Source organism: Tenacibaculum larymnensis (assembly GCF_028829235.1).
In the GTDB taxonomy this organism is placed as follows: Bacteria; Bacteroidota; Bacteroidia; order Flavobacteriales; family Flavobacteriaceae; genus Polaribacter; species Polaribacter larymnensis.
Window position 1 is genome coordinate 115,343 of sequence record NZ_JAIWJY010000005.1, and the last position, 57,671, is coordinate 173,013.

At 32.0% G+C, this 57,671-nt stretch carries 58 protein-coding genes and 1 other RNA gene (2 of these 59 running past the window's edge); 42 read left to right on the plus strand and 17 right to left on the minus strand.

The genetic code is table 11. The annotated features are described in order from the left end of the window. The 6 genes from LCI24_RS09250 to LCI24_RS09275 all read right to left on the minus strand — a co-directional run. A protein-coding gene (locus tag LCI24_RS09250; protein WP_274640125.1) for a phage tail protein crosses the window boundary here: on the minus strand, window positions 1-38 show its 5' end (the start). 433 nt of this gene lie to the left of the window's left edge; only the first 38 of its 471 coding nucleotides appear in the window; it begins with the start codon at window positions 36-38; the stop codon falls past the left edge of the window. Continuing rightward, window positions 31-495 (minus strand): phage tail protein, encoded by a 465-nt coding sequence (locus LCI24_RS09255; protein WP_274640126.1) that lies wholly within the window; start codon window positions 493-495, stop codon window positions 31-33. Before LCI24_RS09255 ends, LCI24_RS09250 begins: the two co-directional genes overlap by 8 nt. Before the next feature lie 68 nt (window positions 496-563). Next, window positions 564-2,147: a phage tail sheath family protein gene (locus LCI24_RS09260; protein ID WP_274640127.1), complete on the minus strand. Its 1,584-nt coding sequence runs from the start codon at window positions 2,145-2,147 to the stop codon at window positions 564-566. Between the two features lie 32 nt (window positions 2,148-2,179). Further along, on the minus strand, window positions 2,180-2,977 hold the full coding sequence (locus LCI24_RS09265; RefSeq protein WP_274640128.1) for a hypothetical protein: 798 nt from the start codon (window positions 2,975-2,977) through the stop codon (window positions 2,180-2,182). Window positions 2,978-2,993: 16 nt separating this feature from the next. Next, window positions 2,994-3,569, minus strand: a complete 576-nt coding sequence (locus LCI24_RS09270; protein ID WP_274640129.1) for a Pvc16 family protein — start codon at window positions 3,567-3,569, stop codon at window positions 2,994-2,996. Between the two features lie 199 nt (window positions 3,570-3,768). Then, window positions 3,769-4,614, minus strand: coding sequence for a helix-turn-helix transcriptional regulator (locus tag LCI24_RS09275; protein ID WP_274640130.1), 846 nt, complete (start codon window positions 4,612-4,614; stop codon window positions 3,769-3,771). Between the two features lie 240 nt (window positions 4,615-4,854). Here LCI24_RS09275 and LCI24_RS09280 point away from each other — a divergent pair, with 240 nt between their 5' ends. The 12 genes from LCI24_RS09280 (at window position 4,855) to LCI24_RS09335 (ending at window position 17,243) form a co-directional block, all read left to right on the plus strand. After that, complete coding sequence (locus LCI24_RS09280; protein ID WP_274640131.1) at window positions 4,855-5,715, plus strand: RluA family pseudouridine synthase; 861 nt, start codon at window positions 4,855-4,857, stop codon at window positions 5,713-5,715. A 28-nt stretch (window positions 5,716-5,743) separates the two neighbouring features. Next, complete coding sequence (gene trmD / locus LCI24_RS09285) at window positions 5,744-6,418, plus strand: tRNA (guanosine(37)-N1)-methyltransferase TrmD (RefSeq protein WP_274640132.1); 675 nt, start codon at window positions 5,744-5,746, stop codon at window positions 6,416-6,418. Between the two features lie 122 nt (window positions 6,419-6,540). Then, window positions 6,541-6,888 carry a 50S ribosomal protein L19 gene (gene rplS / locus LCI24_RS09290; RefSeq protein ID WP_274640133.1) on the plus strand — a complete coding sequence of 116 codons (348 nt, stop codon included), beginning with the start codon at window positions 6,541-6,543 and terminating at the stop codon, window positions 6,886-6,888. A 718-nt stretch (window positions 6,889-7,606) separates the two neighbouring features. Then, window positions 7,607-9,832, plus strand: a complete 2,226-nt coding sequence (locus tag LCI24_RS09295) for an NADP-dependent isocitrate dehydrogenase (protein ID WP_274640134.1) — start codon at window positions 7,607-7,609, stop codon at window positions 9,830-9,832. Window positions 9,833-10,040: 208 nt separating this feature from the next. Beyond that, entirely contained in the window at window positions 10,041-10,856 is an 816-nt protein-coding gene (gene murQ / locus LCI24_RS09300) for an N-acetylmuramic acid 6-phosphate etherase (RefSeq protein ID WP_274640135.1), read from the plus strand. Then, window positions 10,849-11,088, plus strand: a complete 240-nt coding sequence (locus LCI24_RS09305; protein ID WP_124590151.1) for a DUF6095 family protein — start codon at window positions 10,849-10,851, stop codon at window positions 11,086-11,088. The genes murQ and LCI24_RS09305 overlap by 8 nt, the downstream gene beginning before the upstream one ends. A 3-nt stretch (window positions 11,089-11,091) precedes the next feature. Next, on the plus strand, window positions 11,092-12,144 hold the full coding sequence (locus LCI24_RS09310) for an ATP-grasp domain-containing protein (protein WP_274640136.1): 1,053 nt from the start codon (window positions 11,092-11,094) through the stop codon (window positions 12,142-12,144). 89 nt (window positions 12,145-12,233) lie between these two features. Continuing rightward, entirely contained in the window at window positions 12,234-13,190 is a 957-nt protein-coding gene (locus LCI24_RS09315; protein ID WP_274640137.1) for a hypothetical protein, read from the plus strand. A 46-nt stretch (window positions 13,191-13,236) separates the two neighbouring features. Beyond that, on the plus strand, window positions 13,237-13,992 hold the full coding sequence (locus tag LCI24_RS09320; RefSeq protein WP_274640138.1) for a hypothetical protein: 756 nt from the start codon (window positions 13,237-13,239) through the stop codon (window positions 13,990-13,992). A gap of 8 nt (window positions 13,993-14,000) precedes the next feature. Then, window positions 14,001-15,110 carry a hypothetical protein gene (locus tag LCI24_RS09325; protein ID WP_274640139.1) on the plus strand — a complete coding sequence of 370 codons (1,110 nt, stop codon included), beginning with the start codon at window positions 14,001-14,003 and terminating at the stop codon, window positions 15,108-15,110. Between the two features lie 16 nt (window positions 15,111-15,126). Further along, window positions 15,127-16,062 carry a hypothetical protein gene (locus tag LCI24_RS09330; RefSeq protein WP_274640140.1) on the plus strand — a complete coding sequence of 312 codons (936 nt, stop codon included), beginning with the start codon at window positions 15,127-15,129 and terminating at the stop codon, window positions 16,060-16,062. Next, window positions 16,059-17,243, plus strand: coding sequence for a T9SS type B sorting domain-containing protein (locus LCI24_RS09335; RefSeq protein ID WP_274640141.1), 1,185 nt, complete (start codon window positions 16,059-16,061; stop codon window positions 17,241-17,243). Before LCI24_RS09330 ends, LCI24_RS09335 begins: the two co-directional genes overlap by 4 nt. On the opposite strand, the gene LCI24_RS09340 is transcribed toward LCI24_RS09335, so the two are convergent. Continuing rightward, a complete protein-coding gene (locus LCI24_RS09340; protein ID WP_099213793.1) occupies window positions 17,244-17,738 on the minus strand; it encodes a DinB family protein in 495 nt (164 codons plus the stop codon). A gap of 236 nt (window positions 17,739-17,974) precedes the next feature. On the opposite strand from LCI24_RS09340, the gene LCI24_RS09345 reads away from it, so the two are divergent. After that, window positions 17,975-18,697: a hypothetical protein gene (locus tag LCI24_RS09345; RefSeq protein WP_274640142.1), complete on the plus strand. Its 723-nt coding sequence runs from the start codon at window positions 17,975-17,977 to the stop codon at window positions 18,695-18,697. Between the two features lie 48 nt (window positions 18,698-18,745). Here LCI24_RS09345 and rny read toward each other — a convergent pair whose 3' ends face one another. The 4 genes from rny to LCI24_RS09365 form a co-directional block, all read right to left on the minus strand. Next, on the minus strand, window positions 18,746-20,311 hold the full coding sequence (gene rny / locus LCI24_RS09350) for a ribonuclease Y (RefSeq protein WP_274640143.1): 1,566 nt from the start codon (window positions 20,309-20,311) through the stop codon (window positions 18,746-18,748). 48 nt (window positions 20,312-20,359) lie between these two features. Next, window positions 20,360-20,468, minus strand: a non-coding RNA gene (gene ssrS, locus LCI24_RS09355) — 6S RNA. Window positions 20,469-20,526: 58 nt separating this feature from the next. Further along, window positions 20,527-20,814 carry a cell division protein ZapA gene (locus tag LCI24_RS09360; protein WP_274640144.1) on the minus strand — a complete coding sequence of 96 codons (288 nt, stop codon included), beginning with the start codon at window positions 20,812-20,814 and terminating at the stop codon, window positions 20,527-20,529. Between the two features lie 15 nt (window positions 20,815-20,829). After that, window positions 20,830-21,120 carry a hypothetical protein gene (locus LCI24_RS09365; RefSeq protein WP_274640145.1) on the minus strand — a complete coding sequence of 97 codons (291 nt, stop codon included), beginning with the start codon at window positions 21,118-21,120 and terminating at the stop codon, window positions 20,830-20,832. Window positions 21,121-21,268: 148 nt separating this feature from the next. Between LCI24_RS09365 and LCI24_RS09370 the strand changes: the two genes are divergently transcribed. The 5 genes from LCI24_RS09370 (at window position 21,269) to LCI24_RS09390 (ending at window position 27,403) form a co-directional block, all read left to right on the plus strand. Next, window positions 21,269-22,966 carry a M23 family metallopeptidase gene (locus LCI24_RS09370; protein ID WP_274640146.1) on the plus strand — a complete coding sequence of 566 codons (1,698 nt, stop codon included), beginning with the start codon at window positions 21,269-21,271 and terminating at the stop codon, window positions 22,964-22,966. A 6-nt stretch (window positions 22,967-22,972) separates the two neighbouring features. Further along, window positions 22,973-25,417 (plus strand): carboxypeptidase-like regulatory domain-containing protein, encoded by a 2,445-nt coding sequence (locus LCI24_RS09375; protein ID WP_274640147.1) that lies wholly within the window; start codon window positions 22,973-22,975, stop codon window positions 25,415-25,417. A gap of 167 nt (window positions 25,418-25,584) precedes the next feature. Beyond that, the gene (locus LCI24_RS09380) at window positions 25,585-26,169 is read left to right on the plus strand and encodes an SMI1/KNR4 family protein (RefSeq protein WP_274640148.1); all 585 of its coding nucleotides are present in this window, start codon (window positions 25,585-25,587) and stop codon (window positions 26,167-26,169) included. 45 nt (window positions 26,170-26,214) lie between these two features. Beyond that, window positions 26,215-26,889, plus strand: coding sequence for a hypothetical protein (locus LCI24_RS09385; RefSeq protein ID WP_274640149.1), 675 nt, complete (start codon window positions 26,215-26,217; stop codon window positions 26,887-26,889). Between the two features lie 154 nt (window positions 26,890-27,043). Continuing rightward, window positions 27,044-27,403 carry a DUF2200 domain-containing protein gene (locus LCI24_RS09390; protein ID WP_274640150.1) on the plus strand — a complete coding sequence of 120 codons (360 nt, stop codon included), beginning with the start codon at window positions 27,044-27,046 and terminating at the stop codon, window positions 27,401-27,403. A 79-nt stretch (window positions 27,404-27,482) separates the two neighbouring features. On the opposite strand, the gene LCI24_RS09395 is transcribed toward LCI24_RS09390, so the two are convergent. Beyond that, a complete protein-coding gene (locus LCI24_RS09395) occupies window positions 27,483-28,268 on the minus strand; it encodes a helix-turn-helix domain-containing protein (protein WP_274640151.1) in 786 nt (261 codons plus the stop codon). 177 nt (window positions 28,269-28,445) lie between these two features. Here LCI24_RS09395 and LCI24_RS09400 point away from each other — a divergent pair, with 177 nt between their 5' ends. From LCI24_RS09400 to LCI24_RS09425, 6 genes are all read left to right on the plus strand, one after another. Beyond that, window positions 28,446-29,024, plus strand: a complete 579-nt coding sequence (locus tag LCI24_RS09400; RefSeq protein ID WP_274640152.1) for a non-canonical purine NTP diphosphatase — start codon at window positions 28,446-28,448, stop codon at window positions 29,022-29,024. Further along, window positions 29,025-30,056: a FecCD family ABC transporter permease gene (locus tag LCI24_RS09405; protein ID WP_274640153.1), complete on the plus strand. Its 1,032-nt coding sequence runs from the start codon at window positions 29,025-29,027 to the stop codon at window positions 30,054-30,056. 111 nt (window positions 30,057-30,167) lie between these two features. Further along, window positions 30,168-30,872, plus strand: coding sequence for an ABC transporter ATP-binding protein (locus tag LCI24_RS09410; RefSeq protein WP_313813871.1), 705 nt, complete (start codon window positions 30,168-30,170; stop codon window positions 30,870-30,872). A gap of 65 nt (window positions 30,873-30,937) precedes the next feature. Beyond that, complete coding sequence (locus LCI24_RS09415) at window positions 30,938-31,975, plus strand: M28 family metallopeptidase (RefSeq protein ID WP_274640154.1); 1,038 nt, start codon at window positions 30,938-30,940, stop codon at window positions 31,973-31,975. 237 nt (window positions 31,976-32,212) lie between these two features. Further along, a complete protein-coding gene (locus tag LCI24_RS09420) occupies window positions 32,213-33,382 on the plus strand; it encodes a histidine decarboxylase (protein WP_099213805.1) in 1,170 nt (389 codons plus the stop codon). Between the two features lie 54 nt (window positions 33,383-33,436). Then, window positions 33,437-34,060 (plus strand): outer membrane beta-barrel protein, encoded by a 624-nt coding sequence (locus LCI24_RS09425; RefSeq protein ID WP_147431730.1) that lies wholly within the window; start codon window positions 33,437-33,439, stop codon window positions 34,058-34,060. A gap of 42 nt (window positions 34,061-34,102) precedes the next feature. Here the strand turns inward: LCI24_RS09425 and LCI24_RS09430 are convergent, their stop codons facing one another. The 3 genes from LCI24_RS09430 to LCI24_RS09440 all read right to left on the minus strand — a co-directional run bounded on the left by LCI24_RS09430 (window position 34,103) and on the right by LCI24_RS09440 (window position 37,091). Then, window positions 34,103-35,200, minus strand: coding sequence for a methyltransferase (locus LCI24_RS09430; protein ID WP_274640155.1), 1,098 nt, complete (start codon window positions 35,198-35,200; stop codon window positions 34,103-34,105). A gap of 14 nt (window positions 35,201-35,214) precedes the next feature. Next, window positions 35,215-36,747 (minus strand): FMN-binding glutamate synthase family protein, encoded by a 1,533-nt coding sequence (locus LCI24_RS09435; protein ID WP_274640156.1) that lies wholly within the window; start codon window positions 36,745-36,747, stop codon window positions 35,215-35,217. Window positions 36,748-36,839: 92 nt separating this feature from the next. Next, the gene (locus LCI24_RS09440) at window positions 36,840-37,091 is read right to left on the minus strand and encodes a type B 50S ribosomal protein L31 (protein ID WP_047789607.1); all 252 of its coding nucleotides are present in this window, start codon (window positions 37,089-37,091) and stop codon (window positions 36,840-36,842) included. Between the two features lie 197 nt (window positions 37,092-37,288). Between LCI24_RS09440 and LCI24_RS09445 the strand changes: the two genes are divergently transcribed. Further along, on the plus strand, window positions 37,289-38,329 hold the full coding sequence (locus tag LCI24_RS09445; RefSeq protein ID WP_274640157.1) for a glutaminyl-peptide cyclotransferase: 1,041 nt from the start codon (window positions 37,289-37,291) through the stop codon (window positions 38,327-38,329). Between the two features lie 16 nt (window positions 38,330-38,345). Next, complete coding sequence (locus LCI24_RS09450) at window positions 38,346-39,842, plus strand: hypothetical protein (protein WP_274640158.1); 1,497 nt, start codon at window positions 38,346-38,348, stop codon at window positions 39,840-39,842. A 338-nt stretch (window positions 39,843-40,180) separates the two neighbouring features. On the opposite strand, the gene LCI24_RS09455 is transcribed toward LCI24_RS09450, so the two are convergent. Continuing rightward, a complete protein-coding gene (locus tag LCI24_RS09455) occupies window positions 40,181-41,464 on the minus strand; it encodes a metal-dependent hydrolase family protein (RefSeq protein WP_274640159.1) in 1,284 nt (427 codons plus the stop codon). A 74-nt stretch (window positions 41,465-41,538) separates the two neighbouring features. Here LCI24_RS09455 and LCI24_RS09460 point away from each other — a divergent pair, with 74 nt between their 5' ends. The 4 genes from LCI24_RS09460 to LCI24_RS09475 all read left to right on the plus strand — a co-directional run bounded on the left by LCI24_RS09460 (window position 41,539) and on the right by LCI24_RS09475 (window position 46,052). Then, on the plus strand, window positions 41,539-42,219 hold the full coding sequence (locus tag LCI24_RS09460; RefSeq protein WP_274640160.1) for an SDR family NAD(P)-dependent oxidoreductase: 681 nt from the start codon (window positions 41,539-41,541) through the stop codon (window positions 42,217-42,219). Window positions 42,220-42,370: 151 nt separating this feature from the next. Further along, entirely contained in the window at window positions 42,371-42,958 is a 588-nt protein-coding gene (locus LCI24_RS09465) for a SprT-like domain-containing protein (RefSeq protein ID WP_274640161.1), read from the plus strand. Between the two features lie 7 nt (window positions 42,959-42,965). Beyond that, window positions 42,966-44,027: a mannose-1-phosphate guanylyltransferase gene (locus LCI24_RS09470; protein ID WP_274640162.1), complete on the plus strand. Its 1,062-nt coding sequence runs from the start codon at window positions 42,966-42,968 to the stop codon at window positions 44,025-44,027. A 39-nt stretch (window positions 44,028-44,066) separates the two neighbouring features. Further along, window positions 44,067-46,052, plus strand: a complete 1,986-nt coding sequence (locus tag LCI24_RS09475) for a GTP-binding protein (protein ID WP_274640163.1) — start codon at window positions 44,067-44,069, stop codon at window positions 46,050-46,052. Here the strand turns inward: LCI24_RS09475 and lpxK are convergent. Then, complete coding sequence (lpxK, locus tag LCI24_RS09480) at window positions 46,049-47,083, minus strand: tetraacyldisaccharide 4'-kinase (protein WP_274640164.1); 1,035 nt, start codon at window positions 47,081-47,083, stop codon at window positions 46,049-46,051. The genes LCI24_RS09475 and lpxK overlap by 4 nt on opposite strands. 102 nt (window positions 47,084-47,185) lie before the next feature. Between lpxK and LCI24_RS09485 the strand changes: the two genes are divergently transcribed. The 12 genes from LCI24_RS09485 to LCI24_RS09540 all read left to right on the plus strand — a co-directional run. Continuing rightward, window positions 47,186-48,280, plus strand: a complete 1,095-nt coding sequence (locus tag LCI24_RS09485; RefSeq protein WP_274640165.1) for a Nif3-like dinuclear metal center hexameric protein — start codon at window positions 47,186-47,188, stop codon at window positions 48,278-48,280. Between the two features lie 3 nt (window positions 48,281-48,283). Beyond that, on the plus strand, window positions 48,284-49,054 hold the full coding sequence (locus tag LCI24_RS09490; protein ID WP_274640166.1) for a zinc ribbon domain-containing protein: 771 nt from the start codon (window positions 48,284-48,286) through the stop codon (window positions 49,052-49,054). 145 nt (window positions 49,055-49,199) lie between these two features. Continuing rightward, window positions 49,200-50,597 (plus strand): FAD binding domain-containing protein, encoded by a 1,398-nt coding sequence (locus tag LCI24_RS09495; protein ID WP_274640167.1) that lies wholly within the window; start codon window positions 49,200-49,202, stop codon window positions 50,595-50,597. A gap of 8 nt (window positions 50,598-50,605) precedes the next feature. After that, complete coding sequence (locus LCI24_RS09500; RefSeq protein WP_274640168.1) at window positions 50,606-52,858, plus strand: xanthine dehydrogenase molybdopterin binding subunit; 2,253 nt, start codon at window positions 50,606-50,608, stop codon at window positions 52,856-52,858. 120 nt (window positions 52,859-52,978) lie between these two features. After that, on the plus strand, window positions 52,979-53,353 hold the full coding sequence (locus tag LCI24_RS09505) for a hypothetical protein (RefSeq protein WP_274640169.1): 375 nt from the start codon (window positions 52,979-52,981) through the stop codon (window positions 53,351-53,353). A 6-nt stretch (window positions 53,354-53,359) separates the two neighbouring features. Then, a complete protein-coding gene (locus LCI24_RS09510) occupies window positions 53,360-54,304 on the plus strand; it encodes an XdhC family protein (RefSeq protein WP_274640170.1) in 945 nt (314 codons plus the stop codon). Window positions 54,305-54,319: 15 nt separating this feature from the next. Beyond that, on the plus strand, window positions 54,320-54,922 hold the full coding sequence (locus LCI24_RS09515; RefSeq protein WP_274640171.1) for a Crp/Fnr family transcriptional regulator: 603 nt from the start codon (window positions 54,320-54,322) through the stop codon (window positions 54,920-54,922). Window positions 54,923-54,973: 51 nt separating this feature from the next. Further along, entirely contained in the window at window positions 54,974-55,423 is a 450-nt protein-coding gene (locus LCI24_RS09520) for a DMT family transporter (RefSeq protein WP_274640172.1), read from the plus strand. Next, window positions 55,420-56,151 (plus strand): GNAT family N-acetyltransferase, encoded by a 732-nt coding sequence (locus tag LCI24_RS09525; protein ID WP_274640173.1) that lies wholly within the window; start codon window positions 55,420-55,422, stop codon window positions 56,149-56,151. Before LCI24_RS09520 ends, LCI24_RS09525 begins: the two co-directional genes overlap by 4 nt. Window positions 56,152-56,227: 76 nt before the next feature. Beyond that, a complete protein-coding gene (locus tag LCI24_RS09530) occupies window positions 56,228-56,809 on the plus strand; it encodes a Crp/Fnr family transcriptional regulator (RefSeq protein WP_274640174.1) in 582 nt (193 codons plus the stop codon). Between the two features lie 58 nt (window positions 56,810-56,867). Further along, complete coding sequence (locus LCI24_RS09535) at window positions 56,868-57,209, plus strand: hypothetical protein (protein ID WP_274640175.1); 342 nt, start codon at window positions 56,868-56,870, stop codon at window positions 57,207-57,209. Between the two features lie 5 nt (window positions 57,210-57,214). Next, on the plus strand, window positions 57,215-57,671 hold the 5' portion of the coding sequence (locus LCI24_RS09540) for an NAD(P)H-dependent oxidoreductase (RefSeq protein WP_274640176.1). Its footprint extends 122 nt past the window's final position; the window shows 457 of its 579 coding nt (coding positions 1-457); the start codon lies at window positions 57,215-57,217; its stop codon lies off the right edge, out of view.

A 57,671-nucleotide genomic window follows, 5' to 3' on the forward strand; every position in this document is an offset into this window, starting at 1 on the left:
ACTTTATCTTCTGTCTTAGCATTGTTCTTATTAGCCATTTGTTATAATAAGTTCTTCATGTGCTATCTCAATAGTATCAACAGCAACTTCATTTCCATCAGATTTTAAGTCGGTACTTGATATTTTAGTTGGCCATGCATTATTTAATTGCCATTGCATGGTTACATTACCTCCTTCATCTAATAATTTTATAAGTACTGTTCTACGTTTAATTGTGTTCATTTTTATTTCTGCATGCCAATCCCAAAAAGTATTATCATTTACGAACACACCACGTTTCATAGTTACATTACCGTATTTAACAATTCCTGGCATTTTCTCAGTAGAGAATAAAGGACTGTTACTTTTACGATACTCTATAATTTGGTTCTCTACATCCATTCCAGATACTTCCTGAAATGCTACTCCTGTTAATTCAGTTCCTAAGTCTACTTCGAATCGGAACTTAGGCATGGGCCATGTTCCGCCTTCTACACTACCGTCATCTGTTGCCATAATTTTCTTTTTTAATTTAAATTAGTTTGTTTAGTTATTTCTTTGATTAAAGGTTTTAATATTTTCTTTTAGCTAGAAGTAGCCATTTGTTGTTGAAAGGTTAATACAATAAATTCTGCAGGACGTACGATTGCTACTTTTACTGTTACATTCATAAAACCATTTAAAATATCTTCAGAAGTCATTGTGGTTCCTAACCCACACTCTACAGAAAAAGCATCAGAAGCACTCGCTCCTTGTAAACCTCCTTGTTTCCATATTCCATTTAAAAAACTTCCAATCATTGCTTTTACCGCTTCCCATGTATTTTTATCATTAGGAGCAAATACATACGCGTTTGCAGCTAGCTTACAAGATTGTTCCAAAAAAATCATTGTTCTTCTTACTGATAAATACCTCCAATCTTTACTATTTCCATCTAACGTTCTTGCTCCCCATATTAAGATCCCCAATCCATTAAAAAATCGAATAGCATTGATAGATTTTCCTGAAATTGCATCTACATTTAAATCAGCTTGTTGTGTCTCTGATAAGCTAATTGGTAAGTTTACCGCATCAACCATTGAAGTATTTGCTGGTGATTGCCATGGACCAACTTGATTATCTACTGTTGTTATTACTCCCGCCATACCTCCACTAGGTGGCAATAAGTTTGCGTCTTGTAATACTTTAGCTATAATAGTACTATAGGTCGGACTCGCTACTAATAATGAGTTATTATATTGACTAACTGTTAGTGCTTTTCCTCCTGGTGGATTTTGAATATTTGCTATAATAGCATCAACCGTTGCATTAGGGTTATCTGCTGGACTTAAAATATCTTTTAATTGTGATACATCTCCTCCAAAAAGATTTGTGTAATCAATATCTGTAGATTGCATTACCGTTGTTCCTACAAAAGGATAATAAGCTGTACCATAATCTAACCCATTAGACCCTGTACTATTTCGGAATGCTTCAATATCATCCATATACATTAATGGGTCTGGATTATCTCCTCCAATAATATCAAAAATACATACCGCTGTTTGCATTTCTGTTGATTGTAACAGCATAGCTTGCATTAAAGAAGCATTATTTTCTACTGATAATAATGTTGCCTCTGGACATATATACATCGTTGGTTCCTGCTCTTGCTTAAGTAATGCTAAACCATCTGTTAATTGATTAATTTGAACATTAGGGTTTACTACTTGTTCACCTATAGTGGCTGGACCTCCTGATGGTTCTCCATAAGATCCTACCGAAACAATATATGCATCTCCTCCTCCATTATCATAAAACAACTTTATGCTATTATACAGATAGTAAACTGTATTAGGGTCTGGTAGAATTGAATAAAAAGTATTCCCTATCATCATATAGTCTCCTTGTGTGGGTTGACTATCTTGTTGTACTAAATAATATTCTGGTTCATATTGTTTTGCTGGGTCTGCTGGTGCTGGTGGATTAGGCAAACAAAAAATGGCCTGAAAGTCTGCGAATGACGTTATTTTAGTAGGTACATTCGTGTACGATGTCCCTTCGTACATAGCTTGTGGAGTATATCCAATAAATGCGGGAACTGCTGTAGCAACAGGTACTACTGAATTTCCAAAAGCATTTACTTCATTGATATAAACCCCTGGAGATTTAATGGTTGATAAATTCATAAAACGTTTGGTTATTGTTATTTTTATTTACTCTATATATATACATACATTAAAGAAGCAACTACTGAATTTAATTCGCTTCCCATTATTTTAATAGTATTAGGATTTGGTGTTGGTAATCCTTTACAGACTATCTTTTTCCTATCTACACCGTTTTTCTTGGTAACACTTACCAAATTAAACTGGTATTTTGGAACTTCAGATAGCGGTAGCAATTGTTCTTCTAGTGAAAACTCTTGAGCTTTTTGTCCATTTTGAAGTACTACATCAAAAGGTCCACTAAATTGTTCATCTGATTTTCCTTTTATTGATAAACTTCCTAGATTTTGCTTATTATTATTTACTACAAAATACTTCCACTGTGTTTCTCTAGCTTCAAATTGAATTTTATAGTTAGCTAACTCTTTTTTTTGATCTAACTTCACCAAATCTTCAAATTTTATAGCTACTTTAAAAAGTATATTTACCTCTTGTTTTTTTTTAAAACTTGGAGTCAACAACTTTTCTTTATTAATAGTTACCCCTGATGAGCTACTAAACTCAATAACTCCTATTTTATTTACTGGTAAGTTTGTGTAATGATAAAATTGTTGATTTGTGACAGTGATATTGAAATTAAAAGAATCCTCTCCTGTTGCTAGAGTTATATAATTTAAAAGATTTTCTATTGTATTTTTAGCATCCATATAAAACTCGAAGCCTGTACCTGTGACTTTTAACCTCAAAGAGAATCTTTTAATAATATCCTCTGTTTCTTTTGATGCTATATACAGTAAACCTTTACATATATTATTTTCAAAATAAGTATGCATTACATCTAAACTGAACATTTTATTAAAGCTACTACTATACATCCTTTGAAGTATTAGAGGTTGTTGTAATCTCTGGTGTAAAGCCTTTAACTTCATCTGAAGTAATACTAATCAATTTCATTTTATAGATAACACTTGGCTGATATTTAGCTCCTAATGCACTCCATAAATTATGCATTTGCTGATATCCATCTCCTTTTTCAAACTCAAACTCTAAACGTAAGATACCTTTAGGAATGTTAGATGAAGTATTAGCATCTAATGCTGTATTAATTTGAAAAAATTGTATTGATGTGTTCAAAAACTTTAACACCTCATTATAGTCTTCAAAGTTTGGAGCTATTAATATGTATAAATTATATCGCTCCTCTAATGGTTTACTTACATAATTACCATTACTAGTTCGTTTATTTCGACTGTAGAAAGATTTGACGGTTTCTTGACCTATGTGAATTAATGTTATCACTACCTTATTCTGATTTTCAATAGGTACTGTTCCATTTTGGTCTATAATATTATTAGTTACGACGACATCATCACTTAATCCGAATTTATTTTTTAAAAACTGATTAAGCATATTACTCGTAAACTGTAACGACTTAAAAATCATTGCTTTTCAGGGGACTTTAGTTTGGTTTCTCAAAGTTAAACACAAGAAATAAAGCAACCTAAAAGCTACTATATACAAATCATAGACATCTTTTCAACTTTCTATTTTTACGTAGACAAAACGTAGACATCTAATCTTAAACCAAAAAAAGTGACTCTAAAATAGAGTCACTTTTATAAAGTAATCAGATTATTTTTTTCTAAAAAGAACTAATAAAACTTTTTAAATCTTGTTGTTTTTCTAAAATCATTTTTTTCTTTAAACGGTATTTATGAGTTCGGACACTTTCTCTACTTATTCCTAAAATATATCTTATATCTTCATTAGACATATTCATTTTTAAATAACAGCAATATTTTATATCCTTTACAGTTAAACAAGGAAACTTATTTGATAACTCTTTTATAAAACCAGGATTAATATTTTCAAAATAAACTTTAAAATCATCCCAATGATTTGTTCTAGTATTTAACTTTATATTGTTTATAATAGAATTTAACCTACCTCTTGTTGTATGATCCACTGAAGAGCTCAATTCTTTTATCCGTTCCATCATACTTTTTAACAATGCCTTTTTTTGATCTAACTCTAAAACATAACGAGCTAAGTTTTTATTTTCAATTAAAAAACTTGAATCTTCTCTTATGTTGGTATCTAATCTAGGACTGTGATGCATACAACTAAGAGACAAAATACTTTTCACATTACATAACAAATGCTTATTTCCTAAACTGTTTTCAAGAGTTTGAATCATTATGGGTGTTTTTTCAGATGAAAAATCAACAACCTCATACTGATTAGTCAAACAAAGCACTGGGGCAATAATTTTTGAGCACGAGTTAAAAAAATACTTAATTTCTATATTATTGTTCTTAAAATTAAGAATGATAAGTTTTGGTGTAATTGTATGTAAAAACTCTTTTAATAATTTAATTGAATTCACTGTAACAGTACTATATCCTCGTAAATCAACTAACTCACTTACTATTTTAGAAACAGTATGCGGGGTATCAGAAGCAACTATTATGTAGTTATCTTTTTTCAAAAGCTAATAAAGTATAGATGTATCCTTTTTAAAGTTAACATCATTTAAGTTTGGTTAAAGACTATTTAAGAGTTTTTTTTGCTTTAATCTCATATTCAAAGACTTACTCTTTAAAAATAGTTTATTTCCTAAAATATTTACTATTTTTTTCTTTCAGTGTTAAAAAAAAAGGCAAGAACGTTAAGTAATTGACAACAAAAATTATTTGCTTAATTTTGAACAAAACAAAGTCCTTCTTTTTTGAAAATTTCTGAAACTCACAACGTAAAAAATATAGCAACTCCTATTCGACTACAAGAATATGCTGTTGGAATTTTCAAAACTATTCCTACAAAATCTGGCATAAAAAAAGCCATTAAAAAAGGATTAGTAAACGTTAATGGTAAAACAGCTACAACAGCTTTATATATTAAAGGAGGAGAAACTATTGACTTATTTCAAATAGAAGAAATACTTAAGAAAAAACAATTTAACTTTCCTATAGAAGTTCTTTACGAAGATGACTATTTAGCTATTATTTATAAACCTTCAGGAATCTTAGTAAGTGGGAATTCTTTTGCTACAATTGACAATACTCTTACACAAAACCTACAAAAAAGTACATTAGCTGATGCTACTCGTCCTCGACCAGTTCATCGATTAGACTATCCAACAAGTGGATTATTACTCATTGGAAAAACAACCTCCAGTATTATTACGTTAAACCAACTATTTGAAAAAAAACAAATTCAAAAAACATACTTTGCAATTAGTATTGGAGAAATGCAGAAAAACGGAGAAATTAACCTTCCTATTGAAGACAAAAATGCTTTTACTTCGTTTGAAGTTATTGAAACTGTTGAATCAGCTAGATTTGATTACTTGAACTTAGTTAAATTAACTCCTAAAACTGGAAGAAAACATCAATTACGCAAACATTTGTTTACGATTGGTAATCCAATTTTAGGTGATAAAGAATACTTTATAAAAGATTTGGTTTTAAATGGAAAGGGATTGTTCTTACATGCATCTACCCTATCCTTTACACATCCTTTTACTAAAGAAACAATCAACATCTCGAAAGAACTTCCCAAGAAATTCAAAAAAATATTCCCACAATAAATCTCTTTAAATCATCTATCTTTGCCGCATGCGAATAGATATTATTACGGTTGAACCCGACTTAATAAAAAGCCCATTTGAAAATTCGATGATGAAAAGGGCTATAAATAAAGGACTCGCTGAAGTTCATTTTCATAACCTACGAGAATATGGTTTTGGAAACTATCGTCAAATAGACGATTACCAATTTGGCGGGGGTGCTGGAATGGTTTTAATGATTGAGCCCATTGCAAAATGTATTGAAAAACTTCAATCAGAAAGGATATATGATGAAATCATATATATGACTCCTGATGCTAAAACCCTAAATCAGACTACAGCAAACACTCTTTCATTAAAGGAAAATATTATCATTTTAACAGGACATTATAAAGGTGTTGACCAACGTGTACGTGATAAGTTTGTTACTAAAGAAATATCTATTGGAGATTATGTATTAACTGGAGGAGAATTGGCAGCAGCAGTTTTATGTGATGCTGTTATCCGTTTAATTCCTGGGGTTTTAGGTGATGAAACTTCAGCTTTAACAGATAGTTTTCAAGATAACTTGCTATCACCTCCTGTATATACAAGACCTTCTGAGTATGAAGGAATGAAAGTACCTGATGTATTATTATCGGGTAATTTTCCTAAAATTGAAGAGTGGCGCTCGGAACAAGCATACAAAAGGACAAAAGAAATACGTCCAGATTTGTTAGATTAACTAATAATCAACTATTTATTTATTTTTTTTATCAAAAGAAAAGTTCTAAATTTGCACCCACAAAATCAACCTCTGACGAAAATCGTGAATGTTGCTTTTATACAACCATAAATAACAAAGAAATGGATTTAGTAAAATTTGTTCAAGACGAATTTGTAACAAAAAACGAATTACCAGAATTCGCAGCTGGAGATACTATCACAGTATACTACGAAATTAAAGAAGGTAACAAAACTCGTACTCAGTTTTTTAGAGGAGTTGTTATCCAAAAAAGAGGAAGTGGAGCTTCTGAAACTTTTACTATTAGAAAAATGTCTGGTACTGTAGGTGTTGAGCGTATCTTCCCTATTAACTTACCATCTATCCAAAAGATTGAAATAAACAAAAGAGGTAAAGTACGTAGAGCTCGTATTTACTACTTTAGAGGTCTTACTGGTAAGAAAGCAAGAATTAAAGAAAGAAGACACTAAAAACTTCTTCTCAAAAGAAATTAAAAACACCATGAAAATCATGGTGTTTTTTTATTCACATTTGTTAATAAAGCACCACTCCTAACTTGTTAACAACAAAACACTTAAAATACTAAAAAAGAGATATTTATTTCTTATATTTGGAAAAGAGTTTACAAAGTAAGTGACGTCAGAATTATAGTTGACTATATTAATCACCAAAAAGTAAACCTTTTAAAGTAACGTTCTTTATATATTTTGTTTTTAAACATAATTAAGGCTAAATTCAATCATCATAATTTTTGATTAATTGTAAGTTATTAAATAATTTATAGTTTTCTAGTTATAAGTTTATAAGTATTATTGGTTTATATTTAGCTTAACTAACCTGTTTAAAAACACCGAAGCTTTTGTTTTATAGATGATATAATTTATGGAGCGAAGTTTCTTTTGAGGTAGTAACGTAGTTTTTTCTAAGGAAAAAACATAAACACAGTTTTATTTGATAATGTAGCAATACAATTCAGTACCTCTTACTATTTCAAGAAAGCCATGTCAATTACAAGAAATTGTTTGACATGGCTTTTATTTTTAATAACAAAATCTCCATTCCCGCTCTCTAAATTATCATATTCACAATAAAACACCCTAATTAATAATAATTTACCATCAAAAAACTCACCCGTAATTCTTAAATTTGCATCACTTCAAAATATAATTTAATTTATTACTTATAAATATGAATAAGACTGCTAAAATTATGTACACAAAAACGGATGAAGCCCCAGCGTTAGCTACTCGTTCGTTTTTACCAATCGTAAAAGCTTTTACAAAATCATCTAACATAGAAGTAGAAACCAAAGATATTTCTCTTGCTGGTCGTATTCTTGCTAATTTTTCAGACTTTTTACCTAAAGAGCAACAAGTTGAAGACGCTTTAGCTTTTTTAGGAGATTTAGCAAAAAAACCAGAAGCTAATATTATTAAACTTCCTAACATTTCAGCTTCTGTTCCTCAATTAAAAGCAGCTATAAAAGAACTGCAAGCTTTAGGATATGCTTTACCTGATTATCCAGAAGAAGCTACAACTGATGAAGAAAAAGCGATTTTAGCACGTTATAATAAAGTAAAGGGATCTGCTGTAAACCCTGTTTTACGTGAAGGTAACTCTGACCGTAGAGCTCCTAAAGCTGTAAAAAACTACGCAAAAAAGAATCCTCATTCAATGGGAGCTTGGAGTGCTGACTCTAAAACTCATGTTTCAACAATGACAGAAGGTGATTTTGCTCATAGCGAAAAATCAGTTACTGTACCAAATGCAACTAATATACAAATTGTACATACAGATGCTAACGGAAACAAAACTATATTAAAAGACAACTTATCATTATTAGCGAAAGAAGTTATTGATGCTTCTGTAATGAGTAAAAAAGCACTATTAACTTTCTTAGAAGAACAAGTTAAAGACGCTAACGATAAAGGAATATTATTCTCTTTACATATGAAAGCAACCATGATGAAGGTTTCAGACCCTATTATTTTTGGTCATGCTGTTCGTGTTTTCTTTAAAGATTTATTTGCTAAACATGGCGATACCTTTAAAGAAATAGGTGTAGATGTAAATAACGGTTTTGGTAACTTACTAAGTAATCTTGAAGAGTTATCAGCTGATAAAAAGGCAGAAATTCTAGCAGATATTGAAGCTATTTACACTAGTAACCCTGATGTTGCAATGGTAAATTCTGATAAAGGAATTACCAATTTACATGTTCCTTCTGACGTAATTATTGATGCTTCTATGCCGGCAATGATTCGTACTTCAGGTCAAATGTGGAATAAAGAAGGAAAACCTCAAGATGCTAAAGCTGTAATTCCTGATAGTTCGTATGCTGGTTTATACCAAGAAACTATTGATTTCTGTAAAAAGAATGGTGCTTTTGATCCTACTACAATGGGTACAGTTCCTAACGTAGGTTTAATGGCTCAAAAAGCTGAAGAATATGGTTCTCACGATAAAACATTTGAAATTACTTCTGACGGAAAAGTTGAAGTGATTGACGCCAACGGAACTACTTTATTAGAGCATACTGTTGAAGCTGGTGATATTTGGAGAATGTGTCAAACAAAAGACGCACCTATTCAAGATTGGGTAAAATTAGCTGTTACTCGTGCAAGAGCTACAGGAGCACCTGCAGTTTTTTGGTTAGGTGAAGAAAGAGCTCATGATAGAGAGATTATTAAAAAAGTAGAAAAGTACTTACAAGATCACGATACTACAGGATTAGAAATTAAAATCTTATCTCCAGTAGAAGCTACTAAATATACTCTAGAAAGAGTTAAAGCAGGTAAAGAAACTATTTCTGTGACAGGAAATGTATTACGTGACTACTTAACAGACTTGTTCCCTATTTTAGAATTAGGAACTTCTGCTAAAATGTTATCTATCGTACCATTAATGAATGGTGGTGGATTGTTTGAAACTGGTGCTGGAGGATCTGCTCCAAAACACGTTGAACAATTAGTTGAAGAAAACCACTTACGCTGGGATTCTTTAGGTGAATTTTTAGCTTTAGCTGTTTCTCTAGAACACCTAGGAGAAACAAATGACAACAACAAAGCTAAAATATTAGCAGAAGCTTTAGATGATGCCACAGACAAGTTATTAGACAACAAAAAAGGGCCTTCAAGAAAAACTGGAGAGTTGGACAATAGAGGTTCTCATTTTTATTTAGCTATGTATTGGGCACAAGCTTTAGCTTCTCAAGATAAAGATGCTGATTTAAAAGCTCAGTTCGCTCCTATCGCAGAAAAAATGGTTGCGAATGAAGCTACGATTATTGAAGAATTAAATTCTGTACAAGGTAAAGCTGTAAACATTGGTGGATATTATGAACCTAATAATACTTTAGCTAATGAGGTAATGCAACCAAGCAACACTCTTAATAATATATTACAAAGCATATAATTAAGTAATTATATAAAATTCAAAAGCAGGTGATTTTATCACCTGCTTTTTTGTTTAAACAATTAAACCAAACAAATTATTAAACAATAATGTCCCCCGAATTACTATTTAATTCCCCATAACATTGTTTGGCACATAATTATGACACGACAAAATTATAATTGTCACATTCTAATTTCTTGAAACTTTTAATTAGTAAATTTGAAGCATGAAGTTTACAAAAACAACTGAACAAGACTCTAACTACAATAATTTAGAGAAAATGAGTATTTCTGAATTATTATTTAACATAAATAAAGAAGACAAAACAGTTCCTTTAGCTGTAGAAAAAGCACTTCCCCAAATTGAAAAGCTTACAGAACAAATTGTTCTGAGACTAAAAAAAGGTGGAAGATTATTTTACATTGGTGCTGGTACCAGTGGGCGATTAGGTATTGTTGATGCTAGTGAATGCCCCCCTACTTTTGGTGTTCCACACGAATTAGTTGTTGGACTTATTGCAGGTGGCGATTATGCTATTAGAAAAGCTGTTGAATTTGCTGAAGATTCAACAAATCAAGGATGGAATGATTTACAAGAGCATAAAATATCATCAAAAGATGTTGTTGTAGGAATTGCTGCGTCTGGTACTACTCCTTATGTTATTTCTGCCTTAGAAAAATGCAATGATAATAATATTGTAACAGGCTGTATAACTTGTAATCAAGGGAGCCCCTTAGCATTAACTGCTCAGTTTCCTATTGAAGTAATTGTAGGTCCTGAATTTGTAACAGGAAGTTCCCGAATGAAAGCAGGAACAGCTCAAAAGCTAGTATTAAATATGCTTTCTACAACTAGTATGATTCAATTAGGAAGAGTTAAAGGAAATAAAATGGTTGACATGCAACTATCCAACAACAAATTAGTAGATAGAGGAGAAAAAATGTTAGCTTCTGAATTAAATATCGACCAAAAAACCGCTAGCGATTTATTAAAAAAATACGGAAGTGTTCGTGAAGCCATAAAAAACTTTACTAATGAATAAACCTACTACTTTTGAAACTGGAATAAAAAAACTATTAGTTTTCTTAGGATTACTTATTATTTCTCCCTTAGTTTTAAGTATTGCTTTTAAAGCTTTACGAGCTTTTAAAGAATCTCCTAAAGTTTTTATTGCTTACGGATTGCTTGTAATTGGTATTTTGTTAATACTTTTTACCGTATATTATGGCTTTAAAACATTTAAAACCATATTGGATCACCTTTTCAGCAAATAACTTTTGATTAGAAGCAATTCCATAAAAAAAATAACAGATTGGGAACACTGGCCATCCGCTATGTTTTATCTCCCTAATGTTCCATATGCTTTTTATTTAGCTTATAAAGCAAAACATTTGGCTTTTTTTAGTGCTACTAACCCATGTATAAAAAGCTCTGGAAATGGTACTGAAAGCAAATACGAAACTATATTATTGGTTCCTGAAAAACACCGCCCAAAATCAGTTTTAATTAAACCAAATACTGATTTTGAAATCGTTTGTAAAAATATTCAAGAACAAAAAATCAACTTTCCTTTAATTGCGAAACCTGATATAGGCTTTCGTGGGTTGCTAGTTGAAAAAATAGCATCTAAAGACGCCTTAAAAAACTATCTTGAAAAATATGCTATTGATATTATTATTCAAGAGTTTTTAGATTACGAAAATGAATGTGGTATATTTTATCATAGAAATCCCAAAAATGATTCTGGTAAAATTAGTTCATTAACCTTAAAACGTTTTTTATCTGTTACAGGAGATGGAACCTCCACATTAAAAGAACTTATTCTAGCTGATGAAAGAGCTAAACTATACATAGAGTTATTTTCTAAAATTCATCAAGATAAACTTACAGGAATTCCTGTTAAAAATAAAGTTATTAAACTTACAGCCATAGGTAACCACTCCAAAGGAACACAGTTTATTAACGGTAATCATTTAATAAGTGATAAATTAACTACAACCTTTGACAAATTAAGTAAATCAATACCTGGTTGGTACTATGGCCGAATTGATTTAAAATACAATACTTTTGAAGAATTAGAAGAAGGAATCGATTTTAAGATACTAGAAATAAACGGAATAATAGCAGAGCCTACTCACATTTACGATTCGCAAAATTACACCTACTTAAAAGCCTTAAAAGCTATAAGAACACATTGGAAGTCACTCTTTACTATTGCTATTACAAACCACAGAAACTTTAACACCCCATACAAAGATTCTATAAGCTTTCTTAATGAGATCATTTTATTAAAAAAATATACAAAAAAAATTAAACGTCTATCTAAATAGAAAATCTTTTCTATCTTTGTAAGCGAATACATGTTCATGTATTGTTAAGAATCCCCCCGAGTCTTAAAACCAATTAACTACTCAACTGAATGGAAAGAAGATTACTTTTTTCATTGGTTCTTTTCTGTGCAATAATTCCAACTTTCTCTCAAGTTAAAGTTGGAGAGAATCCTTCTTCTATACATTCAAGCTCTATTTTAGAATTGGAAAGTTCAGACAAGGTATTAGTTATTAGTAGAATGACAGATACTCAAATGAACACTATCCAACCTTTACGAGGTGCCTTAGTTTTCAATACTGATCAAAACTGTGTTTTTATGTATGATGGAACTTCGTGGATAAGCTTATGTGATGGTGATTCTGGAAACACAAGAGAATCTATTAAAGTTACAACCTCTTCTACTGCTCCAACTGACAATAACGTAGGTGATTTTTGGATTAACGATACTCTAAACAATACCACTAGTATTTGGGATGGAACCAATTGGATTTCTATAGATAACAACCCAAGAAAAGGTAACGGAGCTCCTAATGCTAGTACAGCTCCTAACCCAATACCTGGAGATGTTTATGTAGATACAACTACAGGTATAATTTATGCCTACGACGGTACAACATGGGTAACATCTAACTCAACAGCATCTGCTAATAATGGGCTTTTGATAAATGCAAGTAATACTATTCAATTAGGTGGTGTATTAATTCAGCCTACCACAATTGAAACCAATACTACAAACACACTAGCTATTACAGGTTTAGAAAATGGAAATACCACAACTGACGATATAGTTACTGTAGATAGAACTACTGGAGTTTTGAAAAAAGTAACTAGTTCAAACATACTAAGAGAAGAAGTTACAGAAATTACAGCTACAGATGGACAAGTAACCTTTACTGGTCTTACACTATACACAACTGATAAAATTAACGTATACAGAAACGGAGTACGAATAGATTTTACAGTTAATAACGCTACAACAATTACTATAGAACCTGATGCCGTATGCTATGCAGGTGATGAAATACGAATAGTTCAATTATATTAATAAATAACCAATAAAAAAGTTTAATAACGCAATCAATTCTCAAATTATGAAAACAATTACAAACAAATTAAAAGTCGCTTTAGTAGCTGTAGGTTTATTAGCTGTAGGTACTGTTAGTGCTCAGAGAACTGACACTTCTACGAATGCAGGTACAGACTTCACTAAACAAGCTAACACTGTATTAGGTGAAGATGGTGGTTCTGTTAAAGTTGTAGACAACAAAGGAACAATTAAGTATTTACAAGCAAGTAATGGTTTAACTGTATTTACAGATACGGCTCCTAACGGAGGGGTAATTACTACCTGGCAATTAGGAGGTACGTTAACTGACAATACGTACATTACAGCTAGTGCAACTGGAGGTCCAGGTGGTAATCCAGCTGAGTTTGCTCTAAATGGCTTAGAATTAGTAACTGCAGGTACTGCTTCTACAAATGCAGTTGATCGTGGTGCTCATGATGATGGTGCAGGTGCAACTGGTTTTACCGTATTAATTAGAGATGAAGCTACTGGTGCTATCCAGAAAATCGAATTAGCTGACTTGTTTCAAGTTACTGCAATAAGAAGAGAGGCTACTCCTCCAACTAACACTAATAATGGTACTACTGAAACTATAGCTGTTGCTGGTTTACCTGTTATTGACGCTACAAATGAAGCTAAGTTATTTGTCTTCAGAAATGGAGTGAAATTACGTTGGAATACTGATTTCACTGCAACTACAGCTGGATCTATTGATATAAATATCTCCGCTGACTTACCTATTTATGCTGGTGATGTTATTGAAGTTCACTATATTAATTAATTATATTAATGTATAAAAACATTAAACATATTAAAGTATTTATACTAACTTTTGCATTGGTGCTACTAAGCTTTAGCGCCAATGCACAAGAAGTTAGGGTTATTGATAATAAAGGTACTATACAAACAGTTAATAACAATACTGTAACCACCTCTACAACTGCACCAACCCTTCCTCTTGAAAATGATGTTTGGTTTGATACAACCAATAGTCAAATAAAAATATATGATACTGTAGACGGCTGGAAATTAATCACCTCTACATTAGCTTCTCAAAACATCTATACATCCGATGGTACTTTAACAGCAAATCGTAAATTAACCGGTATCAATAATTTTGGATTAACTTTTGAAAACTTAGCTTACTTTCAATTATTTAGTAATAATAGTATTCAAGTATTTAGTAACAATACTATTCAAATGAATGCTATCAACAGTATGCAAATAAGCTCTACAGGAATTGGTAGCACTATTCAGCTTTCATCTGCTGGTACTATACAACTTTCCGCTCCTAGTAACATTATGTTACAAAGCCCTACTGAGTTTAACAATACACTATTAGATGTTAATAATTCTGCTGGATCTTCTGGTCAAATATTAACCTCTACAAGTACAGGTGTAGAATGGGTTAATAACCAACAAAATACTGTAACAAAAACATCAAACTCTTCAACAAGCACACCTGCTACATATTCTTTCCCTGTAGGTTACACCCCTATAGAAAATGATTTTTTTATTTATGAGTTAACCTCAGGTGAACATAGTACCATATATATTTACAATAATGGTATTTGGGAGCAAATAGCCCCAACTAAAGCTTCTAGAATATTCTACCCTCCATCAATCGCAATAGATGCTAGTACAACTGGTTCGGGTAGAACTATCAATTTATATACACAATATACAGCTCAATTTAATAGCCCTGCTATTGGTAGCACTAGTGCACCTGCTACAATACCTACCTATAATGCTGATGAATTATACTACTACGTTACCGATTACGACACATCTATTTTAACTGTTAATAGTATAGATGACAATGGGGTAATGACCTATAGCGTAGACAATGTCCCTACAAACGACAACACTATTATCAATGTTGTTTTTGTAGTTAAGTAAACCTAAAGAGGCAAATATGTTAAAAAATAAACTCTTACTGTTTTTCTTCTTCCTAGGGATACTTACCAATATATCTGCACAAAGTATTAATGATTTTAGAAGTGTTAATTCAGGAAACTGGACAACAACTACAAACTGGGAGCGATTTGATGGTACCAATTGGGTAACCGCCACTTACTATCCTGGGGATGGTCCTACAAACGACGTTAATATAATTAATGGTAATACTATCACTATTAATTCATCTATTTCTATCTCTGTAAGCTCAATAACTATTGGAGATAATAACGACACCAATATTGAAACTTTAGAAATTAATTCAAATGCTACCATTTTTACCAATACTTTTTTAATCAAACTAGATGGACTTTTAAAATGGATCAGCTTTGTTACACTAACCTTATCTAATGATGATACTGAATTAATTGTTGAAAACACACTACCAGATGATCCTTCTTTAGGTTCAACACATGGAATTTACATAAACCCTCCTCCTTGTAGTAAAAATCAAACATTAGAGATAGGAACTGCAAGAAAAAATATTTATGCTACTTGTAACGGTGGTGGTGGTAGTGGAGTAGAGTCTTTTGATGAAGTTAATAATTCTGGAGGTAATCAATCATTAACCGTAACAATAGTGCCTAGTTTTACAGAGTTATGCTCTGGAGAAAGTATTTCATTTACAGTTTACCCATCTGGGACTGCTTACAATTCTGGAAATACTACTACTTACAATTGGACTTCAGCACCTACGACTGGTAATATAATTAACGTAAATTCTGATACAACATCTGCGTCACCATCAACTGATGGTAATATAACTTATCAAATAAGTATTACAAACTCTGGCTATAATGCTTCAAACTCAGTAATAATAACTGTTAATGACTGCAATCAACCCTCTGGAAAAATCATTACCAACCGCCGTATAACTTACAGAGTAAATAAATGATGTTATATAAAAAGTACATATCGTTTATTTTTTTTATAAGTAGTATTACTCTAACTATAGCACAAAATGCATTTCAAAATTCAGGTAATGTACAGTTACACGATGGTGCTCAAATTGGTTTCCATACTAACTTGGTAAACAACGGTACCTTAAACAATTATATTGGTTTTGCTGGTTTTTATGCTGATAACGAAGCTAGAACTATTTCTGGCACTAACAAAATCACCTTTTTTAATGTAGAAATTGATGCACTACAAAACCTAGAACTATACAATTCTTTAGGTGTACGCAATCAGTTAAGCTTTATCAACGGACAGGTAATTACACCAAGGAATAATACGGATATTTCATTCGATTTCATTGATTATGATTTCTACGCAGGTGAAGATAATGAACGACATATAGACGGCTACGCCTCTTTAAAGCAAGGAAATAAAAATACATCAAACTTTACCTTTCCTGTAGGAGATGGAGTAATGTTACGCCCTATGAGTTTACCTCACACCAATAAATACTATTTTTTTAAAGGAGCTTATTTTTATGAGGATCCGAATTTCCCTACTAATTTTACTGCTAATTTTTTAACAGACCAAAAGCAAGCTATAATTGAAAATATTAGCAATATTGAATTTTGGGATTTAGACGGAAAAAATGAAACCCAAATTACATTAACATGGAATAGCCGTAGCGATATTTCTTCCTTAGCCAATCAAATTTCACAATTAATTGTAGTAGGTTGGAGTAAAACTGAAAATCAATGGGTAAATTTAGATGTACTAGAAGTTACTGGAGATTTATATGAAGGGACAATTACATCAGCTGCATTCGTCCCCAATGAATACGAAGTAATTACAATTGGATCATTATTAGATGATGAAATTAACACAGATAATAACAATATTTTAATCTCTCCAAACAGAGATAACCTAAACGATTATTTAGTTTTTGATGAAGTAAATGAATACGCTCACAATAAACTAGTAATTTATAATCGTTGGGGAAATATTGTTTATCAAACTGAAGATTACAAAAACGATTGGGATGGTACTTCTAACGGAAGATCAACTATTAACAGAGAAGATAAACTTCCTGCTGCTACTTACTTTTACTACCTAGAATTAGGTGACGAACCAAACGCGTATCAGAAACTAAAAAAAGGTTGGGTATACATTAACCGATAATTATTTTACTAGCTCTTTTTTTGGGGTAGTAGGATTGTAACCAAAATCTGCATCTGGTAATTCTATCCCTAACTGATTTATGATAAAACCTATACTAGCAAAATGATGTATTGCATGGCTATGTGCTTGTATTAAGGCACTACCCAAAGTATAGTTTGCTGTTACTTTTCCTGTACCTAAATCATCTGTAACAGAAATAATTGTATCAAAATCTTCTGCTTCTAAACAATATAATTGCTCAATAACTTCATTAAAATATGCTATTCCAGACTCAGTTTTTTGCTCTGCTAATTGATTACGCTCTCTATCAGAAAAATCAACGCACTTTTTATTCAATCCATTAAAAATACAGGCAAAAACATCTAGAATATGCCTCATATTTGCTCCTATACTCGAATAATAAGGTGGAATTGATGTATCACTGTATTGTTCATCGCTAATCGCTTCTAATAGTTTAATTCCTCTTTGTAAATTTTTATCAATAGCTGCTATCATTCGTAAGTATAAGTTTTCAAGTAAGTCGTATAAATATAGAACTTTTTACTTGGAGAAATAATTTTTTTTTACCCAAACTAAAGCACTGAAAGCCAAAAACATAAACTAAAACAAAGAATTAAAGTTCAACTTAAAATTAATATTAAAATATTTTTTGGCACGCTCTTTGAAAATTATACATCAAATGCGGAAGCCGAAAAGCATATAGAGTAAGCATAACCCTAAAATTAGCAATTATGAGAACAGGGATACTATTATTATTAGCAATGATGTCATTGACAACTGTAAATGCCGACAACATTGAAAAATCAACTAGCAAAATTGGGGTTACAAACCGTTATAATGACGCTGTTACCTTTGTAGAAAGAGGAATTCAATTTCACGTATTTTTAAACGGAGATTTCGACTTCAATACCCACTATGATAGATACTCAGATTATGGCGTTCGTATTAAACGTGATAGAAGAGGTCGTGTTAGAAGTGTAGGAAACGTTTATATAAACTACGATGCCAGAGGAAATGTAAAAAGAATTGGTAGTGTATTTATGAGGTATAAGTTTGGAAACTTATTTAAAGTAGGAAACTTACATATTCAATACGATAGATGGGGTAATCCTAGGTTCAGAGGATTTGTAAAACCAGGACACCGCCATCACCATGATGATGATCACTACTATTACGATGATGGATTTGATGTAAATATCGATATAAACATAGGTGATATTTTTGATTATGATGACGTTTATTTTTACAGAAAAGATTTTGGAAGAAACTATCGTCAATTTAGAGAAGATAATAACTTTTACTACTACAGAGCGTTACCAAATGCTAAAATTGGAAAGCGTAGTAAAATTATAAAAAGACGTAAACACAAAGCTTTCAAAAACAAAAAATATAAAAACAAATACAGAAAAGGGAAGCCTGAACAAAAAGGTAAATCAAGAAGAAACCATGATTAAACAAAAAATCCCTCATCAAATTTGATGAGGGATTTTTTTATTCTATAATTATTTCGCTACGTTTACTGCTCTTGTCTCTCTAATTACAGTAACTTTTACCTGTCCTGGATAGGTCATATCATTCTGAATTTTTTGAGAAATATTAAATGATAATTCAGCTGCTTTAGTATCGTTTACTTTAGCACTCTCTACCATAACTCTTAATTCACGTCCTGCTTGAATAGCATAAGCTTTTTGTACTCCATTAAATCCAAAAGCAATATCTTCTAAATCTTTTAAACGTTGAATATAAGAATCTAATACTTGACGACGTGCTCCTGGTCTTGCTCCTGAAATCGCATCACAAACTTGAACAATAGGAGCTATTAAACTCTTCATTTCAATTTCATCATGGTGAGCTCCAATTGCATTACATACATCTGGTTTTTCACCATACTTTTCAGCCCATTGCATTCCTAATAATGCGTGTGGTAATTCACTTTCTGTTTCAGGTACTTTACCTATATCATGTAATAAACCTGCACGTTTAGCAGCTTTTGCATTTAGCCCCATTTCAGCAGCCATAATACCACAAAGGTTTGCTACTTCACGTGAGTGTTGTAATAAATTTTGACCGTAAGAAGAACGATACTTCATACGTCCAACTGTTTTAATCAGTTCAGGGTGTAAACCGTGAATTCCTAAATCAATTACAGTACGTTTACCTACTTCAATAATTTCTTGAGTAATTTGCTTTTCAGTCTTTTTTACAACCTCTTCAATTCTTGCTGGGTGAATTCTTCCGTCTGTTACTAATTTATGCATTGATAAACGAGCAATTTCACGACGAACAGGATCAAAACACGATAAGATAATTGCTTCAGGTGTATCATCTACAATAATTTCAACTCCAGTTGCTGATTCTAAAGCACGGATGTTTCTTCCTTCTCTACCAATAATTCTACCCTTAACGTCATCCGACTCTAAGTTAAATACAGAAACACAGTTTTCTACAGCTTGCTCTACTCCTACTCTTTGTATAGTATTTAAAACTACCTTACGGGCTTCTTGTTGCGCTGTCATTTTTGCTTCTTCAATTGTATCTTGAATGAAAGACATAGCGTCAGATTTTGCTTCGTCTTTTAATGATGCTACTAATTCGGTTTTAGCCTCATCTGCAGATAGTCCAGAAATTTGCTCAAGCATATCTACATGGCGCTTGTGCATCTTTTCTAATTCTGATTCTTTCTTTTCTAAGAACTCTAATTTATAATCAAAATCAGCTTCTTTTTTTTCTAACTGTTTATTAAGTTTTTTGCTTTTATCTAACTCTGATGATACTTGACTTTCTTTATCTCTTACTCTTTTTTCTACATCAGAAACTTTCTTTTCTCTTGATAGGATTACTTTTTCATGCTCAGACTTAAGTTCTATAAACTTTTCTTTTGCTTGTAAAATTTTATCCTTCTTTATTGCTTCGGCTTCTACTTTAGCTTCTTTTAGTATGCTATTTGCCTCTTTCTTTGTTTCTTGTATTAATTTATTTGCATTAGATTTTTCTAACATTTTAGCAATAAAAAAACCTACTGCTACACCTATAATTCCTGCTAAAACAGGAAATAATATTCCCTCCATAATTTTGATTTGATTGTATAAAAAAAGCCTACATCAATAGGGTTTTAAAAACTCCAAAATAACAAGTTTAGGATTAACTGATTGATCAAGGATCCGAGGTAAAATCGGCTTGCTTTACTAACCACGACTCATCCTTTATAATTGAATAACGTTGAGTTTAACAAACAATGTACTAATGTAGGCAGTATATTAAATAATATATTTTAAAGAACGTTTTATAAATGATCTTCTAGCAAGTTAGTCAATTCATTTATTTTTTGCAATACTTCGGCTTTTTCTTTAGTATTTTTTAACGATACTATTTCTGCTTTTGATGCAAACTGTAAAGCACTCATTGCTAAAACATCTTGCTTATCAGCTACCGCATAACTTTGTTCAAAATTGGCTATCAATTCATTAATACTTTTTGCTGCCTTTCGTAACCCTTCCTCTTCATCGGTACTATTTACACTTAACGGATACGTTCTACCAGCAATTACTACATTAACTTTTATTTTTGCCATGCAAAGAACTTTGTATTATGTGTTCAAAAGAGTAATACATTTATCAATCTCTCGAACTAAAGCATTTATTTTGAGTTTTGTTTCTCTTGTATTTTCGTTACTGCCCTCAATAGTTTTTGCAACTTTAAGCAAATTAAATTGTTTTTGCTGTTCTTCTAATTGCCTCTCTTTTTCTTGTAATAAAACTTGTAACTCAGCGTTATTTTGAAGTAAAACTTTATTTTCTTCTTTCAAAAACTCATAGTTAGAAAGTAAGTTCTTTAACCTATCTTCCAGTAAATGAATTGCTTTTAAAGGGTTACTCATTTATTTTAGAGAATAAAACTATATTCACAAAGTTATTAATATAACTTATAATTAGCAACTCTTTTAGTGTTTTTTACCAAAACACTGATTCTAAGCCCTTAAGGTTTTTGTTAGAATTTTACTAGTTTTGCTTTAAAACTGTTGCATTTTGAAATTTTATTTTTCTGTTATTTTATTAGTCTTTTTTATTAGTGGTAATGCTCAAAATAAGTATCCACGAAATTACTTCTCAAACCCTTTAAAAATACCTGTAGTACTATCTGGTACCTTTGGAGAACTAAGAAGTAATCATTTTCATTCTGGTATAGATATTAAAACCCAAGGAAAAGAAGGTATTCCTATTTACGCTCCTGCAAATGGATATGTTTCTCGTATAAAAGTACAGCAATATGGTTTTGGAAAAGCATTGTATATAACACACCCTAATGGTTACACTACCGTATATGCTCATTTAAAACGATTTGAACCAAGCATTCAACAATATGTAAAAAGCATTCAGTATAAGAAAGAAAAATATAGCACAGGAAACCTTTTTTTAAAACCCGATAAATTCCCAGTAAAAAAAGGACAACTTGTTGGTTATACTGGGGATACTGGTAGCTCTGGAGGTCCTCATTTACATTACGAAATTAGAAACACGCAAACTGAACATATTATCAACCCTATGCATTTTGGTTTAACAGCTAAGGATGATAAAACACCTACTGTTCAAAAATTAATAGCATATCCATTAAGTGACGATGCAAGAATTAATAATTCTGCATTAGAATCTGTTATTTCTTTTAAAAACAACGGTAATGGTAATTATGTAGCTGAAAAAATTACTGCTAGTGGTACTATTGGTTTTGGTATTAGTGTGTTTGACCGATTGAATGGAGCATTGAATAAAAATGGAATTTATAGTTTAGAAATGAAGGTTAATGGCAAGCGTATGTATTATCATGATGTTGAAACCTTTTCCTTTGCTGAAAGTAAATATATTAATCTATTAATAGACTATAAACACTACAAAAAATACAGAAATAGAGTACAAAGAACACATAAAGTAAAAGCAAACAGGCTTAGCTTGTACGAAGATTTAGTAAACAACGGAAAGATTCATATAGAAAACGGAGCTAATTACAATATTGAAATCATAGCTAAAGACTTTAAGCACAATACATCAAAAGTAAGGATACCAGTTAGAGGAACTTCTAGTAATTTAGTGTTTAAACAAAAAGACACTACTAATTACAAAATTACAGCAACTGAATTTAATAAGTTCCATCAAAAAAATGTAACTGTTGCTTTTCCTAAAAACACCTTTTATGAAGATTGTTTTATTGATTTTAAGGTTGAAAATGGTACTGCTAAGGTTCACGACCCTACAATTCCTTTAGATAAACGTTATACACTAACTTTTGAAACTTCTTTCTTAACAGAAGATCAAAAACAACATGTATATATCGCTAATGTTACTAATCCTAGGTATTCAAGATATACATCTACTAAAAAGAAAATAGACAAAGTATATACTACTACTAAACTTTTAGGTAGTTATGCCTTACGTTTTGACACTGAAAAACCAACAATTCAATTGTATAATTTTAGTAATAACCAATGGATTTCTAAAAACAAAACTCTTAAAGTTAGAATAGGTGATAAAGAAACTGGCATTAAAAATTACCGCGCCACTATTGATGGTGAATGGATTTTAATGGAATATAACCATAAAAAAAGAATCCTTACATACGATTTTAATGATAAAAAGTTGGTAGGTAGCAAACATATTTTTAAACTTGTAGTCTCTGATAATGTGGGTAATACTGAAACGGTTTCAGCTACATTTTTCAGAAAAGTAAACTAAACAAGCTTGAAAAAATTTATTCTTTTATTACTGTTCCCTTCACTAGTTTTTGCACAAAAAACAGCTACAGTAAAAGGAATCATTACCAATAAATTCAATACACCAATTGAAGGAGTTGCGATTTCTTATTTATCAAAAGGAACTACTACCGATGCTTACGGGATGTATCAATTTACCATTCCTATACGAAAAACAGTTACCGTTACATTTACACATGTTTCTTATAAAACTTTAGTGAAAAAATTCACCTCTAGAGGAAAAAGAAATTTTAACTTCTCTCCTACTTTACAAATTAAGAGTGAAGAATTAGAAGAAGTTATCGTTAAAAACCAACAAAAAGAAGCCCAAGGAATTACCAAAATAAAAACAAAAAAAGTAAAAAACATACTTGGTGCCAATGCTGGTGTTGAAAATATATTGATGACACTACCTGGAGTTAGTAATAACAACGAGTTGAGTACTCAGTATAATGTTCGTGGTGGTAACTTTGATGAAAACTTGGTATATGTTAACGGAATTGAAGTATATCGTCCATTCTTAATTCGTTCTGGTCAACAAGAAGGATTGAGTTTTACCAATCCTCATATGATTCAGAATATTAATTTTTCTGCGGGTGGATTTCAAGCTAAATACGGTGATAAGTTATCTTCTGTACTAGATATTACCTATAGAAAACCGACCAACTTTGGTGTTCAACTAGATTTAAGTTTGTTAGGAGGTAGTTTTACTATTGAAGACACTTTTGCTAATAATAAGCTAAGTGCAATTGTTGGTGTTCGTTATCGTGATAATAGCTTATTTGTAAACAGTAAACAAACTGAAATAAACTTTAGACCTCAATTTACAGATGTTCAATCATTTTTAAGCTACCAAGCAACTAGTAAACTTACATTAAATTTCTTAGGGAATTTTTCTCTTAACAACTATAATTACAAACCATTAACTCGCAAAACCCGATTTGGAACTTTAACGAATCCGCTAGAGTTAATTATTTTTTATCAAGGACAAGAAAAAGATCGTTTTCAAACCTTATTTGGAGCTTTTTCTGCTGACTATCAAGTTAACGACAATCTGGAACTTACTGGTACTGTTTCATCTTTTAACACACAAGAAGAAGAGTACTTTGATATTGCTGCTGCCTATGCAATAGGAGAAGTAAATAGTAATATTGGTTCTGAAGATTTTGGTGAAGTTGAATTTTCTCAAGGTATTGGTTCACAAATTAATCATGCACGTAACGACTTGGATGCTTTAATCAGCAATATTCAACTAAAAGCTACTTTAAAAGACGGTAACAATGAATGGAAAGCCGGTATTAAATACCAAAAAGAAAATATTAAAGACCGTATTCGTGAATGGGAAATGATAGATTCTTTAGGTTTTTCTGTTCGTCCACCGCACCACACCACAAATAATCAACCATACGAACCTTTTACAGGTCCTATTGAGCCTTACAGAAATGTGAGGGCAGAAAATGAAACAGACATTAACCGTATTACTAGTTTTTTACAATTTAGTAGAAAAGCAATGTGGAACGATCACCAAGTTTGGATGAATATTGGAGTTCGTTCTCATTATTGGTCTATAAAAACAGTTTCTACTAATAATTATTCTCAAACAATCTTTAGTCCTAGAGCGCAATTTGCTATAAAACCTGATTGGGAGAGCGATATGCTATTTAGAATATCTGGTGGATGGTATTCACAACCTCCTTTTTATAAAGAATTACGTGATTATGATGGTCAAGTACACCCCGAAGTAAAAGCACAAAAATCAATTCATTTAGTTGCTGGGAATGAATATAGTTTCAACTTATGGGAACGTCCATTTAAATTAGTTACTGAACTTTACTATAAAGACTTATCTAATGTAAATGCTTACTCTGTAGATAATGTCCGTATTCGTTATCGCGCAGATAATGTTACCGATGCCTATGCTTATGGTTTAGACATTCGCTTAAATGGTGAGTTTGTTCCGGGTAACGATAGTTGGGTAAGCTTTGGATATTTAAAAACTGAAGAAAATATTAACAATAGAGGTTACATTACTAGACCAACCGATCAACGTTTAAAATTTGGTGTGCTATTTCAAGATTATGTACCCAACTTACCCGATTTAAAAGCTTACTTAAACTTAGTTTACAATACAGGTTTACCAGGTGGAGCTCCTGCTTATTCAGATGTATATGAATTTCAAAACCGTTTAAACGATTATAAACGTGCTGATGTAGGAATTTCTTATGTTTTTGCAGATGCAAACAAACAACATAAAACAGGCTTCCTAAGAAGTTTTAAAGAGCTTACTGCTGGTTTAGAACTTTTTAACATTTTTGATATTCGTAACTCCAATACCAACACATGGGTACGTGATGCTTACAGTAAAAACCAATACGGCATCCCTAACTACATGACTGGAAGGGTGTTAAACTTTAAACTAGGAATGCAGTTTTAGTCTCCTCTACTCTTTTTAACGAAAAATTAGCGAAAAAACTTCCTTTAGCATTTTATACACATAGTACTTTAGCTTGAAAATTTCAAAGGTGCTATGAAAAAACCTATCTGTTTTTTACACAAAGAGTTTAGCTGGCATCAATATTACGCAACAAAAAAATAATTAAAATGAAAAACCAAAAAATTGAAATTGAAAACTTATGGAACAGATTTAAAAATTGGATCACTTCAAACGCTCCTCATTTATCAAAAGAACTTCAACCTTCAGTTCAACCAGAAGAAATAAAACAATTACAACAAACTATACAAACAGAATTACCTGAAGACTTTATAGCCTTTTTAAGTATACACAATGGTCAAAATAGAAATGCTGACGGTTTTATAGATGCTGAAGAGTTACTTTCTTCTGACCGAATAATGGACGAATGGAAAATTTGGTATGATTTATATCAAAGTGGAGACTTTGATGATAGTGAAGCTGAACCTGATGAAGAAATTAAAAACTTTTGGTGGAACCCTAAATGGATACCAATTACCTATGATGGATCAGGAAATCATCTTTGTATAGACATGGACCCTACTGAAAATGGAACCAAAGGCCAAATAATAAGAATGTGGCATGACGACAGTGTAAGAGAGTTTATAGCTCCGTCTTTTAAGGTTTTTTTCGAAAATTACTGTATTAACCTTGAAAATGACATATATGCTTACTCAGACGAATGGGGAGGAATAATTAACAAAGAAGATATTTAAATCATTTTTTTTACGCTGTAAAAACTATAAATAATACACAACATTATGAATTACGAACAACACTTTAAACGTTCAACAGAAATTAGAAATGAGTATTGGCAACAAACAGGAACTCCTTTTTCTGATGTTATAGGAAGCATGATTAATCCTACTTTTTTAGGAGGACCTAAATGGCCATCTTTACGACAAGCCCACATAGGAATTAAAACGGAAGATGGTACCATTATAGCTACAGACGGTTTGAGTGACCCGTATGACGACTATGATACAAATACAGAAAATCAAGCTTATAATGGTATAGGTATAGAACTTTATACCATTTGTGATAACAAATACGAAGATATTCAGCACATAATAGACTCTTGGGAGTTTAAAATTACTCGAAGAGCAAGCAACATTGCTGCTGCTAACCCTAATATTTCATATACTTTAAATGATTACACCTACATTTCAACAACTATTGATGGTAGTGGTTTACCAGAATGCTTTGTAAACGAAGATGAAGAAGCTGGTATATTATTAGGTTTAAAAAACAATAATATTAACAACTCATTAAAATTAAGTATTGAAGAAATAGTATTAGTTAACGTAACCCTTTTAACCCCTAAAGAGTTAGCCTATATATTAGAAAATGGTGCTGAAGGAAGAAATAAAATAGCCGAGTTATTAACTAAAAAAAATTTTCATAAATTAACATCTCAAAGAGAATCTGTTATATAAAATAACTAAGTTAGTAGTAAATTTTAATAAAATGAATTGAGTTTTATTAATTATAGCTTTCAAAAGAAGTTACTGCATTTTGACGATTCATTTTTATCACCATCTTAATTGTTTCAATCTTAGAACTCAAAATAGTTTCTCATAAACTTAAAATATGAAAACAACACCAAAACACGACGAAAGAATTGCAAACATGACTTTTGCTTCTGTTTATCCACACTATATTACGAAAGTTGAGAAAAAAGGTAGAACCAAAGAGGAATTACATCAAGTAATTGAATGGTTAACTGGTTTTGATAACGAGATGTTAAACAAATTAATTGATCAAAAAGTAACTTTTGAAACCTTCTTCAAAGAAGCTAAATTAAACCCAAACGCTCATTTAATTACAGGGGTTATTTGTGGTTATCGAATAGAAGAAATCGAAACTCCCTTAACAAAGCAAGTTCGTTATTTAGACAAGCTTGTAGATGAATTAGCTAAAGGTCGTAAAATGGAAAAAATTTTACGTTAATCACACTTAACTCTGATCTAGAAATTATACTCTATAAGTTTTAGAGACTTAAAAAGTCTCTAAAACTATTTAACCTCACTTATTTCCTTGCTATCTTATAAATTACTATAATTTCAATTATTATAGTAGGTATTAATAAGAACAATCCTAAACTAGCCAAGACTACAGTAGACAATAAAACTCCTGTTATTATTTCTAAAACACCACATACTTGCACTAAAGCTCCTAACCTACTCTTTAACTGTAATAAGCCAATACCAAAAATTATTTGAACGACTCCAAAAACAAGTAGCTCTACTACAAGAGATACTCCAACAGTCTCTTCACTAAAGTTTATTAAAAATATATCATAGAACTCAAATAGTACATATGCTATCATAAAGACACAAACTATTATCTCTAATAATCTATGAGCATAAATTTTAGCTACTCTTAAAAACCCCATAAAGAATAATACAAAAGCCACAGAAGAAATCACTTTAATACTAGTATATAGCAATCCATTAAAAATTGATTCATCCTTTGTAAACTGATATACATCAGCAATAGTTTCAACAAAACCAAAAACAAAATATATAACTCCAAAAATCCAAGCTAAGTTTAATTTCTTTTTATCTTGATTTGTAAGTACAACCTCGTTTGTAAATTCTTCTAAATTAATAGTTGCATCCAACGCTTCTAATATAGTTTTAATCGTAAAACTTCTTGGCATAGTTTCCCCTGCCTCTATACGTTGTATTGTACGAACATTAATATTACATTTTTCAACAAGCTCTTCTTGAGTTAATCCCTTTTGTTTTCTTAATTCAAGAATCTTTTTTCCTAAATCTGGTTGTTTCATGGTAAGTAAATTTTTATTTCTCATACAATATTACTTTTGATTCTAAATTTGATAAAACTATTTAATGGTTTTTAACCCGACTTTTACACGACATCTCTTTATTTACAATACTTTCAAGACGAATTCATTTTTTATAAAAAATAAAAACACCAGCAAAGATGATAAAAATTGAATACATTTGCTTTTGTTAATTTTCAACACATGAAACTAGTTTTTGCTACCAATAATCTAAATAAACTTGCTGAAGTACAAAAAATGCTACCTAGCTCTATTGAGCTACTTTCTTTAAAAGATATCAACTGTTTTGATGATATTGAAGAGACTGCAACAACTTTAGAGGGAAACGCTATAATTAAAGCAAATTATATTACCGAAAAGTTTGGATACAATTGTTTTGCTGATGATACAGGTTTAGAAGTTGAAGCTTTAAATGGAGATCCAGGTGTATATTCAGCTCGCTATGCAGGTGAACCTGCTAATGCAGAAAACAACATGCAAAAACTATTAACAGAATTAAATCATAAAATCAATAGAACTGCTCAGTTTAGGACTTCTATTTGTTTAAATTTAGACGAAAAACAATTTTTGTTTGATGGAGTTTGTAAAGGAACCATTTTAACATCTAAACAAGGAGAAAAAGGTTTTGGATATGATCCTATTTTTCAGCCTGAAGGATACAATAAATCATTTGCAGAAATGACTTCTGAAGAAAAAAACAAAATAAGTCATAGAGGATTAGCGATTCAACAATTAGTAGCATTTTTAAAATCAATTAGCTAGTTGAATTTATCAAAAACATACACAGTTCACTTTTTACTTTTATCGGTTTTACTGATAGTTTTTTTACTACTAAACATTAGTTTTGGTTCTGTATCAATTCCTCTAAAAGAAATTTTTAACTCCTTATTTGGCAACCCTGTAGCAAAAGATAGTTGGGAAACTATTATTATAAATTACCGATTACCAAAAGCTATTACTGCTATTTTAGTAGGATCAGGCTTAGCTATAAGTGGATTGTTAATGCAAACATTATTTAGAAATCCGCTTGCTGGTCCTTTTGTGTTAGGAATATCTTCTGGTGCAAGCCTTGGTGTAGCATTGCTCATTTTAGGCTCTAGTGTTTTTGGAGGATTTTTTCTTGTAGCTATTTACTCTAACTGGGCATTAGCCATTGCTGCAAGTGCAGGATCTTTCTTAGTATTATCAGCGGTTATTATAGCTGCTAATAGAGTTCGTAATACGATGTCTATTTTAATTATCGGATTAATGTTTGGCTCGTTAACATCAGCAGTTATTAGTGTTTTAGCTTTTTTTAGTGAAGCTGAACAAATACAACAATATTTATTTTGGAGCTTTGGAAGTTTAGGTAATCTAACTTGGGCCGAACTTTCTGTTTTTGGAATTATTTACCTAGTAGGAATTCTTGGAACATTTTCTGTTATTAAACCTCTAAACAGCTTTTTATTGGGAGAAAACTATGCAAAAAGTTTAGGAATCAATATCAAAAAAAGTAGAAATATCATTTTACTAATCACAAGTATTCTTACAGGGGTAATTACTGCTTTTTCAGGCCCTATTGCTTTTGTTGGACTAGCTGTTCCACATATTGCTAAAATGATTTTTTCTACATCAAACCATAAAGTATTATTGCCTGCGGTTGCTTTAATTGGAGCAATTATTCTGTTAATTTGCGACAGTATAGCGCAATTACCTACAAGCGAATTCACCTTACCTATTAACGCAATAACATCATTATTTGGAGCACCTGTAGTTATTTGGCTATTAATTAGGAAGAAGAAAATATATGTATAAGAATATAAACAGTTAAACATCAAGCAACAACAAAAACATATCGTCTTACAAACAGAAAACCTTTCAATAGGTTACAAATCAAAAAAACAAGAAACTCTCATAGCTTCAAATATTGATTTAACTATTGAAAAAGGGAAATTTGTTGCTTTATTAGGTAAAAATGGAATAGGAAAATCAACCTTACTTCGTACTATTTCTAAAGTTCAAAAACCTTTAAAAGGTGTTGTAAAAATCAAACAAAAAGAACTTTCATCTTACACTAATCAAGAATTATCTACCACACTAAGTTTAGTGTTAACAGAACGTTTACCTTTAAGTCAGTTAACTGTTTTTGAACTGGTTGCTTTAGGGCGTCAACCCTACACAAACTGGATTGACAAACTCACACAAGACCACTTAAAGAAAATTCTCTGGGCAATTGAACAAACAGAAATTACACATTTAAAAGACAAGCGGTTTTATGAATTAAGCGATGGTCAATTACAACGTGTACTTATTGCCCGTGCTTTAGCCCAAGATACCGAAATCATTATTTTAGATGAACCTACAGCACATCTAGATATACATCACACATTTAAAGTATTTTCTTTATTAAAAAAACTTGTAGAAAATACAGGTAAAACTATTATTATTTCCACTCACGAAGTAAATATTGCAATTCAACTAGCTGATGAATTCATATTACTTTCTGAAAAACAATTTTATACTGGCACCTCACAAGAATTAATTGCTAAAAATGCTTTTGATGAACTTTTTCCTAAAGAATTAATAAGTTTTAACAAAACATTAGAACAATTCGTTATCAAGAAAAATTAAATTTGAACGATTGTAACATTTTGTTACTTTTGAGACTAATCAAACTAAACAAACCTTAATTATTGATGAGAAAATTACTTTATATGGCTAGTGCAGTTGCACTGGTAGCTTGTGGTTCAAGCAAAGAAACTACAAATACAGATAATGATGTAACCACAGACCTATCTGCAAAATATGCCAAAACCATTACTGCAAAAGATTTAGGAAAACATCTATTTATCTATGCTTCTGATGAATTTGAAGGAAGAAATACAGGTGAACCTGGACAAAAGAAAGCAGTAAAGTATTTAAAAGATTTTTATGTTAGTCAAGGAATAGCGTCTCCTTTGGGAGGAAATGATTACTTTCAAGAAGTACCTTCAGAATACTTAAGTAACAATCGTAGAGGAATGACTTTAAAAGATTCTGAAAACGTTGTTGCTTTTATCAAGGGAACAGAAAAACCAGATGAAATAGTGGTTATTTCTGCTCACTTAGATCACGAAGGTGTTAAAAACGGGGAGATTTATAACGGTGCAGATGATGACGGATCAGGAACTGTAGCTATTTTAGAAATTGCTGAAGCTTTTAAACAAGCTGCTGATGCTGGCAAAGGTCCTAAGCGTTCTATTTTATTCTTACACGTTACTGGTGAAGAAAAAGGTTTATTAGGATCTAAATATTATACAGAAAACCCTATTTTCCCATTAGCTAATACTGTTGCTGATTTAAATATTGACATGATTGGTAGAGTTGACGACCGTCATAAAGGAAACCCAAATTATGTATACTTAATCGGTTCTGATAAGTTAAGTACTGAATTACATAACATTTCTGAAGCGATGAATAAAAAGTATACTAACATCGATTTAGACTATAAATATAACGATGATAACGACCCTAACCGTTTTTATTATCGTTCTGACCATTATAATTTTGCTAAGCACAACATTCCTATTATTTTTTATTTTAATGGAACACATGCCGACTATCACCGACCAACTGATACTCCTGACAAAATCAATTACGAAATGTTAGAAAATAGAGCTCGTTTGGTTTTCCATACTGCTTGGGAAGTTGCAAATCGTGAGAATCGTATTGTGGTTGATAAAGCCGCAGAATAAGGTCTAATCAAATTTAAATTATAAAGTTTAAAAGCTCATCCAAATTAGATGGGCTTTTTATTTACTTTTAACTTAAATACCATTCCTAAAATATATCCCCTTTTCTTACCATAACCAACCTTAAATAGATTATTTATCTACCAAAATAATTAAATAAGAAAAATAATCTAAAAACTAAACTAATACCTGATAAATAACATTGCTTCGTTTACATTTGCCCGCTTAAATTTTAATACTATGGTTAACGAAGGGAAATTATCATTAGAAAATCAACAAAAACTAGATAAGTTACAGGAAGAATTGGCTTCTGCTCGCGATACTTTTTTAGGGTACCCTGTATCAAAAGATTTTGATTATTCAGAATTAAATAAGTTTTTTCAATATCCAATTAACAACCTTGGTGATCCTTTTGAACAAGGCACTTATCGTGTACGAACCCATGAAATGGAACGTGAGGTTATTGCCTTTTTTGCAAAACTATTTAGAGCTAACCCAAAAGATTTTTGGGGATATGTAACCAATGGTGGCTCAGAAAGCAACCTATATGGTTTATATATAGCTCGTGAGTTGTTTCCTAAAGCTATGGTATATTATTCTGAATCTACTCATTACAGTGTACGTAAAAACATCCATTTATTAAATATTCCAAGTATTGTAATTAAATCGCAAGAAAATGGTGAAATGGATTATGAAGATTTTGAAAATACTGTTCGTATGAATCGTCATAAACCTGTAATTGTATTAGCTACTTTTGGTACAACTATGAAAGAAGCTAAAGACGACATAGGTAAAATTAAAGGCATCTTACACAACCTAGCTATTCAAGATCATTATATTCACTGCGATGCTGCTTTAGCAGGATCATTTGGACCATTTATGCAACCTCGTCTTCCTTTCGATTTTATGGATGGTGCTGATAGTATTTCTATAAGTGGACATAAATTTATTGGTTCACCAATACCGACAGGAGTATTAATGGCTAAAAGATCGAACAGAGACAGAATTGCTAAAGGAATTTCGTACATCGGTTCTTTTGATACTACTATTACAGGCTCTCGTAACGGACACTCTCCTTTATTCTTGTGGTATGCCTTAAAGCAATTAGGTGTTGAGGGTTTACAGCAACGTTACCAACATAGTTTAGCTGTAGCTGAATACTGTGAAGCTGAATTACAAAAAATCGGAGTAAATGCTTGGAGAAACCCTAATGCTATTACTGTGGTATTACCAAAAACTCCACAAAGTATTAAAGATAAATGGCAGTTAGCTACTGAAGGGAACATTTCTCATGTTATTTGTATGCCTAACGTAACAAAGACTCAAATTGATGAATTTGTAAACGATTTAAAAAATTGTACAGAACAGATTATTGAAGAGGAATTTTCCTATGATTTTTCATTAAGCTAACCTTATATTAATCTAAGACAAATACTTTTGATTGCTTTAAAAGAAAATTTAATTATGAAGAAATTATTATTAAGTACAATGCTATTTGCATTGTCATTTGTTTATGGGCAAGAAAAAAAAGAAAAACTAACTATTGAAAAAGGTACATGGTATACTAGTGCAAATTTTTCCATAGGACATAATAGTAATGAATTTGAGGGTTCTCCTGAAACTTCTAAATATTTTAACTTTAACTTCTCTCCTAAGGTAGGATACACTATTAACGACAACTTAATTATAGGTTTAGGTGTAGGCTATGGATATTCAAAAAGTGAATCAGGGAGTCAAATTGGAAAAGGTAATTCCTACCAAATCTTTCCTTATGTAAAAAAACACTTTCCACTTGGAAAGAAATTAACTATTTCGTTGCAAGGAGAATTTAGTTATAGTTATGCTGATTATTCAAGCAATATTAATTCTACTCCATACGAAAGAAGCACCAACCAATATTTTGTAGGGATAAGACCTGGACTTACTTATTTTTTAAATAAAAACATTGCTTTAGAAGCTAATATAGGTAGCTTAGGTTATTCTAAAACAGACCAAGATGAAAGTAGTTTTCCTGACAGAGAATCTGATTCATTTCAGTTTAATATAAACTCAACTGATTTAATGTTCGGTTTATCATATTATTGGTAGTATTAAACTTTACAAATCAAACAAAAAACGCTAAGAAAATTCTTAGCGTTTTTTTATACATTCTATTATTTGAAACTTTTTATTTTGTTGTAACACACTTACCGAAGTAAAAAGTTTTGTTAGGTGCGTACTATAATTCAAATGTGAATTAGCAACTAACAAAAACCTTCCGTTGTTTTTCAAACAATTTTCTATTCCTTTAAAAAGATTTAGTGCTATCTCAATATTATTCTCATGTTCAAAGTGAAAAGGTGGGTTTGATACTACTAAGTCAAAAGAATTTTCTTTTAACCTCTCTAGGGTATCATCGCATAAAAATTCTGCTTTTTTCCCTTCTAAGTTAATTTTAGATGACTCAATAGCTAAATTAAAATCATCTAACAAAGTTACTTCTGCTAGTGGATTTTGCTCGGTAACTTCATAAGCTATAACTCCATTACCAGAAGCTACATCTAACACTTTTAACTCCTCTGTTTTAACTTCTAAATTTTCTAAAAAAAATTGCGTTCCTATATCTACACTTCCAGAAGAAAACACACCATAATATTGCTGTAAGGTTTTGTCTTTCCTCTGAACAGTATTAATTAGATTTTTCTTTTGAAATTCTTTTTTAGGTGTTTTTAAAATTAACAAACGTGCCTTTTTCCATGCTTTTGACTGAGTAACCTCATCAAAATATTGCTCTGCAACCTTTATATAAGAAGGAGAAAAATACTTAGTCATAAATCCACAAATAACCTCAGTATTTTCATGTGAAGCTTTATGAACTTGCTGTAAGAACAACTCAAATAACTCTAAAGATTTCGGAATTTTAATCAAGGCCACTTCTACATGTTTCAAATCATCAATTGGAGTTTTAAATTCAACTTCCGTAGAAAAATTATTCAATTTCAAATTTTGATAAATTGCTTTTTGCTGACTAGCGTACGTCCAAACAGTGGTTACTTTTTTATTCTGTAAAGCACAGTTCCACACCCCAAAACGGTCATTAAAAAAATGCAAGTGCTCTATATTCTTTTCAGCTATATAATCTAATACTAATAGTTCAGCACTACTCCAAGCTCGTAAACTTTTGTCGGAAGTCTTGGGATAACGCTCTAATTGATATGTTTTTGAATGTATTTTTACTGTAGTATCCAATTAATATCCTACGTTTAATTTACTAAAGTCTTTTCTTTAGCATAGTAGATTTCATCTAATGAAGTTATTTCCCCAGCTCTATTTCTTCTAAAAATATGTTTTGGCTCCACATCTTCTATTGACTCTTTGCCCATAGCTGCAACCATTTCTTTAATTGCACTAATTGTTTTGTTATGGTAATTCTTTACACGCATATTTTTATACTTAACCACTAACGCCTTAACCAAATCTTTTTCTTGTGTTGCAACACCTACAGGACAAGTATCTAAGTTACACTCACGCGCCTGAATACATCCTAAACTTAGCATAAAACTACGAGCCATTCCAATTGCATCAGCTCCTAAGGCTAAGTATTTAATCACATCAAAAGCATCAATAGCTTTTCCACTTGCAATGATTTTAATTTGATCTTTTAGTCCGTATTTTTTCAACATCTTATTCACAAAAGACAACCCTTCTAATAACGGTGTACCAATGTAGTTTGAAAACTCTAAAGGAGCTGAACCTGTACCTCCTTCTCCTCCATCAACAGCTATATAATCAGGATAATTATTAGCATCTGCAAAAGCTTTAATCATCGCTTCAATTTCATCATTGTCTCCAACACAAAACTTAATTCCTATTGGCTTTCCTCCAGATAAATCTCTTACTTGTTGAATAAACGCAACCATTTCATCAAAATTAGAAAAAGCATCATGTGCCGGTGGTGAATCTACTCTTGTAAAAGGCTCTACAGAACGAATTTCAGCAATTTCTTTTGTATTCTTTTTTGCAGGAAGAATTCCACCGTGACCTGGTTTAGCTCCTTGTGAAAGCTTTATTTCAACCATCTTCACCTCTTCTCTGTTTGCATTCTTCTTAAAAACCTCAGCATCAAAAGTACGTTTTCCGTTTACGCTTTTTCCCGCTCCAAAATACCCTGTACCAACCTGAAAAATTAAATCTCCACCTTGCAAATGATAAGGAGAAATACCTCCTTCACCTGTATTATGTGCGAAGCCTCCCATTTTTGCCCCTTGATTCAATGCCATTATTGCATTTTTACTCAACGAACCGAAAGACATAGCTGAAATATTGATTATAGAAGAATTATATTTTTGTGTACACTTATCTGAACCTATAAGTAATCTTTCACCATTAATATGATGATGATCTTTAGGAAACAACGAATGTTTTACAAACTCATATCCTTTTGCATATACATTGTGTTGTGTACCGAAAGGAACTGTTTCTATCTCTTTTTTCGATCGCTGATAAACAATACTTCTTTTCTCACGGTTAATAGGTTTCCCGCTTAAATCATCTTCAATAAAATATTGCTGAATTTTTTCTCGTTCTTCTTCAAATACCCAACGCAAACGAGCAATTACAGGAAAAGCACGCATTAGTGAGTGCTTTTTTTGAATAAAGGCATCATAAATTGCTAATAATGTTACCGCAGAAGCAACAGTTAACAAAATATAATTTCCCATATCTGGCATGAAATAAACCAACACACCACATAATATATTAATTACAATAATAACAGATAAAATGGTATCTCTCATCTCTTTTGTTTTTCTGGCAAAAATACAATTTTAGCATAAAAAAAGCTCTGACATATAGCCAGAGCTTTCTTTTATATTTAAAATACTTAAAATTACTTTTTGAATTTCGCGTATTTGTTTTTGAACTTATCAATACGCCCTGCAGTATCTACTAACTTAGACTTACCAGTGTAGAAAGGATGTGAAGTTCTTGAAATTTCTAATTTGATTAATGGATACTCAACTCCTTCTACTTCTAAAGTTTCTTTTGTGTTAGCAGTTGAACGTGTTAAAAAAACATCTCCGTTAGACATGTCTTTAAACGCTACCATTCTATAATTTTCTGGATGTATACCTTTTTTCATCTCTTGTAAATTTAAAATCTTTTATTTTTGTTGAAAAAATTATAAAGTTGGTAAAGCTTTATAGTTGTTTCATATATCAAAAACCTGCAATGGCTATTTGAGGGTGCAAATTTAACCCTTTTTTTTAATTTGCAAACAAATAATTTGCTTTAATTTGTACAACATCTTTATAAACTACAGAAAATAACATTTTATATATGCGTTTTTATAAACTTTTAACTTTAGGATTAACTACTTTACTTATAACTTCTTGTAGCGAAACTAATTACAAATTTAAATTAGACACTACTAAAAAAACTACCCTAGGTAAAAAAGCTGCTATTAAGTTTGAACAATTAAAGGGTGAACAGATAGATTCTGTACAACTTTATGTAAACAACAAACGTGTAAATACTAACGAAACAAGTGTTACTATTAACACTGCTGATTTTGGTGTAGGAAAACATGCTGTTACTGCTTTAGCTTTTTACCCTAACAAATCAAAAAAAATAAACAACTCTATTGAGGTATTAGCTAAAGAAGCTCCTGCTGTATATTCTTATAAAATTGTAAATATTTATCCGCACGATAAAGGAGCATACACTCAAGGGTTAGAATACAAAAACGGTTATTTATACGAAAGTACAGGTCGTAATGGTGAATCTACTTTAAGAAAAGTTGAATTAGAAACTGGAAAAGTTTTACAAAAAACTGATTTGGATGAAAAATACTTTGGTGAAGGAATGACTATTTTTAACAATAAAATTTATTGGTTAACATGGCATGCTCAAAAAGGGTTTATCTACGATTTTGAAACATTTAAACAACTTGGTAGCTTTAACTATACAAATAGTAATCAAGGATGGGGTTTAACGCACAACGGTTCTGAACTTATTAAAACAGATGGTAGTAACAAGGTTTGGTTTTTAGATGCAAACACCCAACAAGAAAAAAGAAGTGTACAAGTATACACTAACAAATACCCTGTTGATAATTTAAATGAAATCGAACTTATCAACGGAAAAATTTACGCAAATAAATGGCAACAAAACTCAATAGTTATTATCAATCCAGAAACAGGTGTTGTTGAAGGTGTAGCTAACTTAAATGGGTTAAGAGATATTGTTGCTAAAGATCAAACTTTAGAACCTCAAGATGATGTATTAAACGGAATTGCATATGATGCTGAAAACAACCGTTTATTTGTTACAGGAAAACATTGGGGAAAATTATTTGAAATAGAATTAATCAAACAATAATCTACTACCTAAAACCATGAAAAATACCCTTCCCATACTAGCACTTATTTTATCTATTATTGTAATGTCTTGTAGAAAAGACTTCACTACAGTACCTAGTTATGGGAAGCTACAATTTTCAAAAGACACAGTATTTCTAGATACTATTTTTAGCAATATAGGCTCTGCAACCTATAACTTAAAAGTATATAATAAGAGTAACAAAACCATTACTATTCCAGAGATTAAACTAGAGAATGGAAGTACTTCAAATTACCGATTAAACGTAGATGGTTTAACTGGTGATAACTTTAATAACATCGATATTTTAGCAAATGATAGTATCTATGTATTTATAGAAACTACTATTGATGCTAATACTGTTGCCGACCCTTTATATACTGATAAAATATTGTTTGATAATGGAGAAAATCAACAAGATGTAGATTTAGTTACTTTAGTACAAGACGCACATTTTATTTTTCCTTCTAAAAACAGTTCGGGTATTGAGACATTAACTATTGATGGTAAAGAAACTGAGATTCAAGGTCGCTTTTTAACTGATGAAGAACTCACTTTTAGCAATAAAAAGCCCTATGTTATTTACGGTTATGCAGCAGTACCTTCTAGTAAAACACTAACAATTGAGGCGGGAGCTAAAATTCACTTTCACAACAATTCTGGATTAATTATTGATAAAGATGCAAGCTTAAAAACCAATGGAACTTTAGATGAAAAAATTGTTTTTGAAGGTGACCGATTAGAACATCAATTTAGTGAAATTCCAGGACAATGGGGAGCTATTTGGATACGTGAAGGTAGTTATAACAACGAACTAAATCATACTCAAATTAAAAATGGAACTGTTGGAGTTCTTGTTGACGGACAAAATACTTCCTCTCCTACGCTAACTATAAAAAACACTGAGATATATAACAGTTCAAATTATGGTGTTTTAGGTAGAAATACTCATATTGAAGGAGAGAACTTAGTAATAGGTAGTGCAGGACAATCTGCATTAGCTTGTACTTTTGGAGGAAAGTATAATTTTACCCATGCCACTTTTGCTAATTTTTGGAATAATAGTATCCGTCAATTACCTTCAGTTTTAGTAAATAATCATATCACTTATATCAACGATAGCAACCAAGAAGTTACTGAAGTTAATGATTTAGTTAGCGCTAATTTTACAAACTGTATTATTGAAGGAAATAACAATATAGAGTTTATACTTGATAGAATTGATGGAACAACTTTTAACTACATGGTTGAAAATTGCCTAATCAAATTTGATGATTTTAATAATTCATTTGTAGATAATAATGAATTAAATTTTGACGACACTTCACATTATCTAAACAACATTTTAAACGGAGAACCTAACTTTAAAGATGTTACTGAAAATGAATTTGTCATTGGTAAAAATAGTGATGCTATTAATAAAGCAAAACCTTCCGCTGTTTCTGAAGATATTTTAGGTACTCCTCGAAACTCTATGCCAGATATTGGTGCTTATCAACACACTGAATTTTAAGTCAATAAGGTTTATCTACAAAAACACTTCCATTTAACGATTAAAACAATCCATTCATCGAATTATAACTAATTATACTACTAAGTAAATATATATTTGTAGTGTATTTGTTTCATTCATAGTAATAAAATAAATAGATTAATTAGTTTGGTTAGTTGAGAGCTATTCTTCTTAACCGTAATGAATAGCTCTTTTTTTAGAGGAAAATTAATAGTAATATATATAAAAATATTTGTCGGGGGGCAATACTAATAGATTGAGGAATCTATACAGGGTAAAAGAAGGAATACTTAAGTATTCCTTTTTTGCTACTTATAATTAAGGTTTTCTTCCACTAATTATTTCATTTTATATACTTCTCCATTTTTCATTACAAAAACCACGTTTTCCATCGTATGAATATTTTGAGTTGGGTCTTCGTCTACTGCAACGATGTCAGCAAAAAAACCTTTTTTAACCTGACCTAGCTCATTTTTCATATCTAACAATGCTGCATTAGTTACTGTAGCAGATTGAATGGTTTCCATAGCTGGCATTCCTGCCTCTACCATATAGCCAAATTCCTTACCATTCTTACCGTGTTTAAATACTCCAGCATCAGTACCAAAAGCTATTTTTACTCCTCTTTTGTAAGCTCTACTAAAAGTTCCTTGTATTTGTGGACCAACAGCTAAAGCTTTAGGAACTACAATTTCTGGGTAAAACCCTTTTACTTTTGCTTTCTCCTCAACCTCTTTTCCTGCTGTAATAGTAGGTACTAAGTACGCATCATGTTTTTTCATCAACTCCATGGTAATATCACTCATATAGGTTCCATGCTCTATAGTTTTTACACCTCCAATAATAGCTCGCTGCATTCCTTCATCTCCATGAGCATGAGCTGCCACATGCATTCCGTAGTCTTTTGCAGTTTCACAAATCGCTTTTATTTCATCAATATTAAATTGTGGATTATCCCCACTTTTAGCCACACTTAACACACCTCCTGTTGCTGTAATTTTTATGCAATCAGCTCCATTTTTATAACGTTGACGTACTGCTTTTTTAGCATCTTCAACCGAATTCACAACACCTTCTTTCGGACCTGGATTACCTATTAATTCTCTACTACTACCGTTTGTTGGGTCAGCATGCCCACCTGTAGTAGCTAAAGATTTCCCAGCTGTAAACACTCGTGGACCAGTTATTTTTCCAGCTTTTATTGCCTTTGCTAATGATATATTCACTCCAGTTCCTCCCAAATCTCTAACCGTGGTAAAACCGTTTAGTAAGGTTGTTTCTGCAAACTTTACAGAGTTATACGCTCTATCAGCTTCATTTAAAATATATTTTTCCAACCTAGACTTCGGACTGTGCTCACTTTCAATATGCACATGCATATCAATTAACCCTGGCATCACTACCTTATCTTTTAAGTCTATAACAGCATCTTCTGAATTTTCAGGGCTCACATATCCTTTTAATACATCAATAATTTTATTTCCATTTACTACAATGGTTTGCTCTTTATTTATTTTACCCTTTTCCGTATCAATTAACTTTCCGCAGAATATATAGGTATTCTGAGCAAATGAAACAATCGACATCGTTAAAAACAGTGCTAAAAAAAATCTTTTTTTCATGATAATTTAAGAATGATTAAGCAATAAATGTAGTGATTTTTATGTAGCTTGCCTTTTTAAATTTTAACAGTTACATGAAGAACGTTGTTATTACAGGAACCAGTAGAGGTATTGGTTTTGAATTAGCACAGCAGTTTGCTAATCAAGGACATCAGGTATTAGCATTATCTAGAAACACAAAACCTTTAGAGCAAATAAATCATTCAAACATCACAACTATTTCTGTTGATTTATCTAACGAAATAGATATAGAAAAAGCGGTTAGTTTTGTTACTACTGAATGGAAAAAGGTAGATATTCTTATCAATAACGCAGGAAAACTGATTAATAAACCTTTTGAACAATTAACTACACAAGATTTTGAAGAGGTATATAGAGTAAATGTTTTTGCAGTTGCTGAATTAACTAGAAACCTTTTACCGTTTATGCAAAAAGGAAGTCATGTAATAACTGTAAGTAGCATGGGCGGAATTCAAGGAAGTATGAAGTTCCCTGGATTAGCTGCCTACAGCTCTGCCAAAGGAGCAGTAATTACTTTATCTGAATTATTAGCTGAAGAATATAAAGAACAACAAATAGCTTTTAACGTCTTAGCCTTAGGTGCTGTACAAACAGAAATGCTGGAGGAAGCTTTCCCTGGTTATGAAGCTCCTTTATCGGCTAAAGAAATGGCTAACTACATTTTTGATTTTGCTTTAACAGGTAATAAGTATTACAACGGTAAAGTTTTACAAGTTTCTAATTCTACTCCGTAGAGAAATAACGATTGTCACTTCGAGTGATTTTCGTTCAACATAATTGAAAAGAAAATTGTATCGAGAAGTATTAGCTAGTTCTCGATGCAATTTTTATTTTTCCATTTTATTTCAAAATAAAAACCACTCGAACTGACATTTGAAAAAAACATTGATTAAATACATCCCTGAAGAAGCAATTCCGTTAGTTGAATATTTAATTATTGAGCATAAAATCAATTTGAAAATAGTAAGCGAACGTCAGACCAAACATGGTGACTTTCGTCGCTTACCAAATGGACACATGCAGATTACGGTCAACAATAATTTGAATCCTTATCAGTTTTTACTGACTCTAATTCATGAAATTGCGCACCATGTAACGTATCAAAAATTTGGAAGAGTACAACCCCACGGTAAAGAATGGAAAACAGTATTTCAGCATTTAATGCTCCCTTTTTTACAACCCGAAATTTATCCAAAAAACATTCTACCATATTTAGCCAACTACTTAAAAAACCCAAAAGCCAGTACCGATGCTGATGTAAATTTATCACTGGCGTTGCGAGGTGGAAAATCAGAAGACGGAAAGAACTTTATCTTTGAAATACCTAATGGAAGCGTTTTTCAATTCAAGGATAAACTATACAAAAGAGGTGATAAACGAAGAACACGCTATGAATGTTTAAATTTAGAAAACAAGCGTGTATATTTATTCAACCAAAATGCAGAAGTGAAACTAGTAGCTTTAAACAAATAATACTTGTATGAATACTAATTATTACGCAGTAATTATGGCGGGTGGCGTAGGTTCTCGCCTTTGGCCTGTAAGTACTGAAAAGTACCCTAAGCAATTTCATGATTTATTAGGAACTGGAGAGTCTTTGTTACAAAAAACCTTCAACAGAATTAATCAATTAATTCCAGCAGAAAATATTTTAATTGCCACTAATAAACGTTACGAAGAATTAGTATTAGAACAACTTCCTGAAATTAACAACAAACAGCTATTACTTGAACCTGTAATGCGTAATACTGCTCCTTGTATTTTATATGCTGCTTTAAAAATTCATCAGCAAAATAAAAATGCAGTGATGTTAGTTGCTCCATCGGATCATTGGATAGAAAACGAAACTGAATTTATTAAGAATATTGAGACTTCTTTTAAGGTTTGTGCTAAAGAAGACATGTTAATGACTTTAGGAATTCAACCAAATCATCCCAATACAGGGTATGGTTATATTCAGTTTGAAGAAAATTCTTCTGAAATAAAAAAAGTAAAAACCTTTACCGAAAAACCAAACATTGAAAAAGCTACGCAATTTTTAGCAAGTGGTGATTATCTGTGGAATGCCGGTATTTTTGTTTGGTCAGCCTCAAGTATTTTAGACGCTTTTAAAAAGTACCTCCCTGAAATGGTTAGCATTTTAGACAATGAAAATAATGTATATAACACCGATCTTGAAGGCGATTTTATAAAGAACAACTATGAAAAGTGTGAAAACATTTCTATCGACTTCGGAATTATGGAACGTTCAGAAAAAGTACATGTACTGCCTGTAGATTTTGGTTGGGACGATTTAGGCACTTGGGGTTCTTTATACAACAAACTAGGTAAAGACAATCAACAGAATGCAACAGTCGGAGCTAATACTATTTTTAAAGACGCTAACGGAAATATGATTAGCACTCAAAATGGCAAGAAAGTAGTGATTCAAGGGTTACAAGATTTTATTGTGGTTGAAAAAGACGATGTTTTGGTTATTTGTCCACGTAAAGAAGAGCAAGATATAAAGCAACTACGAACAAAAGCAAAAGAAAAATTTTAATAAGTTACTCCTCTCTTTTCTTTAACACATTATTGATTAATGGAATATTCCAACATTCTTAACATTGGTATTTTAGCACATGTTGATGCTGGCAAAACTACCTTAACAGAACATTTACTATATCATACAGGAACCATAAGAAATATAGGAAGTGTAGATAAAGGCTCAACTGTTACTGACAGTTTAGCTTTGGAAAAAGAACGTGGAATTTCCATAAAAGCTACAACTACTTCTTTTATTTGGAATAACACCAAAGTTAACTTAATTGATACTCCTGGACACGTAGATTTTTCGAGTGAAGTTGCAAGGACATTATGTGTGGTAGATGCGGTTGTTTTGGTAATTTCGGCAGTTGAAGGTGTGCAAGCACATACCCTAACCATTACAGATGCTTTGCAAAAGCTAGAAATCCCTACAATAATTTTCATCAATAAAATTGACCGACAAGGTGCAGATACAGAGAGTGTTTTAGATCAAATAAAAAATGAGCTTCAATTTAAAATTGCTCCCATTTACACTGCTCATGATGAAGGATTAGATACTACATCCATCAGTCCTGTTTTTAATAACAGTTCAGTAACCAAAGAACAAAAAGAAACCTTTTTAGAAGAGTTAATTGAAACCAATGAAAGTTTGTTAGAGCAATACTTAAATGGCAATACTATTACTGATGAAACTTACATCAAAGCTATTATAAAAAACACCTCAAAAGCCTCAATATCACCTGTATTTACAGGAATTGCTAAAAATAACATCGGTGTAAAAGAGTTACTAGACGGATTAACAAGTTTTATCAAACCAGACAAAAATAACACTTCACAAGAGGCTTCTGCTTATGTTTATAAAATAGAGCATCATAAAATTCATGGTGTTATGGCACATGTAAAAGTATTTTCTGGTGAGCTATCCTCTAAATCGGTTATTTACAACCACACCCAAGCTTTAGAAACTAAAATAAACCAATCAAAAGTTTTCCATCATACAAAACATATTGACGCTACCATTAAAACTGGTGATATTGGAATTATTACTGGGGTCGTTGACACAAAAACTGGAGATATTTTAGGTAATCCCGAAGGAATTCCAAAATTACCCGAATTAAACACACCCGTTTTAAGTGTTCAAGTACTACCTGATAATGATAAAGATTATAATACCTTAGCACAAGCATTACAGATCATTGACAAAGAAGATCCTACCCTTCAATTCAAATGGCATAAACCTGAAAAGGAACTCTTATTATTACTAATGGGCGATATGCAAATAGAGGTACTAACCCATGTATTACTGGAACGATTTTCAATTCCTGTTCGTTTTACCGAACCTCAAATTGTATACAAAGAAACCATCAGTAAAGCTGCAGAAGGTTATATTCGCTACTGGATGCCTAAACCTTGTTGGGCTATTATGACTTTTTTAATTGAGCCAGCTCCCTTAAACTCTGGTGTTAGTTATCAATCTATTGTATCTAAAAATGACATCCATAACAAGTATCAAAACGAAATAGCTAGAACGATTCCAAGAGCCTTAGAACAAGGATTATTAGGTTGGGAAGTTACCGATGTAAAAATAACATTGATTAAAGGAGAAGACCACAATGTACACTCTAGACCTGGTGATTTTAATTTAGCTACTCCAATGGGAATTATGAAAGGTTTACAAGCTGGTGGAACTCATTTGTTAGAACCCTTAGTTCGCTTTGAAATAAAAACCAATGAAGAGTTTTTAAGTAAAATTATTTCTGAACTTACAACGAGAAGAGCAACAATCAACTCTCCTACTTTTCAAAATGAAATGATGCATCTTACAGGAACAATTCCTGTAGCTACTTCTTTAGACCTAAGCATTAAATTAAATACGCTTTGTAGTGGTCGTATACGTTTGCGAATGGTTTTTCATGGCTATGACACATGTCCTGAAGGAGAAGGTAAATCCAGAGATTTTAAAGGAGTAAATCCATTAGACGAAGCCCAATGGATATTGCATCGTCGTGGCGCTTATAAGGCAGACGAACGAGTGATTTAATTCTTCTTTTTTATTTCTTCTAACACCAAAGAATCAAAAGTTTTCTCTTCTCCTAAAAACTTACTTTTTATAGAAATATAATTTAGTCCGTCAATTTTACCTTCTAAACGCATATAATCCTTTTCAGTAGTTAAAATTATTTTTTGTTCAGATGGTAACTCTTCAAAAGATTTCTTAATATTCTCTATATCTTGCTGAGTAAAATTGTGGTGGTCTGGGAAGTTTAGGTGTTTAAAACCTACTTTCTTTTCCTTTAAAAAGTTTAATAATGAGGTCGGATTCGCAATTCCCGTCACTAACAATACCTCTTTATGCTGCAAATCAGCAATTGCTAATTTATCATCTGTTCCTTTTAAATTTTCATCGTAAGCAATCGTTGTAAAAAATACTTTTTGATACGACTTCGGATTTATCTTTCGCACTATCTTTTCTTGTGCAGTTTTCGGTAAATTCTCAGGACATTTAGTCACTACAATCACCTTTGCTCTTTTAGCTCCTCTCCTACTTTCACGTAAATTCCCTGTTGGCAATACAAAATCTTCAAAATATAAGTCATTATACTTAGTCAGTAAAATATAACTACTTGCAGTTACTTTTCTGTGTTGATAAGCATCATCTAACAATACTACTTGTGGTGGATTATCATTCTGTAACAACTGCTGAATTCCGTTTGTTCTATCAGCATCCACAGCCACTATAATATCATTTTTAAATTTCTTGTAAAACTGTAGTGGTTCATCACCAACATCTTCTGCGGTATGCATATCATTTACCAGTTGAAATCCTTCTGTTTTACGTTTATAACCACGACTTAACACCGCTATTTTATAATTATCCTTCAACAAACGTATCAAATATTCAATCTGCGGAGATTTTCCTGTTCCACCAACACTTAAATTTCCAACAGCAATCACAGGGATATCAAAAGGAGTTGATTTTAAAATACCTATATTAAAAAACCAATTACGAATTCTCGTAATGACATCGTACAAAACAGCAAACGGAAACAATAAAAATCGAAGTAACTTCATTACACCAAAAGTAACAATTTAAGTATTAATGTACAGGATACTTTTATTTTCATTTTTCTACTTTGTAACTTTGCTATAGTAATATTTTGAAAACGTACCCAAATGCAAATAAAAGACGTCACCAACTATATTGAACAATTAGCACCGCTTTCGTATGCCGAAGATTTTGATAACGTTGGTTTATTAATAGGTAATTACAGTACTGAGGTTACAGGAGTTTTAGTTACGCTAGACACCCTTGAAGAAACTGTAGATGAAGCAATTGCTAAAAACTGTAATCTTATTGTAAGTTTTCATCCTATTGTATTTAGCGGATTGAAAAAGATTAACGGCAACAATTATGTAGAACGCGTTGTATTAAAAGCTATTCAAAATAACATTGCTATTTATGCTACTCATACTGCATTAGATAATGTAAATAATGGTGTCTCAGCAAAAATGGGAAAAGTTTTAGGTTTAGAAAACATGAAAACCTTAATTCCTAAAAAAGGAATCATTAAAAAACTAACAACGTATGTTCCTTCTCAAAATGCTGACAACCTTCGTAACAAATTATTTGAAGCAGGTGCAGGAAACATTGGTAATTACGACAACTGTTCTTTTAATACAGAAGGAAAAGGAAGCTACAAAGGAAACGAGAACTCTAACCCTACTATAGGTAAAAAAGGAGAACTCATGTTTGAAGAAGAAACCTGTATTACGGTAACTTTCGACTCTTTTTTAGAAGGAAAAATACTCTCAGCATTGTTTAAGAATCATCCGTATGAAGAAGTTGCCTATGAAGTTATAACCTTAGACAATCAAAATCAACATGTGGGTATGGGTATGATTGGAGAACTTCCATCAGCTATGAATGAAAAAGACTTTTTATTATTTGTAAAAGAAACCTTTAAAACAGGCTGTGTTAGACATTCTGAATTACTCGACAAACCTATTAAAAAGGTAGCTGTATTAGGAGGTTCAGGAAGTTTCGCTATTAAAAATGCGATGCGAGCTGGAGCAGATGCTTACATTAGTGCTGATTTTAAATATCATGAGTTTTTTAAAGCAGAAAAAAGAATATTGCTTGCAGATGTAGGGCATTATGAAAGCGAGCAGTTTACAAAAAACCTTTTAGTTGATTATCTTAGCAAAAAATTTAGTATTTTTGCAATTATTTTAAGCGAAAAAAGTACAAATCCAATACACTATATTTAACAGATGGCAAAAAAAGAAGTAACGGTAGAAGAAAAATTAAGAGCGTTATACGATTTACAGTTAATCGATTCTAGAATTGACGAGATTAGAAACGTTCGCGGTGAATTACCTTTAGAAGTTGAAGATTTAGAAGATGAAGTTGCCGGATTAAACAAAAGACTTTCTAATTTAGCTGAGGATGTTAAAAATTTAGAAACTGATATTAGTAACAAAAAGTTAGCTATTGAAGAATCTAAAAACTTAATTACTAAGTACGAAGAACAACAAAAAAATGTTCGTAATAACCGTGAATTCGACTCTTTATCTAAAGAAATTGAGTATCAAGAATTAGAAATTCAATTATCTGAAAAGAGAATTAAAGAATACAAAGCTAAAATTGCTCAAAAGAAAGAGGTTATTGATAATACCAAAGAAAAATTAGCTCAACAAGAAGCACATTTAGCTCACAAAAAAGGTGAATTAGACGCTATCTTAAAAGAGACTGAGAAAGAAGAGCAATTATTAAAAGAAAAGTCTGAAGAGTTTTCTCAATCTATTGACAAACACTTGTTAACAGCATACAAAAGAATTAGAACTAAAGTAAGAAACGGATTAGCAGTTGTTGCTATTGAGCGTGGAGCTGCTGGAGGTTCTTTCTTTACTATTCCACCACAGGTGCAATTAGAAATTGCAAACCGTAAGAAAATTACAATTGATGAGCACAGTGGTCGTATTTTAGTAGATCCAGCTTTAGCACAAGAAGAAAAAGAAAAAATTGACAGCTTATTTGCTTAATATTTTTCTTAAAATATATACAAAGCCTCCAATTTGGAGGCTTTTTTATTGTTATAAATTTTCAATTATGAAATTAGTAACAATTAAAAATCAAAGCTCCTCACTTTTCACCTAACGTTACATTTTCGTATCTTGCATTCTGCTTATGATACAATTTATATTAAATAATCAGGTAATAAAAACTACAGCAAACGCTGGTATTACCTTACTCGACTTTATTCGAGAACATCAACAATTAAAAGGTACAAAAATAGGATGTCGTGAAGGCGATTGTGGAGCTTGTACTGTTTTAATTGGTGAATTAAAAGATAATAAACTTAGCTACCAAAGTATAACTTCTTGTATTTCTCCCTTAGGAAATGCTAACGGGAAGCATATTGTTACGGTAGAAGGAATTAATTTACCCAAAGAACTAAACACTGTTCAAAAAGCGATGACTGACAATTATGCTACTCAGTGTGGGTTTTGTACCCCTGGTTTTGTAGTTTCTATGACTGGTTATGCTCTTGACGACAAGCAAACAACCTCATGTAACGATGCTATTAGTGGAAATATTTGTCGTTGTACAGGTTATAAATCGATTGAAAAAGCAGGTTTTGAAATAGAACAAAAACTGCAACAAAAAGATAACAACCAGCAAATCGACTGGTTAATCAAGGAAGGTTTTATTCCTAATTATTTTGTAACTATCCCAGAAAAACTAGCTCAATTACAACCAAAAAACTTCGAAAAATCAGGTATAAAAGTAGCCAATGGAACCGATATATACGTACAGCATGCAGATACATTGGCTGAAGAAAATGTACATTTATTAACCGATAAAAATGCTTTAAAAGAAATATCTTTTACTGAAGGGTTTTGTACGTTGGGTGCTAATACAACCGTTACCGAAATTTCAGAAAGTAAACAATTGCAAACTCTTTTCCCTAAACTCAAGCAATTTTTAAAACTTGTTTCTTCAGAGCAAATCAGAAATATGGGAACCATTGGAGGTAACTTTGTAAACGCCTCACCTATTGGTGATATGTCTATTTTCTTTTTAGCATTAAACTCAACATTAACCATTCAGAAAGAAGATGGAAACACGCGACAAATTCCGTTTCAAGAGTTTCATCAAGACTACAAAACATACGACTTACAAGAAGGCGAAATCTTACAGTCCATAACATTTAAAGTTCCGCAGGCAGAAGACAATTTTAATTTCGAAAAAGTAAGCAAGCGAACGCATTTAGACATTGCAAGTGTAAATTCCGCAGGAAGAATAACACTAAAAAATAACACAATTACAGATGCTCATTTTTCTTTAGGAGGTGTAGCTGCAATTCCGAAGTATTTATACAAAACCAACGCCTTTTTAGCAGGAAAAGCAATCAGTTCTGAAATCATCAAAGAAGCAGAAGCTATTTTACAATCAGAAATTTCTCCTATCAGCGACGTTCGTGGAGCTGCTGACTATAAGCGATTGTTGGCAAGACAGTTATTTTTTGCTCACTTTTTAGAGCTATTCCCTAATCAAGTTGAACTTAAAAAACTAATTGCCTAATGAAAACGATGAAAAACATAGACAGTTTTACACATGTTAGAGGAGAATCGTTATTTGTTGACGATTTAATGCTACGCCAAGATACTTTATTCGGATTAGTCTTTGACTCGCCAAAAGCACACGGAAAAATAAAGTCGGTAGACTATTCTATAGCCGAAGCTTTAGACGGCGTTGTAAAAATATTTACCTATAAAGATGTTTTAGGAGAAAATCAAATTGGAGGTATTATTCCTGATGAACCTTTGTGGGCAGAAGATGAAGTGCATTTTTGGGGGCAACCTATTGCTTTTATCGTAGCTAAAAATGAAGCAATTGCTAAAAAAGCGAGAACCTTAATTACCATAGACATTGAAGAACTCCCAGTAATTACAACCGCTAAAGAAGCCAAAGAAAAAGGTAGTTTTATCAATGCTCCTCGCTCATTTAACTTAGGAAATACTCAAAACGCATTTAGCGAATGTGAATATGTGTTTGAGGGCGAAACTTTTTCTAATGGACAAGAACACCTATACTTGGAGACTCAAGGTTGTTATGCAGTCCCACAAGAAAACGGAAATATAAAAATCACCTCATCAACTCAAGGCCCTACCGCTGTTCAAAAAACAGCTGCGAAAGTGTTGGGTGTTCCAATGCATAAAATTGAGGTAGATGTCATCCGTTTAGGCGGTGGTTTTGGAGGAAAAGAAGACCAAGCTACTCCATGGGCAGTTATGGCAGCTGTAGCTGTACAACATTTGAATCGTCCAGTAAAATATATGCTGAATCGACATGACGATTTACGCATGACAGGAAAACGTCATCCGTATTCATCATTTTATAAAATTGGTCTGACCAAAGACCTAAAAATAAAAGCTTTTGAAGCTGAGTTCTTACAAAACTCTGGTGCTGCAGCCGATTTATCTCCTGCTATTGCCGAGAGAACTTTGTTTCATGCTACCAATAGTTACTTTGTACCCAATGTACATACCACCGTGTATAGCTGTAAAACCAACTTACCTCCCAACACCGCTTTTCGTGGTTTTGGTGGTCCGCAAGGAATGTTTGTTATTGAAAGTGCTATTGCAGATGCTGCTGATAAAATCGGAATCAATAAAAGATTAATTCAAGAAGCTAATCTATTAGCTGAAAATGATGAATTTTCTTACGGACAAATTGCTACCGAAGTACAAGCACAAAATTCATGGTTTAGTGCAAAAGAACAATATCAATTTGAACAGCTAGAACAAGAAGTAGCGGATTTCAACAGTAAAAATGACCATTACAAAAAAGGGGTTTCATTAATGCCTATCGCCTTTGGTATTTCATTTACCAATACTCCAATGAACCATGCACGTGCATTGATACATATTTATCAAGATGGAAGTGTTGGCGTCTCTACAGCTGCTGTGGAAATGGGACAAAGTGTAAACACTAAAATGTTGCAAGTAGCACAAAGTGTTTTAGGAGTTTCGGCAGATAAGGTTAAACTGGAAACAACTAACACTACGCGTGTTGCCAACACCTCACCTTCAGCTGCGAGTTCTACTGCCGACCTCAACGGGAAAGCTGTTGAAATGGCTTGTAATTCGTTAGTTGAACGACTAACAAAAGTTGCCGCTGACATGCTTTCTACTGAAAAAGAAAACATCTCCTTTAAAGAGAATTTTGTTTTTACAAATGATCATAAATCAGAGTTAACATGGGAAGCTTTAATTACTCAAGCGATGCTGCGTCGTGTAGCATTGTCTGAAAATGCCCATTATGCTACTCCTGTAATTCATTTTGACAAGACCAAAGAAAAAGGACATCCGTTTGCCTACCATGTGTATGGTACTGCCATCACAACGGTTACTGTAGATTGTGTCCGTGGCAATTATGAAATTGACAGCGTAAAAATTGTACACGACTTTGGTAAAAGTATGAATATGGGTATTGATTTAGGGCAAGTTGAAGGTGCATTAGCACAAGGAATCGGCTGGATGACCTTAGAGGAAATTGCCTATAATAATGATGGCCGCTTGCTTTCGAATGCGTTGTCTACTTACAAGGTACCTGATATTTTCTCAGCTCCCAAAACAATAGAAACCATTCCGTTAAAAACGGAAGGGAATCAAATGGCGATTAAAAAATCGAAAGCAGTTGGTGAGCCTCCATTAATGTATGGTATTGGAACGTATTTTGCCATCCAGCAAGCTGTGAAAGCCTTTAACCCTAATTATAAATTAAAATTCCACGCTCCTTTTACACCTGAAAAAGTATTAATGGGATTGTATGAAAAATAAAAGCTTATCAAACTACAATACACCAAACAAAATATATTTAGGGGTGCGTTAATTTATAGCATTGGAGATACCATTGCATCCCTATTACTAAACGAGTTTTCCATATACAGACTCCTCGGAATGGTACTTATTGGTGCTACCGTTTATGCTTTTGAAATCCCTAATTATTTTAATTGGATAGAAAAAAAGACAGCCAACAATAGCGGACTCAAAAGAACTATAGCGAAAACAATATTAGCCATTGCTTACTTTAATCCGCTTTGGATTTTTAGGCATTTGCTGTTTATCAAGTTATTTTCTGGAAATTTTGACCAAATAACCAGTAACTTATTCATAGTTGCTTGTTGGTCGTTTTTAGTGAACATCCCTATTTCGTTTATCGCTAATTTTATCATTCAAAACAAAGTAAAACTCGATTGGCGTTTTTTAGCAAGTGCTATATTCTCAGCTCTTATGGCTATTTATTATGCACTAAGCGAAACCATTTTTAATTAGACGTTTATGGAATTTTGGCAACAGTTATATACAAAACTTCAACATAGGCAAAAGGTATACCTACTAACGGTAATTGAAAACCTTGGTAGTTCTCCAGGTAGAAAAGGTTTTAAAATGTTAATTACTGAAGATGGTTTTATTTACGGTTCTGTAGGTGGTGGTGTTATGGAATTTGCGCTTGTTGAAGAAGCAAAACAACTATTACAACAAGAGAATCCACCAACGTTTAGTAAAAAACAAATTCATAAAGGAAATATCAAAAATGGTTCGGGTATGATTTGTTCTGGTGAACAAACAGTTGCTTTTCATTGCTTAGACACTAAGCATCGTTCAATAATATCAACCATTATTTCTTCTTTACAGCACGGTAAAAAAGGAACTTTACACTTATCTCCTATCCTATTTGATTTTACTCCTGATATTCTAGAAAGTCAGTTTGAGTATGACATCAACTCGAAAGAAGATTGGTATTTTAAAGAACATATCGGTTTTAAAGAAACCCTGTATATTGTTGGTGGTGGACATGTAGGCGTTGCTGTTTCTGAACTTTTTGTAAAGCTAGGTTTTTATGTGGTAGTTTTTGACAATCGAGAAAACCTCAACACATTAGAAAACAATCAAACTGCTCATAAAAAACAGGTTATTGATTATAACGATATTGAAAACTACATAGAAGAATCTTCTTCAAGCTATGTAGCTATTATGACCAATAAATATACTGATGACAAGTTGGTATTGAGTAAGCTCCTTAAAAATAACTATCAATTTTTAGGTGTTTTAGGTAGCAAAGCAAAACTACAAACGATGTGGGAAGTTCTGCAAAACGAAGGATTCACTCAAAAAGAATTGAGTAAAGTACAAGCACCTATTGGACTTTCTATAAAAAGTGAAACCCCTGAGGAAATAGCGGTAAGTATTGCGGCACAAATCATACAAATAAAAAACACTTAAACCGTATAAAGAGTAATGGATCAACCAAATGAATATAAAACCTTTTTAACAAGCGTTTTAAATCGTTATGCTACGGTGAGTAACGAAGCAATTTCTTCTTTGTTTTCAGCTGCAAAAATTCATGATTTAAAAAAGGGAACCACCCTATTACCTTTTGGTAAAATCTCAAAACACGTTCATGTACTTTACAAAGGAGCTGTAGTATCGTGTTTTTTACATAAAAACGGTACGGTATATCATAAAAATATCTTTTTATCAGGTAGTTTTATAGGTTCTGTAGTATCATCACTTACCAACACACCTTCTCAATTTTCTCTAGAAGTTATAGAGGATTCTACAGTTATTAGCTTTCCGTATGATGTATACAGACAACTTATTAAGGAAAACCAAGATTTACAAAACTTTTACATCGCTTATCTTGAAAAAAACTGGGTAATTGATAAAGAAAAACGAGAAATTGATATTGTTTTAAAAGAAGCTAAAGAACGGTATCTTGATTTTGTAAACGCTAACCCTAACATAGAAAATAGAATACCATTACACTATATCGCCTCACACTTAGGCATTACTCCCACTCAGTTAAGCCGAATTCGTAAAAGCATTAAAAAAAGTGTGTAGCAATCAACATATGTAAAGAAAAAAGTTTTATTTCCTTTCCATCTTTGCAGTATGAAAATATTCTTTTTATACTTTTTGGCCTTTATTGGTGGAGTATCACTAGCTGTTCAAGCAGGATTTAATACGCAACTAGGTACTATTGTAAAACAACCTGTTATTGCTGTTATAGCCACTTCTATAGCCAGCGCTATTTTTGGATGCTTATTCATATTTCTATTTAAAAAAGAAAGTATTCAACTAACTATAGCGCAACAAGTACCTTGGTATTTATGGTTCATTGGCGGACTTTTTAGCATGATTGGTATTTCTCTTTATTTTTACACCATACCAAAGCTAGGTATTTCAAAAATGATTGCTTTTGGTCTATGTGGTCAATTGATTTTTTCGTTATTCGCAGGAAAATTTGGTTGGTTAAACCTGCCTGTTGAGCCTATAACTACCAAAAAATGTATTGGGATTATTTTCATGGCAATTAGTATTATTTTAATCAACTCAAAATGAAAAAAGTAGTATCAAACATAAACAACTTAACCTCTTTATGGAAGTCTGCTGCGGCTCCATACCAAGGTTACCATAAAGAAACATCTTTTGAAAGCGCTTATATTGAAAATGCTAAATGGCCCAATAGAATTTGGACTAACCTCTCTCCTTCTGCTAATCAGCTAAAGGAGATACAACAGCAAATGATTAGTAAAGACAACCGTTTTACATTTTCTTTATTTACACTTCCCAATCAAGAAAACAATATGGAGCTTGACGGTAAAATCCAGTTAAAGTCAACTCAATATGGAATGAGTTTAGAACTAAAAGAAAAGTTTGAAACTCAAAGACACATCGATTTTAAAAGAGTAGAAAACACAAAAGAAGCTGATGTTTGGAGCAATGCCTTTTTTAAAGCCTTTAATTACGAAATAAGTACAGCAACCATTTTAAAAACTAAAGAAACCATACCCTACTATCTTGTTTATTTTGAACAAGAACTTATAGGCACCGTAATTTTATACACTACTAATACTGTTGCCGGCTTACATAGTTTGGGTATTATACCTGAAAAAAGAAAACAAGGTTTTGCTACCGAAATTATGCGCCATACATTGAATAAAGCTATTGACAACAACTTATCCTTAGCTACATTACAAGCCTCTAAAATGGCAAAAGAAATGTATTTAAAATTAGGGTTTTCTTTAGACTTTTTAATGAAAAATTATGGTATTGTCAATCCTTCTTAAAAGTACAGCATATTAACACACATAACTTTTGAACTTAGTAAAAAAATAGTAGGTTTGAAGCTACTAATGAGAGAGGATGAATTATAAAGAAGTCTTTAAAACAATTGAGGAAACTTACACTCCGCTATCTACTGAGTGTCAACAAGAATTAATTGCCGGTTCAAAAGTTTGTGCATATAAAAAAGGAGACATTGTTGTACGAGAAGGGCAATTCTCAAAAAAAGTCTTTTTCATTGTACAAGGATGTTCAAGAGCATATTACTTAAAAGATGGTAAAGACATTTCTGATTGGTTTACTTTCGAAAATCAGTTTATGGCTTCCATCGTTAGCTTTTTTAGCAATGAACCAAGTCCGCATTATGTTGAATTTATTGAAGATTCAACCGTTTTAGAATTTTCAAAAGATACGGTTGATAAGCTTTCTCAAAAGCATCACGACTTTGAACGCTTAATTAGTAAGATAGTCACTGAAACCATGTTAGGGCTTTGCGAACGATTATACACCATTCAATTCAACAAAGCAGAAGAAAGGTATAAACACCTGCTAAGTATTTATCCTTTTATAACCAACAGAATTCCCCTTACACATATTGCCTCTTATTTAGGAATAACTCTTGAAACGTTGAGCAGGATAAGAAACCCCAAAAAACGAATTTGATTTATATCAAATGATAAGCCTTCCATTTACAGCAATTTTGCTAACAAATACAATAACAATGGAAGATAACAACAAACAACAACTAAAGTCAATCTGGGGAAAATGGTGGGAGCCTATTAGAAAGTGGTTTTATCCTGCTTGGTTAATCTACGAAACTTCAATTCGGTTTTATGAGTATGCCTTATCGGTTCATATGTACTTTAAGAATCCGCAAAACAATATCGCTTCTTATATAGGAGAAGCTAGCACCCAAATTTTAGGCATTTTTTGTAGCCTAAGCACTTTTGTAATTTGTACTGCCTTTTTAACAATACCTACCTGTTTTATACTGTATAAGTTTTTCAAAACAGAAAACTTAACAGGTTCTCAATTTGAAGCAACATTAAAACCTATTTTTTAAGATAAATGAAGAAAATACTCATTATAAACGGACAACCAGACAAGGAAAGTTTTAATTATGCCCTTTCTGAAGCTTATAAAACAGGCGCTAAGAAATCGACTGCTGAAGTACAAGAAATCAACATCCGAGAATTAAACTTTAACCCTAACCTTCAATTTGGCTATCGAAAACGAACAGAACTTGAACCTGACTTATTAGAAGCACAAGAAAAAATAAAGTGGGCAGACCACTTAGTATTGGTATACCCTATTTGGTGGGGCTCAGTACCTGCAATTATGAAAGGTTTTTTAGATCGGGTTTTACTCCCTGGCTTTGCTTTTAAAAAAAGAGAAAAGTCTTTATGGTGGGATAAATGTTTTACAGGAAAAACAGCCAGAATAATTTGTACGTTAGACCAACCTGCATGGTACTATAAATGGTTTTATAGAAGCCCAAGCCATAATGCAATGAAAAAGCTAACAT

Coding starts and splice junctions, on each gene's coding strand:
- LCI24_RS09255 (WP_274640126.1), bottom strand. CDS start 495: ATGGCAACAGATGACGGTAGTGTAGAAGGCGGAACATGGCCCATGCCT.
- LCI24_RS09260 (WP_274640127.1), bottom strand. CDS start 2,147: ATGAATTTATCAACCATTAAATCTCCAGGGGTTTATATCAATGAAGTA.
- LCI24_RS09265 (WP_274640128.1), bottom strand. CDS start 2,977: ATGTTCAGTTTAGATGTAATGCATACTTATTTTGAAAATAATATATGT.
- LCI24_RS09270 (WP_274640129.1), bottom strand. CDS start 3,569: ATGATTTTTAAGTCGTTACAGTTTACGAGTAATATGCTTAATCAGTTT.
- trmD (WP_274640132.1), top strand. CDS start 5,744: ATGCGAATAGATATTATTACGGTTGAACCCGACTTAATAAAAAGCCCA.
- rplS (WP_274640133.1), top strand. CDS start 6,541: ATGGATTTAGTAAAATTTGTTCAAGACGAATTTGTAACAAAAAACGAA.
- LCI24_RS09295 (WP_274640134.1), top strand. CDS start 7,607: ATGAATAAGACTGCTAAAATTATGTACACAAAAACGGATGAAGCCCCA.
- murQ (WP_274640135.1), top strand. CDS start 10,041: ATGAAGTTTACAAAAACAACTGAACAAGACTCTAACTACAATAATTTA.
- LCI24_RS09305 (WP_124590151.1), top strand. CDS start 10,849: ATGAATAAACCTACTACTTTTGAAACTGGAATAAAAAAACTATTAGTT.
- LCI24_RS09315 (WP_274640137.1), top strand. CDS start 12,234: ATGGAAAGAAGATTACTTTTTTCATTGGTTCTTTTCTGTGCAATAATT.
- LCI24_RS09320 (WP_274640138.1), top strand. CDS start 13,237: ATGAAAACAATTACAAACAAATTAAAAGTCGCTTTAGTAGCTGTAGGT.
- LCI24_RS09325 (WP_274640139.1), top strand. CDS start 14,001: ATGTATAAAAACATTAAACATATTAAAGTATTTATACTAACTTTTGCA.
- LCI24_RS09330 (WP_274640140.1), top strand. CDS start 15,127: ATGTTAAAAAATAAACTCTTACTGTTTTTCTTCTTCCTAGGGATACTT.
- LCI24_RS09335 (WP_274640141.1), top strand. CDS start 16,059: ATGATGTTATATAAAAAGTACATATCGTTTATTTTTTTTATAAGTAGT.
- LCI24_RS09340 (WP_099213793.1), bottom strand. CDS start 17,738: ATGATAGCAGCTATTGATAAAAATTTACAAAGAGGAATTAAACTATTA.
- LCI24_RS09345 (WP_274640142.1), top strand. CDS start 17,975: ATGAGAACAGGGATACTATTATTATTAGCAATGATGTCATTGACAACT.
- rny (WP_274640143.1), bottom strand. CDS start 20,311: ATGGAGGGAATATTATTTCCTGTTTTAGCAGGAATTATAGGTGTAGCA.
- LCI24_RS09360 (WP_274640144.1), bottom strand. CDS start 20,814: ATGGCAAAAATAAAAGTTAATGTAGTAATTGCTGGTAGAACGTATCCG.
- LCI24_RS09365 (WP_274640145.1), bottom strand. CDS start 21,120: ATGAGTAACCCTTTAAAAGCAATTCATTTACTGGAAGATAGGTTAAAG.
- LCI24_RS09380 (WP_274640148.1), top strand. CDS start 25,585: ATGAAAAACCAAAAAATTGAAATTGAAAACTTATGGAACAGATTTAAA.
- LCI24_RS09385 (WP_274640149.1), top strand. CDS start 26,215: ATGAATTACGAACAACACTTTAAACGTTCAACAGAAATTAGAAATGAG.
- LCI24_RS09390 (WP_274640150.1), top strand. CDS start 27,044: ATGAAAACAACACCAAAACACGACGAAAGAATTGCAAACATGACTTTT.
- LCI24_RS09395 (WP_274640151.1), bottom strand. CDS start 28,268: ATGAGAAATAAAAATTTACTTACCATGAAACAACCAGATTTAGGAAAA.
- LCI24_RS09400 (WP_274640152.1), top strand. CDS start 28,446: ATGAAACTAGTTTTTGCTACCAATAATCTAAATAAACTTGCTGAAGTA.
- LCI24_RS09415 (WP_274640154.1), top strand. CDS start 30,938: ATGAGAAAATTACTTTATATGGCTAGTGCAGTTGCACTGGTAGCTTGT.
- LCI24_RS09420 (WP_099213805.1), top strand. CDS start 32,213: ATGGTTAACGAAGGGAAATTATCATTAGAAAATCAACAAAAACTAGAT.
- LCI24_RS09425 (WP_147431730.1), top strand. CDS start 33,437: ATGAAGAAATTATTATTAAGTACAATGCTATTTGCATTGTCATTTGTT.
- LCI24_RS09435 (WP_274640156.1), bottom strand. CDS start 36,747: ATGAGAGATACCATTTTATCTGTTATTATTGTAATTAATATATTATGT.
- LCI24_RS09440 (WP_047789607.1), bottom strand. CDS start 37,091: ATGAAAAAAGGTATACATCCAGAAAATTATAGAATGGTAGCGTTTAAA.
- LCI24_RS09445 (WP_274640157.1), top strand. CDS start 37,289: ATGCGTTTTTATAAACTTTTAACTTTAGGATTAACTACTTTACTTATA.
- LCI24_RS09450 (WP_274640158.1), top strand. CDS start 38,346: ATGAAAAATACCCTTCCCATACTAGCACTTATTTTATCTATTATTGTA.
- LCI24_RS09455 (WP_274640159.1), bottom strand. CDS start 41,464: ATGAAAAAAAGATTTTTTTTAGCACTGTTTTTAACGATGTCGATTGTT.
- LCI24_RS09460 (WP_274640160.1), top strand. CDS start 41,539: ATGAAGAACGTTGTTATTACAGGAACCAGTAGAGGTATTGGTTTTGAA.
- LCI24_RS09470 (WP_274640162.1), top strand. CDS start 42,966: ATGAATACTAATTATTACGCAGTAATTATGGCGGGTGGCGTAGGTTCT.
- LCI24_RS09475 (WP_274640163.1), top strand. CDS start 44,067: ATGGAATATTCCAACATTCTTAACATTGGTATTTTAGCACATGTTGAT.
- lpxK (WP_274640164.1), bottom strand. CDS start 47,083: ATGAAGTTACTTCGATTTTTATTGTTTCCGTTTGCTGTTTTGTACGAT.
- LCI24_RS09485 (WP_274640165.1), top strand. CDS start 47,186: ATGCAAATAAAAGACGTCACCAACTATATTGAACAATTAGCACCGCTT.
- LCI24_RS09490 (WP_274640166.1), top strand. CDS start 48,284: ATGGCAAAAAAAGAAGTAACGGTAGAAGAAAAATTAAGAGCGTTATAC.
- LCI24_RS09495 (WP_274640167.1), top strand. CDS start 49,200: ATGATACAATTTATATTAAATAATCAGGTAATAAAAACTACAGCAAAC.
- LCI24_RS09500 (WP_274640168.1), top strand. CDS start 50,606: ATGAAAAACATAGACAGTTTTACACATGTTAGAGGAGAATCGTTATTT.
- LCI24_RS09505 (WP_274640169.1), top strand. CDS start 52,979: ATGGTACTTATTGGTGCTACCGTTTATGCTTTTGAAATCCCTAATTAT.
- LCI24_RS09510 (WP_274640170.1), top strand. CDS start 53,360: ATGGAATTTTGGCAACAGTTATATACAAAACTTCAACATAGGCAAAAG.
- LCI24_RS09515 (WP_274640171.1), top strand. CDS start 54,320: ATGGATCAACCAAATGAATATAAAACCTTTTTAACAAGCGTTTTAAAT.
- LCI24_RS09520 (WP_274640172.1), top strand. CDS start 54,974: ATGAAAATATTCTTTTTATACTTTTTGGCCTTTATTGGTGGAGTATCA.
- LCI24_RS09525 (WP_274640173.1), top strand. CDS start 55,420: ATGAAAAAAGTAGTATCAAACATAAACAACTTAACCTCTTTATGGAAG.
- LCI24_RS09530 (WP_274640174.1), top strand. CDS start 56,228: ATGAATTATAAAGAAGTCTTTAAAACAATTGAGGAAACTTACACTCCG.
- LCI24_RS09535 (WP_274640175.1), top strand. CDS start 56,868: ATGGAAGATAACAACAAACAACAACTAAAGTCAATCTGGGGAAAATGG.